The sequence below is a fragment of the Janthinobacterium sp. FW305-129 genome, from assembly GCF_020858115.1.
Classification (GTDB): Bacteria; Pseudomonadota; Gammaproteobacteria; order Burkholderiales; family Burkholderiaceae_D; genus Janthinobacterium.
This window is the reverse complement of sequence record NZ_JACYMM010000009.1, coordinates 2,419-59,890: the sequence shown is the minus strand read 5'-3', so window position 1 is coordinate 59,890 and position 57,472 is coordinate 2,419. Positions and strand designations below refer to the sequence as shown.

General features: G+C 63.8%; 48 protein-coding genes, 1 tRNA gene and 1 pseudogene (1 of these 50 cut by a window edge). 38 read left to right on the top strand and 12 right to left on the bottom strand.

Features of this window, described 5'->3' with window-relative positions; translation table 11 throughout:
- Positions 1 to 614, top strand: partial view of a homoserine dehydrogenase gene (locus IGS61_RS18805; RefSeq protein ID WP_230541074.1) — the 3' end only. It extends 709 nt beyond the left edge of the window; only the last 614 of its 1,323 coding nucleotides appear in the window; the start codon falls outside the window, past its left edge; its stop codon occupies positions 612 to 614.
- 67 nt (positions 615 to 681) lie between these two features.
- Here the strand turns inward: IGS61_RS18805 and IGS61_RS18800 are convergent, their stop codons facing one another.
- From IGS61_RS18800 to IGS61_RS18790, 3 genes are read right to left on the bottom strand one after another with little or no spacing between them, the layout of a single operon-like run.
- Complete coding sequence (locus IGS61_RS18800; RefSeq protein WP_166450061.1) at positions 682 to 1,035, bottom strand: ribonuclease E inhibitor RraB; 354 nt, start codon at positions 1,033 to 1,035, stop codon at positions 682 to 684.
- Between the two features lie 23 nt (positions 1,036 to 1,058).
- A complete protein-coding gene (locus tag IGS61_RS18795; RefSeq protein WP_442908083.1) occupies positions 1,059 to 2,579 on the bottom strand; it encodes a sensor histidine kinase in 1,521 nt (506 codons plus the stop codon).
- 2 nt (positions 2,580 to 2,581) lie between these two features.
- Entirely contained in the window at positions 2,582 to 3,316 is a 735-nt protein-coding gene (locus IGS61_RS18790) for a response regulator (protein ID WP_230541072.1), read from the bottom strand.
- Positions 3,317 to 3,530: 214 nt separating this feature from the next.
- Here IGS61_RS18790 and IGS61_RS18785 point away from each other — a divergent pair, with 214 nt between their 5' ends.
- From IGS61_RS18785 to IGS61_RS18660, 26 genes are all read left to right on the top strand, one after another.
- Positions 3,531 to 4,592, top strand: a complete 1,062-nt coding sequence (locus IGS61_RS18785) for a porin (protein ID WP_230541071.1) — start codon at positions 3,531 to 3,533, stop codon at positions 4,590 to 4,592.
- 3 nt (positions 4,593 to 4,595) lie between these two features.
- Positions 4,596 to 5,582: a Bug family tripartite tricarboxylate transporter substrate binding protein gene (locus IGS61_RS18780; RefSeq protein ID WP_230541070.1), complete on the top strand. Its 987-nt coding sequence runs from the start codon at positions 4,596 to 4,598 to the stop codon at positions 5,580 to 5,582.
- Between the two features lie 46 nt (positions 5,583 to 5,628).
- A complete protein-coding gene (locus IGS61_RS18775) occupies positions 5,629 to 6,726 on the top strand; it encodes an ABC transporter substrate-binding protein (RefSeq protein WP_230541069.1) in 1,098 nt (365 codons plus the stop codon).
- A 69-nt stretch (positions 6,727 to 6,795) separates the two neighbouring features.
- Entirely contained in the window at positions 6,796 to 8,586 is a 1,791-nt protein-coding gene (locus IGS61_RS18770) for an ABC transporter permease (RefSeq protein ID WP_230541068.1), read from the top strand.
- A gap of 20 nt (positions 8,587 to 8,606) precedes the next feature.
- Positions 8,607 to 9,680, top strand: coding sequence for an ABC transporter ATP-binding protein (locus IGS61_RS18765; protein WP_230541067.1), 1,074 nt, complete (start codon positions 8,607 to 8,609; stop codon positions 9,678 to 9,680).
- An 877-nt stretch (positions 9,681 to 10,557) separates the two neighbouring features.
- Positions 10,558 to 11,220 (top strand): beta-ketoacyl synthase chain length factor, encoded by a 663-nt coding sequence (locus tag IGS61_RS18760; RefSeq protein ID WP_442908082.1) that lies wholly within the window; start codon positions 10,558 to 10,560, stop codon positions 11,218 to 11,220.
- Positions 11,213 to 12,004 (top strand): lysophospholipid acyltransferase family protein, encoded by a 792-nt coding sequence (locus IGS61_RS18755; RefSeq protein WP_230541065.1) that lies wholly within the window; start codon positions 11,213 to 11,215, stop codon positions 12,002 to 12,004. Before IGS61_RS18760 ends, IGS61_RS18755 begins: the two co-directional genes overlap by 8 nt.
- The gene (locus IGS61_RS18750) at positions 11,997 to 12,251 is read left to right on the top strand and encodes a phosphopantetheine-binding protein (RefSeq protein WP_230541064.1); all 255 of its coding nucleotides are present in this window, start codon (positions 11,997 to 11,999) and stop codon (positions 12,249 to 12,251) included. Before IGS61_RS18755 ends, IGS61_RS18750 begins: the two co-directional genes overlap by 8 nt.
- 20 nt (positions 12,252 to 12,271) lie before the next feature.
- Entirely contained in the window at positions 12,272 to 12,538 is a 267-nt protein-coding gene (locus IGS61_RS18745) for an acyl carrier protein (RefSeq protein ID WP_442908084.1), read from the top strand.
- A 3-nt stretch (positions 12,539 to 12,541) separates the two neighbouring features.
- Positions 12,542 to 13,093, top strand: a complete 552-nt coding sequence (locus IGS61_RS18740; RefSeq protein WP_230541062.1) for a hypothetical protein — start codon at positions 12,542 to 12,544, stop codon at positions 13,091 to 13,093.
- Complete coding sequence (locus IGS61_RS18735; protein ID WP_230541061.1) at positions 13,086 to 14,915, top strand: AMP-binding protein; 1,830 nt, start codon at positions 13,086 to 13,088, stop codon at positions 14,913 to 14,915. The genes IGS61_RS18740 and IGS61_RS18735 overlap by 8 nt, the downstream gene beginning before the upstream one ends.
- The gene (locus tag IGS61_RS18730) at positions 14,909 to 15,997 is read left to right on the top strand and encodes a class I SAM-dependent methyltransferase (protein ID WP_230541060.1); all 1,089 of its coding nucleotides are present in this window, start codon (positions 14,909 to 14,911) and stop codon (positions 15,995 to 15,997) included. The genes IGS61_RS18735 and IGS61_RS18730 overlap by 7 nt, the downstream gene beginning before the upstream one ends.
- Complete coding sequence (locus IGS61_RS18725) at positions 15,990 to 16,745, top strand: glycosyltransferase family 2 protein (RefSeq protein ID WP_230541059.1); 756 nt, start codon at positions 15,990 to 15,992, stop codon at positions 16,743 to 16,745. Before IGS61_RS18730 ends, IGS61_RS18725 begins: the two co-directional genes overlap by 8 nt.
- A complete protein-coding gene (locus IGS61_RS18720; protein WP_230541058.1) occupies positions 16,742 to 17,713 on the top strand; it encodes an LpxL/LpxP family acyltransferase in 972 nt (323 codons plus the stop codon). Before IGS61_RS18725 ends, IGS61_RS18720 begins: the two co-directional genes overlap by 4 nt.
- The gene (locus IGS61_RS18715) at positions 17,700 to 19,268 is read left to right on the top strand and encodes an HAL/PAL/TAL family ammonia-lyase (protein WP_230541057.1); all 1,569 of its coding nucleotides are present in this window, start codon (positions 17,700 to 17,702) and stop codon (positions 19,266 to 19,268) included. Before IGS61_RS18720 ends, IGS61_RS18715 begins: the two co-directional genes overlap by 14 nt.
- Positions 19,261 to 19,716 carry an acyl-CoA thioesterase gene (locus tag IGS61_RS18710; protein ID WP_230541056.1) on the top strand — a complete coding sequence of 152 codons (456 nt, stop codon included), beginning with the start codon at positions 19,261 to 19,263 and terminating at the stop codon, positions 19,714 to 19,716. Before IGS61_RS18715 ends, IGS61_RS18710 begins: the two co-directional genes overlap by 8 nt.
- Positions 19,713 to 20,324, top strand: coding sequence for a LolA family protein (locus IGS61_RS18705; RefSeq protein WP_230541055.1), 612 nt, complete (start codon positions 19,713 to 19,715; stop codon positions 20,322 to 20,324). Before IGS61_RS18710 ends, IGS61_RS18705 begins: the two co-directional genes overlap by 4 nt.
- Positions 20,325 to 20,329: 5 nt before the next feature.
- Positions 20,330 to 22,714, top strand: coding sequence for an MMPL family transporter (locus IGS61_RS18700; protein ID WP_230541235.1), 2,385 nt, complete (start codon positions 20,330 to 20,332; stop codon positions 22,712 to 22,714).
- Positions 22,714 to 23,268, top strand: a complete 555-nt coding sequence (locus tag IGS61_RS18695; protein WP_230541054.1) for a DUF3261 domain-containing protein — start codon at positions 22,714 to 22,716, stop codon at positions 23,266 to 23,268. The genes IGS61_RS18700 and IGS61_RS18695 overlap by 1 nt, the downstream gene beginning before the upstream one ends.
- A complete protein-coding gene (locus tag IGS61_RS18690) occupies positions 23,269 to 24,459 on the top strand; it encodes a beta-ketoacyl-ACP synthase (protein WP_230541053.1) in 1,191 nt (396 codons plus the stop codon). It begins immediately after the preceding gene.
- Positions 24,456 to 24,929 (top strand): hotdog family protein, encoded by a 474-nt coding sequence (locus tag IGS61_RS18685; RefSeq protein WP_230541052.1) that lies wholly within the window; start codon positions 24,456 to 24,458, stop codon positions 24,927 to 24,929. Before IGS61_RS18690 ends, IGS61_RS18685 begins: the two co-directional genes overlap by 4 nt.
- Positions 24,922 to 25,647 carry a 3-oxoacyl-ACP reductase FabG gene (gene fabG, locus IGS61_RS18680; protein ID WP_442908081.1) on the top strand — a complete coding sequence of 242 codons (726 nt, stop codon included), beginning with the start codon at positions 24,922 to 24,924 and terminating at the stop codon, positions 25,645 to 25,647. The genes IGS61_RS18685 and fabG overlap by 8 nt, the downstream gene beginning before the upstream one ends.
- Positions 25,644 to 26,876 carry a beta-ketoacyl-ACP synthase gene (locus tag IGS61_RS18675; RefSeq protein ID WP_230541050.1) on the top strand — a complete coding sequence of 411 codons (1,233 nt, stop codon included), beginning with the start codon at positions 25,644 to 25,646 and terminating at the stop codon, positions 26,874 to 26,876. The genes fabG and IGS61_RS18675 overlap by 4 nt, the downstream gene beginning before the upstream one ends.
- 73 nt (positions 26,877 to 26,949) lie before the next feature.
- Positions 26,950 to 27,399: an excinuclease ATPase subunit gene (locus IGS61_RS18670; RefSeq protein WP_230541049.1), complete on the top strand. Its 450-nt coding sequence runs from the start codon at positions 26,950 to 26,952 to the stop codon at positions 27,397 to 27,399.
- A 103-nt stretch (positions 27,400 to 27,502) separates the two neighbouring features.
- On the top strand, positions 27,503 to 28,099 hold the full coding sequence (locus IGS61_RS18665) for a hypothetical protein (protein ID WP_230541048.1): 597 nt from the start codon (positions 27,503 to 27,505) through the stop codon (positions 28,097 to 28,099).
- Between the two features lie 132 nt (positions 28,100 to 28,231).
- Entirely contained in the window at positions 28,232 to 28,855 is a 624-nt protein-coding gene (locus tag IGS61_RS18660) for a 4'-phosphopantetheinyl transferase family protein (protein WP_230541047.1), read from the top strand.
- Here the strand turns inward: IGS61_RS18660 and IGS61_RS18655 are convergent.
- From IGS61_RS18655 to IGS61_RS18645, 3 genes are read right to left on the bottom strand one after another with little or no spacing between them, the layout of a single operon-like run.
- Positions 28,852 to 29,637 (bottom strand): DUF2145 domain-containing protein, encoded by a 786-nt coding sequence (locus IGS61_RS18655; RefSeq protein WP_230541046.1) that lies wholly within the window; start codon positions 29,635 to 29,637, stop codon positions 28,852 to 28,854. The two genes, IGS61_RS18660 and IGS61_RS18655, sit on opposite strands and share 4 nt — an antisense overlap.
- 5 nt (positions 29,638 to 29,642) lie before the next feature.
- Positions 29,643 to 30,056, bottom strand: a complete 414-nt coding sequence (locus tag IGS61_RS18650) for a hypothetical protein (protein ID WP_230541045.1) — start codon at positions 30,054 to 30,056, stop codon at positions 29,643 to 29,645.
- Between the two features lie 19 nt (positions 30,057 to 30,075).
- The gene (locus IGS61_RS18645) at positions 30,076 to 30,498 is read right to left on the bottom strand and encodes a hypothetical protein (RefSeq protein WP_230541044.1); all 423 of its coding nucleotides are present in this window, start codon (positions 30,496 to 30,498) and stop codon (positions 30,076 to 30,078) included.
- Positions 30,499 to 30,645: 147 nt separating this feature from the next.
- Between IGS61_RS18645 and IGS61_RS18640 the strand changes: the two genes are divergently transcribed.
- Positions 30,646 to 31,389 (top strand): helix-turn-helix domain-containing protein, encoded by a 744-nt coding sequence (locus IGS61_RS18640; RefSeq protein WP_230541043.1) that lies wholly within the window; start codon positions 30,646 to 30,648, stop codon positions 31,387 to 31,389.
- Positions 31,390 to 31,465: 76 nt separating this feature from the next.
- Here the strand turns inward: IGS61_RS18640 and IGS61_RS18635 are convergent, their stop codons facing one another.
- Positions 31,466 to 32,977 carry a DUF3999 family protein gene (locus IGS61_RS18635; RefSeq protein ID WP_230541042.1) on the bottom strand — a complete coding sequence of 504 codons (1,512 nt, stop codon included), beginning with the start codon at positions 32,975 to 32,977 and terminating at the stop codon, positions 31,466 to 31,468.
- The gene (locus tag IGS61_RS18630; RefSeq protein WP_230541041.1) at positions 32,974 to 36,201 is read right to left on the bottom strand and encodes a DUF2339 domain-containing protein; all 3,228 of its coding nucleotides are present in this window, start codon (positions 36,199 to 36,201) and stop codon (positions 32,974 to 32,976) included. Before IGS61_RS18630 ends, IGS61_RS18635 begins: the two co-directional genes overlap by 4 nt.
- Before the next feature lie 254 nt (positions 36,202 to 36,455).
- Between IGS61_RS18630 and IGS61_RS18625 the strand changes: the two genes are divergently transcribed.
- Entirely contained in the window at positions 36,456 to 38,342 is a 1,887-nt protein-coding gene (locus tag IGS61_RS18625; RefSeq protein WP_230541040.1) for an MFS transporter, read from the top strand.
- Between the two features lie 15 nt (positions 38,343 to 38,357).
- Here the strand turns inward: IGS61_RS18625 and IGS61_RS18620 are convergent, their stop codons facing one another.
- Positions 38,358 to 39,884, bottom strand: a complete 1,527-nt coding sequence (locus IGS61_RS18620) for a hybrid sensor histidine kinase/response regulator (protein ID WP_230541039.1) — start codon at positions 39,882 to 39,884, stop codon at positions 38,358 to 38,360.
- An 8-nt stretch (positions 39,885 to 39,892) separates the two neighbouring features.
- Positions 39,893 to 41,407, bottom strand: coding sequence for an ATPase domain-containing protein (locus IGS61_RS18615; protein WP_230541038.1), 1,515 nt, complete (start codon positions 41,405 to 41,407; stop codon positions 39,893 to 39,895).
- 420 nt (positions 41,408 to 41,827) lie between these two features.
- Between IGS61_RS18615 and IGS61_RS18610 the strand changes: the two genes are divergently transcribed.
- From IGS61_RS18610 to IGS61_RS18585, 6 genes are all read left to right on the top strand, one after another.
- Positions 41,828 to 43,042, top strand: a complete 1,215-nt coding sequence (locus IGS61_RS18610; protein WP_329958072.1) for an efflux RND transporter periplasmic adaptor subunit — start codon at positions 41,828 to 41,830, stop codon at positions 43,040 to 43,042.
- Between the two features lie 15 nt (positions 43,043 to 43,057).
- Entirely contained in the window at positions 43,058 to 46,222 is a 3,165-nt protein-coding gene (locus tag IGS61_RS18605) for an efflux RND transporter permease subunit (protein WP_230541037.1), read from the top strand.
- Position 46,223: 1 nt separating this feature from the next.
- Entirely contained in the window at positions 46,224 to 47,672 is a 1,449-nt protein-coding gene (gene adeC, locus IGS61_RS18600) for an AdeC/AdeK/OprM family multidrug efflux complex outer membrane factor (protein ID WP_230541036.1), read from the top strand.
- Between the two features lie 63 nt (positions 47,673 to 47,735).
- Entirely contained in the window at positions 47,736 to 48,350 is a 615-nt protein-coding gene (locus tag IGS61_RS18595; RefSeq protein ID WP_230541035.1) for a TetR/AcrR family transcriptional regulator, read from the top strand.
- Positions 48,351 to 48,451: 101 nt separating this feature from the next.
- Positions 48,452 to 48,528 (top strand) — tRNA-Pro (locus tag IGS61_RS18590).
- 332 nt (positions 48,529 to 48,860) lie between these two features.
- Positions 48,861 to 49,301, top strand: a complete 441-nt coding sequence (locus tag IGS61_RS18585) for a hypothetical protein (RefSeq protein ID WP_230541034.1) — start codon at positions 48,861 to 48,863, stop codon at positions 49,299 to 49,301.
- Positions 49,302 to 49,377: 76 nt separating this feature from the next.
- Here the strand turns inward: IGS61_RS18585 and IGS61_RS18580 are convergent.
- A pseudogene (locus IGS61_RS18580) lies at positions 49,378 to 49,704 on the bottom strand (integrase core domain-containing protein); the annotation flags it as partial.
- Between the two features lie 104 nt (positions 49,705 to 49,808).
- Positions 49,809 to 50,804, bottom strand: a complete 996-nt coding sequence (locus IGS61_RS18575; RefSeq protein WP_230541033.1) for an AraC family transcriptional regulator — start codon at positions 50,802 to 50,804, stop codon at positions 49,809 to 49,811.
- Between the two features lie 59 nt (positions 50,805 to 50,863).
- Between IGS61_RS18575 and IGS61_RS18570 the strand changes: the two genes are divergently transcribed.
- The 3 genes from IGS61_RS18570 to IGS61_RS18560 form a co-directional block, all read left to right on the top strand.
- On the top strand, positions 50,864 to 52,114 hold the full coding sequence (locus tag IGS61_RS18570; protein WP_230541032.1) for an MFS transporter: 1,251 nt from the start codon (positions 50,864 to 50,866) through the stop codon (positions 52,112 to 52,114).
- A 424-nt stretch (positions 52,115 to 52,538) separates the two neighbouring features.
- Positions 52,539 to 54,551, top strand: a complete 2,013-nt coding sequence (locus tag IGS61_RS18565; RefSeq protein ID WP_230541031.1) for a S9 family peptidase — start codon at positions 52,539 to 52,541, stop codon at positions 54,549 to 54,551.
- A 660-nt stretch (positions 54,552 to 55,211) separates the two neighbouring features.
- A partial coding sequence (locus IGS61_RS18560) for a beta strand repeat-containing protein (protein ID WP_230541030.1) occupies positions 55,212 to 57,472 on the top strand: 2,261 nt, incomplete at its 3' end.

Sequence of the window (57,472 nt, the reverse complement as noted above, 5' to 3'; positions counted from 1 at the left end):
GCTACGCCGAGCAGCTGGGCTACCGCATCAAACTGCTGGGCATCACCAAGCGCGCCACCGTCAACGGCGTGGAAGGCATCGAGCTGCGCGTGCATCCGACCCTGATCCCGGCCAAGCGCCTGATCGCCAACGTGGAAGGCGCCATGAACGCGGTGCTGGTGCATGGCGACGCCGTCGGCGCCAGCCTGTATTCGGGCCGCGGCGCTGGCGCCGAGCCGACCGCCTCGTCGGTGATCGCCGACCTGGTCGACATCACCCGTCTGGCCACGGCCGATCCGGAACACCGCGTGCCGCACCTGGCGTTCCAGCCGAACGCGATGACCGATATCGCCATCTTGCCGATGTCGGAAATCACCACCAGCTACTACCTGCGCATGCACGTGGCCGACCAGCCGGGCGTGCTGGCCGACCTCACGCGCATCCTGGCCGAACGCGGCATCTCGATCGACGCCATGCTGCAAAAAGAGCCGGCCGAGGGCGAGACGCACACGGACATCATCATGCTGACGCACCAGACGCAGGAAAAGAACGTCACGGCCGCCATCGAGAAGATGGAAGCCCTCAACAGCGTGGTGGGCACGGTCACCAAGATCCGCCTGGAAAACCTCAGCTAAGCGTTTTCAGCGATCCATGCAAAACGGCGCCCGCGGGCGCCGTTTTTTTATGCGTAATGTCGTCGGATTACGCCGCCGTACCGACGGGGCCCACGTCCATGCCGTCATAGCTGGCCAGTTGGTTGTCCTGCGCAAACGCCATCAGTTCGCCATTGCGCGCGTGCAGGCTGTCGACGCCGTGCACTTCGGCTTTTTCCACGTGCAGCACCCACACGGGCGGTGCCGCCGGATCGTCGAGTTCCGGCTGGTACAGTTCCACGGGGCGGTAGCCCTGCAGCGCCAGCAAGGTGGCGGCCTGTTCCAGCGGTTCGGACGTGGGGTTGGTGAAGTAATAGCCCCACAGCAGCGGCTGGGACAAATCCCAGGGCGCGTTCTCGGCGATATTGGCAAACAGTTCGGTCACATCTTCTTTGGTCATCATGGCTGTGGGCTTTCTTTGAAATTTCAGGACGCGATCTTAGCATCGACTGGCGCTGCGCTGAAATGCACGCTGACTTTCAGACCGTGCCCATTCGCCGCCGTGGCTAGTTCCAGCCTGGCGCCGTGCAGGGCGGCGATGTCGCGCACGATGGCCAGGCCCAGCCCGGCGCCGCCCGGGTTGCTCTCGAGCGCCGCGCCAACCCGGTAGAACGGCGTAAATACGCGTTCGCGCTCGGCCGGCGGGATGCCCTTGCCGCTGTCCTCCACCTCCAGCACGGCGCCATGTTCGTGGCCGTTTCCTGCCTGCGCCGCGCGTACGCGCAAGACGACGCTGCCGCCTTGCGGGGTATAGCGCAGGGCGTTGTCGACCAGATTTGCCACCAGTTCGTGCAGCAGCAGGGCCTGGCCATGCACGGGCGCTTCGTCGGGCGCTTCCAGCGACAGGTCGATATGCTTGCCGACGGCAGCCATGGCCATTTCCAGTCCCACCTGCTGCGCCACGTCGCGCAGCGGCACGCTGTCCATGGCCAGGCTGTCGCCGCCATGCTCGATGCGCGCCAGCGTCAGCAGGCGGTTGGCCAGCAGCACGGTCGAATCGGTGGTGGCGGCAATCGAGCGCACGATGTCGCGCAGGGCGGCCATGTCCTGCGGCGCCGCACCCTGGCGGTCGCATTCGCGCAAGGCCAGTTCGGCCTGGGTTTTCAGCACCGTCAGTGGTGTGCGCAGCTGGTGCGAGGCGTCGGCGATGAAGCGGCGCTGGCTGGCGATCAGCTGCTGCAGGCGCGACATGGCGCCGTTCATGGCGCTCACCAGCGGGCGCATTTCCTTGTGCACCAGCGCGGGATCGACGTCCGACAGGTCGGACAGCGCGCGCGTCTCGACTTCCGTCTTCAGGCGCATCAGCGGCTGCAGCACCAGGCGCACGGCAAACCACACGAGGGCGCCCATTACCAGTATCATCGCCGCCTGCCAGCTCAGGGTGTCGAACAGGATCTGGTTCGACAGGCCGCGCCGCGCATCGAGCGTTTCGGCCACCTGGATCAGGGCGATGCCGCGCATCGAGTCGTCATACACGGGTTGCAGCAGCGCGGCAATGCGTATCGGCTTGCCGTGGTAGTCGGCGTGGTAGAAGCGCACCAGGGCCGGATAATTTTGCGAGCGGGGCACGTTTTTCGGCACGGGCGGCAAGTCGCCATAGCCCGATACCAGTTCGCCGTTGATGCCCGTGACCTTGTAGTAGATGCGGCCCAGAGTATCGGTCTCGAAACTGTCGAGCGCCACGTAGGGCACTTCGGCCACCACCTTGCCGCCGACGATGGAGACGCGCTCGGCCAGCGCGCGCGTCGACGCCAGCAGGGAGCGGTCGTAGGCCATGTCAGCCGCGTCGAGCGCGTTGCGGTACACAAAAACGGCATCGAGCAGCACCAGCATCACCAGCGGGATGAGCAGCCAGCGCAGCAGCTGGCTGCGCAGGCTGCCCAGCGGCCGGCCCGGCGCCCAGCGCCGGCGCAGGCGCTCGAACAGGGGCCGGCGTGGCGCGCGCACGGTCATTTTGAGGCGGCGGGTGCCATCGCGCTGCGCGGCTGCAGCAGGTAGCCGATGCCGCGCAGGGTGGTGATGACGGCGCCGTCGGGCGAACCGGTTTCCACGCCGCCTTCAACATTGCTTTCCAGCTTCTTGCGCACGCGGTGGATATACAGTTCGATGGCGTCCAGGTTGGCGTCGTCGGCCAGCGCGAAGACTTCATCGAACAGCTTTTCCTTCGATACGGCGCGCCCCGAGCGCGTGATCAGCGCTTCGAGCACGGCATGCTCGCGCGGCGTCAGGGCCAGCGCCGCGCCGCCATAGCTGAACATGCGCGTGACGGTGTCGAAACTGAGGGCGCCGCAGCTGTGCACGAGCGCTTCGTTGCCCTGGCTGCGGCGCAGCAGGGCTTTTACGCGCGCTTCCAGCTCGGCCAGCTCGAACGGCTTGGCCATGTAGTCGTCGGCGCCCAGGTTCAGGCCCTGTACCTTGTCATCGAGGCCGCCGCGCGCCGTGAGTATCATGACAGGAGTCTTGCCGCGCGTGCCGCCGCGCGCGCGCAGGCGGCGCAGCACGTCCAGGCCGTCCATCTTCGGCAGGGAGAGGTCGAGCAGCACCAAAGAATATTCCTGCGTGTGCAGCAGGGCGTCGGCATCGGCGCCGTTGTGGGCTGTCTCCACCGTCAGGTGCGCGTCGCGCAGGGCCTTGGCCAGCCAGTGCGACAGCTCCAGATGATCTTCCACTAATAATATGCGCATGGTCTCCGCCATTCGTTTGAATTGGTGCAGTGTAAGCCTGCCGGCGCCGCGCCGACAGGGGCGGCGATGAATATGTGTGTTCCCCTTGTGGCTGTCCGGCGACACCTGTCATGCTGAAAGCCAATTGAAAGGATCGCGCTCATATAGTGTGATCCTGATTCATGAAATTGATCAGGCATATCACCAATAACTATATCTAAGGGAGATACTTTACATGAAAAAAACTGCATTCTCGCTGGCCGCCCTGGCGGTACTCGCTGCTGCCGGCAGCGCTCAAGCCCAGTCGAACGTCACCCTGTATGGCCGCCTGGACGCGGGCATCAGCAACACCAGCAACGCCGGCCCGAACAAAAGCTCGATGACGCAGGTGAGCTCCGGCGGCATGAACACCTCGCGCTGGGGCATCCTGGGCAGCGAAGACCTGGGCGGCGGCCTGAAAGCCGTTTTCAATCTGGAAGGCGGCATCCTGGTCGATACGGGCGCGGCCGACGGCGCGCTGTTCAAGCGCCAGGCCAACGTGGGCCTGGAAGGCGCGTTTGGCCGCGTCGTGCTGGGACGCTCGTTCACCACCGTGTACGACTTCGTGCTGCCGTTCGACCCGATGGCCTATGCGCCGTTCTACTCGTGGGCCACTTCGGCCAACGCGACGGGCCCGAGCAAATACGGCATGACGACCGCTTTCGACAACATGGTCAAGTACTCGGGCAAGACGGGCGACTTCAGCTACGGCGCATCGTACGGCTTCGGCGAACAGTCGACGGGCAACTCGGACAGCGCCAAGCTGTCCACGGCCGTCACCTACAAGACGGGTCCTGTCAGCCTGCTGGCCACGTATGAACAGGTGAACGGCAACACCATCGCCGGCGGCGCGCGCGACAAGACCACCGTGTACCACCTGGGCGCCATGTACGACGACGGCCCGTGGAAGGTGCAGGCGGCGGCGCGCGACTACAAGCTCGATCCGGCTGCCTCCGGCAAGGCCGACGTGCGCGGCACCCTGTACTGGGGCGGCGTCAGCTACAAGACCACGCCGGTGATCACCCTGACGGGCGTGATCTACTATCAGGACGTGAAAAACGTGGCCACCAACCTCAATGCCGATCCGATCATGTACGTGGCGCGCGTGCGCTATGCCCTGTCCAAGCGCACCGACCTGTACGTGGCCGGCGCGTATGCCAAGGCCAAGCACAACCAGCTGGTCAGCCTGTCGCGCGACGATGCCGGTTTCGGCGACACACAGCGCGGCCTGATCGCCGGCATCCAGCACCGCTTCTAAGCCATGACGATGCCGCGCTCCCTGTTCCTGTCGCTGCTGTGCCTGCTGCCCGCCCTCGCGGCGGCGCAGGCGCAGGTGTCGGCCGAGTGCGTGGTGCCGTCCAAACCGGGCGGCGCCATGGACCTGACCTGCAAGCTGGCGAAAAAGGGCCTGGCGCAGGAGGGCGTGGCCGCCACGGCTGCGGGAGCGGCCATGCGCATCAGCTATCTGCCCGGTGGCATCGGCGCCGTCGCCTGGCATTCGATGGGCTCGCAGCGCCGCCGCGCGGAGCCGAATACCCTGGTGGCGTTTTCGGGCGGTTCGCTGCTCAATCTGGCGCAAGGCAAGTTCGGCAATGCGAAGGCGGGCGACGTGCGCTGGGTGGCGGCGCTGGGCGCCGATTACGGCATGATCGCCGTGCGCAGCGATTCGCCCTACAAGAACCTGGCCGACCTGATCGCCGCGTTGCGCCAGCATCCTGACAAAGTGCTGATCGGCGTCTCCGGCACCATCGGCAGCCAGGATTGGCTGAAGATGGCGCTGGTGGCGCGCCACGCCGGCATCGACCCGAAAGTGCTGCGCTTCGTCGCCCTCGAAGGCGGCGGCGAAGTATTTACGGCGATGCAGGCCGATTACGTGCAGGTGGTCTCGGGCGATACGTCCGAAGCGACCCTGAACGCCAGCGCCAATCACGCGCGCGTGCTGGCGGTGCTGTCGGAAAAGCGCCTGCCCGGCGTGCTGGCCGGCGTGCCGACGGCGCGCGAGCAGGGCGTCGACGTGGTCTGGCCCATCATCCGCGGCGTCTGGATGGGCCCGCAGGTGCCGGATGCGGACTACCAGCGCTGGGTGGCCACGTTCGAGCGCGCCATGGCCACGCCGCAGTTCGCCGGATGGCGCGCGCAGGCCGGCCTGTATCCATTCGCCCTGACGGGGCCGAAGCTGACCGCTTACGTCAGAAAAGCGGTCGACGAGTATGCGCGGCAAGCCACCGAACTCGGATTAATGCGCTGAACGGCATCACATTTAAAAAAACCTATTCATAGACGGAGACAACCCCATGCAAACCAAGACCCTGCTTCAAGCCGCCATAGCCACCGCGTTTGCCAGCCTGGCCGGCGCCGCCTTCGCGCAAGTGCCAGCCGGCTATCCGGCCGACTACCAGAAGATCATCGACGCGGCCAAGAAGGAAGGCAAGGTGGTGATCTACAGCGCCACCGACAGCAAGGCCGCCGCTCCGCTGATCAAGGATTTCAGCGCCCTGTATCCCGGCATTTCCGTCGAATACAACGACATGAATTCCACCGAAGTGTACAACCGCTTCATTTCCGAAGTAGCCGCCGGCGGCAACACGGCCGACGTGATGTGGTCGTCCGCGATGGACCTGCAGATGCGCCTTGCCTCGGACGGCTACGCCCTGAAATACAAGTCGGTCGAAGCGGCGAAGATTCCCGGCTGGGCCATGTGGGATGACCAGGCCTACGGCACCACGTTCGAGCCGGCCGCCATCGTCTACAACAAGCGATTGCTCGATCCGAAGGAAGTGCCGAAGAATCACGACGACTTCGTCAAGCTGATCGCCACGCCGAAATTCAAGGACAAGGTCACCACCTACGACATCGAAAAGTCGGGCGTCGGCTTCATGTTCATGGCGCAGGACGCGAAGGAATATCCGCAATTCCTGGCGCTGGAAAATGCGTTTGGTGCGGCCAAGGTGCGCGTGCAGTCGTCGACGGGCACCATGATGGAGCGCATCTCGTCCGGTGAAAACCTGATCGGCTACAACGTGCTGGGTTCGTATGCCCTGGTGCGCGCCAAGACCGACCCGTCGATCGGCGTGGTGCTGCCCAAGGATTACACGCTGATCCTGTCGCGCGTGCAGTTCATCAACAAGAACGCGAAGAACGTCAACGCCAGCAAGCTGTGGCTCGATTACATCCTGTCGCACCGCGGCCAGACCATCATCGCCAACGGCGCCAAGCTGTTCGCCATCCGCGCCGACGTCACGGGCGAAACTACGTCGGCGGAACTGATCAAGGAAATCGGCGCGGCCAACGTCAAGCCGATTCCCGTGCATCCGATCATCCTGCAATTTTTGGGACCAGCCAAGCGCATGGCCTTCCTGAAGCAATGGAAAGAAACAGCCGGCAAGAAGTAAAGCCGTCCTGGCCGTCCGCAGGCGCGTGCCCGCGGACGGATGCCGTACCCTTCATTCATTGGATTCATCATGCAAACTGCTATCTTGCCGCTGCCTGCACGGTCGCGCTCTCCCTTGTCACGCCTGAACTGGCCGCGCGGCGTGGTCGTGGCGATCACGCTGGTCGCCATCTTCCTGCCGTTGTTCCTGATTTTTTACCAGAGCTTTCTGAACGCGCCGTTCTTCATGCCGATGCGCGAATTCGGCTTTGACTCCTACCGTTTCATCTTCGATGATCCCGATTTCGCCATGGCCTTCAAGAATGGCCTGATGCTGGCCTTTGGCCTGACCGTCATCGCCGTGCCGCTGGGCGGCATGCTGGCCTTCCTGATGGTGCGCACGGACTTGCCGGGCCGCGGCTGGGTAGCGCCCATGCTGCTGGTGCCGATTTTTGTTTCGCCCATGGTGATGGGCTTTGGCTACGTCGTCTCGATGGGGCCCGTGGGCTTTTACTCGACCTGGGCCAAGGAGTTGCTCGGTTTCGTGCCCTGGAATATATATTCCTTTACCAGCATCGTCATCATCGCCGGCCTGACGCACGTGCCGCACGTCTACCTGTACGCCTCGTCGGCGCTGAAAAGCCTGGGCTCGGACGTGGAAGAAGCGGCCCGGGTGGCCGGCGCCTCGCCGATCCAGGTGATGCTGAACGTGTCGCTGCCGATGATCATGCCGGCGCTGGCGTATGCGGGCGTGCTGGTGTTCTTCCTCGGCTTCGAGGTGTTCGGGCTGGTGCTGGTGCTCGGCGATCCGGAAGGCCACCTGGTGCTGCCGACCTATCTGTACAAGCTGACGAACAAGCTCGGTACGCCGTCGTACCACCTGATGGCCGCCGTCGCCGTGTGCCTGGTGATGGTGACCATGCCGCTGGTGATGATACAGCGCTGGCTGCTGAAATCCGCCAACAAGTATGTATCGATCAAGGGCAAGGGCGCGCGCAGCAAGGCCATGCCGCTGGGCCGCTGGAAGTGGCTGGCGTTCGCCCTGCTGGCGGGCTGGCTGATCTTCACCATCATCCTGCCGTTGACGGGCATCGTGCTGCGCTCCTTCGTGCAGTACTGGGGCGAGGGCGTGCACCTGGCCGACGTATTGACCCTGCAGCATTTCCGCGACATTTTCGACCAGCCTTCGCTGGTGCGCGGCATCGTCAACACCATCCTGATCGGCGTCGTCGGCGGCGCGCTGGCCGTGGGCTGCTACAGCTTCATCGCGCTGGCCATGCACCGCAAGCAGGACGGCATCACGCGCCTGCTCGATTACAGCGTGCTGGTGCCGCGCGCCGTGCCGGGCCTCTTGGCCGGCCTGTCGTTCCTGTGGGTGTTCCTGTTCGTGCCGGCCTGGCTCGACGGCATATTGAAGGGCATGGACAACGGCGTGGCCCTGTGGCTCAGTGGTCATGTGATCCCCGTGCTGCGCGAAGTGCGCTCGACGATTTTCGCCCTGTGGCTGGCGTACTCGGTGGTGTGGATGGCCTACGGCATGCGCCTGATTTCCACCGCGCTGCTGCAGGTGGGCCCGGAACTGGAAGAGGCGGCGCGCGCTGTCGGCGCCAGCCGCGGCCAGGTGACGCGCGACGTCACGCTGCCGCTGATCAAATACGGCTTGCTGGGCGCCTGGCTGATGGTGTTCCTGATCTTCGAGCGCGAATACTCGACGGGCGTGTACCTGCTCTCGCCAGGCACGGAAGTGATCGGCGCCATGCTGGTATCGCTGTGGGCGGGCGGTTCGACCGACCTGGTGGCGGCCCTGTCCTTCATCAATATCACCCTGGTGGCCATCGGCCTGGGCATCGCCTTGCGTTTTGGCGTGAAACTCCATAATTAATAGAAGACTGAGACCACATCATGAATGAACTGACCGTCAATGAATTGCACCTGGACTACGGCACCGGCGCTGCCGCCAACCAGATCCTGAAAGGTGTCTCGATGCACCTGCAAAAAGGCGAAGTGGTCGCCTTGCTGGGGCCTTCGGGCAGCGGCAAGACCACCTTGCTGCGCGCCGTCGCCGGGCTGGAAAGCCCGAAGGCGGGCACGATCCAGATCGGCGAGCGCAATGTCTACGATGGCGCGAAACACTTCGAGATGCCGGCCGAGCATCGCAACCTTGGGCTGGTGTTCCAGTCGTACGCGCTGTGGCCGCACAAGACCGTGTTCGACAACGTCGCCTATGGCCTCAAGTTGCGCAAGATGGGCAGCACGGAGATCGCCGCGCGCATCAAGGAAGTGCTGACGCAGCTGGGCCTGGGGCACCTGGGCGAACGCTATCCGCATCAGCTGTCCGGCGGCCAGCAGCAGCGCGTGGCGATCGCCCGCGCGCTGGTGTACAACCCGCCCGTGATCCTGCTCGACGAGCCGCTGTCGAACCTCGATGCCAAGCTGCGCGAGGAAGCGCGCGCCTTCCTGCGCGAACTGATCGTGCGCCTGGGCCTGTCCGCGCTGATGGTGACGCATGACCAGGGCGAGGCGATGGCCATTTCCGACCGCATCTTGCTGCTCAATAACGGCAAGATCGAGCAGCAAGGCACGCCGCAAAGCATGTATGAAACGCCGGACACCCTGTTTACGGCCGAATTCATGGGCAGCAACAACCGTCTGCCGGGCAAGGTGGTGCAGCGCGATGGCAAGCAGGTGCGCCTGCTGGTCGATGGCGCTTCCCTGCAGGGCGTGGCGCGCGGCGCCAACGTGGGCACGGAAGTGACGACGATGATACGCGTCGAGGAAGTCAAGATCAGCGCCACGCAGGTGGACAACGCCATCGAATTGCCACTGCTGACCTGCATGTACCTGGGCGACCGCTGGGAGTGCCTGTTCGAACGGGGCGGCGCGGACAACATCAGCCTGCGCGCGTATTCGCGCCACAAGCTTGAGGCGGGCAAGTACTGGCTGCACATGCCGGCCGACAAGCTCTGGGTGTTTTAACGGTGGTGGGGTGGCCGGGGTCATCTACCCGCTTCGGCCCCCTTCCTGCATGCGGCGCCTTGCCGCATCGCCAGCGTTGCCCTCGGTAGGTGCCATGCTCATGTTGGTGCTGGCGGCCACAAGACCTTTCCTCCGGGCGCGCCCATCGCCACGGCCCTTCACGCGGCGCGCATGCCGGTGCCAGTATGGCTGATCGGCCCATTCTTTTCTCATGCTGCCAAAACAGCGCCGCCGGAGTTGAATCTGCCTGCGGGACTGGCATAAAGCAATCGCTCTGTATTGCCTTTGCTGCGCAGCCGCTTTAATTGCCGCCGACGCATGCAGGTGCATTGCCGTCGCCATGTGCTGGCAATATGTCGATAGCGGTTGTTTTGGGTTTTCCGTCTCGGAGGCGCGAGGGGCAATCATGCCCGATGGGCGCGCTTGCCACGCTGCTGCGCCACGCAGCAGGTTTTATCTAAAAACAACGCTCTGAAGGTAGGCATGCGCAGCTTGTTTTGCTTATTGATAAAAATATACCATTTCCTGGAATGCCGGCGGTTTGCGGAAGAGTGCCGATTTCCATTGGACGATAATGGATGGGAGTGTTACAAATAGTAACTGGAACGGGGCATTCTTTAAAACGTAATTTTTGTATTTGTATTTAAAAAGTTGCTTCACGGCCATTTATTTTAGTTATTTTTACTTCCTTCGTTTATAATTTGAAAAGAACGCCGGCGGGGCTTTTTGCGCAGTTTTGACGTGAGTTCGCCCTTTTTTTGAGCTCAGGAAAATGCATATGTGCACCGATGGTGTCCGTTTTTCAATTATCAGACATGCCGCCTGGGCGCCAGGCCTGGAAGCACCGGAGCAATGGCAAGCGTGGGCGCAAAGCACCTTGCCCGTCGCGTCGATAGCCGTCGCCGGCGAGCCTGGCGTGCGCGCGATGGCGCCGATGCTGCGCCGCCGTGCTGGCCAGTTGGGCAAGATGGCGCTCGAGGTGGCGTACACTTGCCTCGGCGAACAGCGCGATATTCCGCTCGTCTTCTGTTCTCGTCATGGCGAGGTGGCGCGCGCCGTCGAACTGCTGTCGGCGCTGATCCAAGGCGAACCCCTATCGCCGACGGCGTTCGGCATGGCCGTGCATAACGCCAGTGCCGGTCTGTTTTCCATCGCCCGCGCCGATACGGCGAATCAGTTGGCCATTGCCGCCGGTGCGGCCAGCCTTGAGGCTGCGGTGATTGAGGCGTGCGGCTTGCTGGCCGATGGCGCGGCGCAGGTATTGCTTGTGCTGGCGGAGTGTCCCTTGCCGGATCCATTCGAGGCCTTTGAAGATTGCCATGAGCAGCCGCATGCGTTTGCCTGGCTGCTGCAGGCTGAGGCAGACCCTGGCGCCGCTTTTAGTTTGACGTGGCGCGCACGCGGCAGCGATGACGCGTTGGCGGTGGACTCTGGCGGCATGCCTGGCAGCTTAGCCGTGTTGCGATTCATGCTCGGCGGGATCCGCACGTTCGAGCATGCGGCCAACCGCCAGGCATGGCGCTGGAGCCGCCATGCGTAAGCTGGAGGCTGTCCGCACCGGTATATCGATAGGCTGGCGTACCATCGCGACCGCGGTCAGTTTTGCCACCTTCGGTCTTGGTGGCTTGCTGCTGCGCGTGCTGGTGTTCCCCGTGCTACAGGTGCTGGTGTGGCGGCGCGAGACGCGCATTGCGTGCGCGCGCTTCATCATTCGCTGGAGTTTTCGCCTGTATATCGGCCTGATGCGTTTTCTCGGCGTGCTGCGCTATGACTTGCGCGGCCTGGACAAGCTGGAGCGGGGCGGCTTGCTGATCCTGGCCAATCACCCGACCCTGATCGACACGATTTTCCTGATGGCGTATGTCAAGCAGGCCGATTGCATCGTCAAGTCCGATTTGTGGAACAACGCGTTTACGGGCGGTCCCGTGCGCGCGGCAGGCTATATCAACAACACGGGCGGCGCCGAACTGGTGGACGCCTGCCTGGCATCGCTGGCGCGCGGCAATAACCTGATCATTTTCCCGGAAGGCACGCGCACGCCATACAGCGGCGAGGTCGTCCTGAAGCGGGGCGCGGCCAATATCGCCGTGCGTGGCCGCCGTGACGTCACACCCGTGCTGATCCGTTGCCTGCCCAGGACCCTGGGCAAGGGCGAGCCGTGGTGGCGCGTGCCGGCCCGCCGCGCGCATTTCGAGATCGCCGTGGAGGACGATCTGGCGATCGACGAGTTTACCGGCGGTGGCGCCAGCGACGTGATGGCGGCGCGTACCTTGACCACTCATTTGCAACATTACTTTAGCGGGAAACAGGAACAACATGCTTGAACAAGAAGTGAAGGAACTGATCATCGAGGCGCTGCAGCTGGAAGATATGAGCGCTGCCGATATCGATACGGATGCGCCCCTGTTTGTCGAGGGCCTGGGACTCGATTCGATCGATGCGCTGGAACTGGGCGTCGCCCTGCAAAAAAAATACGGTATTTCCCTGTCGGCCGATTCGGCCGATACGCGCCGCCACTTTGCCTCGGTACGGGCGCTGGCGGCGCTGGTTGACACTCACAGAAAGAAGTAAGGAGCAGCAAAATGGTAGATATGAGCGCAATGAACCGCGAGGAACTGTACGCATGGGTAGTGCAGCTGCTGGCCGAGATGTTCGAACTGGATCCGGCGGCGCTGACGCCGCAGTCGAATCTGTATGCTGAACTCGATATCGACAGCATCGACGCGGTCGACTTGGCGGTCAAGCTGAAGCAACTGACGGGCAAGCGCCTGCAGCCGGAAGTCTTCAAGACCATCCGCACCATCGACGATGTGGTCGAAGCGCTGCGCGCGATGTCGGTGTCGGAACAGGCGGCATAACGCGTGCTGCTCAATGCCGTCGCGTTGCTGCTGACCGTGCTGTATCCGCTGGCGATCTGGTTCGGTCACGGCCAGGTCGAGCCGCGCTGGCTGGCGCTGCTGCTGTTGCTGGCCGTCGCCTGCCGCCTGCCCGCGCTGAAGCTGAAGCTGCAGCGCGCCGCGCGCTGGTCAGTGGCCGCCGCCCTGCTGTTGGCCGCCATCGCCCTGTGGAGCAACCTGCTGTTGCCGCTGAAACTGTATCCGGTGCTGGTCAACGTCGTCTTGCTGGCCACCTTCGGCTACAGCCTGTGGGCGCCGCCATCCGTGGTGGAGCGCCTGGCGCGCCTGCGCGAGAAGGACTTTCCGCCGGCGGCCGTGCGCTACACGCACCGCGTGACGCAGGTTTGGTGCGTTTTTTTTATCGTCAATGGCGGCATCGCGCTGGGCACGGCGCTGTGGGCCAGCGAGGCCGTCTGGTCGCTGTATACGGGCGTCATCGCCTATATCCTGATGGCCCTGTTATTTGGTGGCGAGTATCTCGTCCGCCTGCGTTTTAAGCGTTTGCACCATGCCTGAAGTCCTCATGCCGGAAACCCATTCTCCGATTGATTCCCTTGCCCGCCTTGCGCTGGCCATGCATGGCCGTAGACCAGCCATGCTGGTCGGCTGGCGCGATGGCGACGTGCTCGATCGCGCGCATTTTGTCGCGCGCATGGAGGCGTGGGCCGGCTTGCTGGAGCACCAGGCAGGCCGCCATTTTGCCTTGTACCTGGATGACAGCATCGAGTTTGGCGCCGCCTTGCTGGGCGCCTGGCAGGTGGGCAAGACCATCTGGCTGACGGCCGATACGCTGCCTGCCAGCTGCGCCTCGCTGGCTGCATCCGTGGATGGTTTCCTGGGGCAGTTCCCGGCCGCGCATGCGCCGTTGCCCCTGCCTGCCGACAGCCTGGCCGAGCGCGCATGGGCAGTGCTCGCTGACGATTTTCCGGCGCTGGTGGTGCATACCTCCGGCAGCACGGGCGCGGCGCAAGCCATGCCGAAAAAAATCTCGCAGCTGGCCAGCGAGGTAGCCACGCTGGAGCAGCTGTTTGGCGAGCACGCCGATGGCGCAGCCGTCGTCGCCACCGTCACGCACCAGCATATCTACGGCTTGCTGTTCAAGGTCCTGTGGCCGCTGGCTGCCGGGCGTGCCGTGCATGCGCACAGCGTGGATTACCCGGAACAGCTGGCCGCCTTGCTGGCGCGCGGTCCGTGCGTGCTGGCCGCCAGTCCCGCGCACCTGAAACGCCTGCCGGAACACATCGACTGGTCCGGCGCCCGCGCGCAGCTGCGCGCCGTGTTTTCCTCGGGCGGGCCGCTGGCCCTGGACAGCGCGCTGGCGGCGGGGCATTTGCTGGGCCGCGTGCCGCGCGAAATCTATGGCAGCTCGGAGACGGGCGGCGTGGCCTGGCGCCAGCGTACGCCGGAGCGACCTGACGACGAGAGCTGGCAAGGCTTTCCTGGCGTGGACTGGCGCTTGCTGGACGACGGCGCGCTGGAAGTGCGTTCGGCGCACCTGGCCGATGATGGCTGGCTATGCCTGGCCGACCGCGCGCGGCAAACGGCGCCAGGACGCTTCCAGCTGCTGGGCCGCAGTGACCGCATCGTGAAGATCGAAGAAAAACGTATTTCTCTCAATGCCATCGAAGCGGCATTGCTGGCCACACCGCTGGTGCTGGACGCGCGCGTACTGCTGTGCGATGCGCCGGCTGGCGAGCGTCAGAAAGTGGCCGCCTTTATCGTCTGCAGCGCTGCCGGCCGGGCGCTGCTCGACGCGGAAGGCAAGCTGGCACTGAACCGCCAGCTGCAAACGGCGCTGGGCGGCCAGGTCGACGCCGTTGCCTTGCCGCGCCGCTGGCGCTACCTGGAACAACTGCCTATCAATGCGCAGGGCAAGACGACGCAGGCGCTGCTGCTGGCCTTGCTGGCGCAGGTGGACAAGCCACCCCGCTTGCCGCACGTGCAGCTGATCGAACGTTCGGCCGAAGGCGAAACGCCGCGGTTGCTGTTCGAGCTGCGCGTGCCCGCGAACCTGTTTTATTTCGATGGCCATTTCACGGGCGCGCCCTTGCTGCCCGGCGTGGTGCAGGTGGAGTGGGCGCTGCATTTTGCGCGCCAGCATCTGGCGCTGCCCGCGCGGTTCCGCGCCATGCATGCCCTGAAATTCCAGCAGCCGGTGCTGCCGGATCGGCCGGTGCGGCTGGCGCTCGAGTATGACGCGCTCAAGGCCAGCCTGCAGTTTCGTTATCTGTCGGACGCCGGCCAGCATGCCAGCGGCCGCATCCTGTTTCACCCGAATACCGCTGCCGTTCCCGGTGGCGGCGCCGATACACCCATTCCAGCAGCGAGCGCATGTTAGATAAAAAATTCTCACCCGAACGCCAGACCGCCTTTGCCGCCCGTTTCGAGGCGCAAAAAATCGCTTTCGGTCCCGTCGTCTTTCAATGCGTGCGCTATGCCTGGAAGCGCGGCATGCTGCAGGCGCTGGCCGACACGGGCCACAGCGGCCTGACGGTTTCCGACATGGCCGCCAGCGGTCGCTGGACGGAATATGCGTTGAAGGTGGCGCTCGAATCGTGCCTGTCGGCCGGTGTCGTCTCGCTGCGCGATGGCGCATACGTGCTCGACAAGGTAGGTTTTTGCATGCTGACGGACAGCATCACCCAGGTCAACCTGGACTTCATGCATGACGTCTGCTACCAGGGCTTGTTTGACCTGGACCGTTCGCTTGACGCCGAGCAGCCATTGGGACTGGCCGCGCTGGGCGACTGGCCCACGCTGTACCAGGGTCTGTCGGCGCTGTCGGAACCGGCCAAGGGCAGCTGGTTCGCCTTTGACCACCACTATTCGGACACCTCGTTCCCCGAGATTTTCCCGGACGTCTTCGCCACGGCGCCGCGCCGCATCATGGATATCGGCGCCAATACGGGCAAGTTCGCCAGCGCGGCGCTGGCCTACCGTGCGGGCGTGGAACTGCATCTGGTCGACCTGGAGCGCCAGCTGGCGGTGGCCGACCGCACATTGACCGACGCGGGCGTGCGCGAGCGGGCCCATTTGCACGCCTGCGACCTGCTCGACGATACGGCGCCGCTGCCGGCCGGCATGGACCTGATCTGGATGAGCCAATTCCTCAGCTGCTTTTCCGAGCCGGCCATCGCCAGCATTTTGCGCCGCGTGGCGCAGGCGCTGGGACCGAACGGCCAGGTGCTGATCATGGATACCTTCTGGGACCGCCAGCAATACGATATCGCCGCCTACTGCCTGATCAACACGTCGCCGTACTTCACGGCCATGGCCAGCGGTAACAGCAAGATTTACCAGAGCGCCGACTATATCCGCCTGGCGCAGGAGGCCGGCCTGGAGTTGTTGACCACGCGCGACGGCATCGGCTATTGTCATTCACTGCTGCGCTTTGGCCGCGCCGGAGCCGGCAGTGACTGAAGTGCGTTTTCAACCCTGCATCGTGATCCCCGTGTTCAATCATGAACACGCGATCGGCGCCGTGGTGCAGCGCCTGCTGCCGCATGGCGTGCCGCTGATCCTCGTCGACGACGGCAGCGCCGGCGCCGGCGCGCGCACCCTGGATGCACTGGCCGCCGCGCACCCGTCGCGCGTGACCCTGCTGCGCCATGCGCACAACCAGGGCAAGGGCGGGGCGGTGCTGACGGGCTGCCGCCACGCGCATGCGCGCGGCTACAGCCATGCGCTGCAGATCGACGCCGACGGCCAGCATGAAACGGACGATGTGCCGCGCTTCCTGGCGCAGGCGCAAGCCACGCCGGCGGCCGTGGTGATCGGCTATCCCGTGTACGATGAATCGGTACCCAGGGCGCGCTACTATGGCCGCTATGCGACGCATATCTGGGTATGGATCAATACCCTGTCGCTGCAGATCCGCGACTCCATGTGCGGTTTTCGCGTCTATCCGCTGGCGCCGCTGACGGCGCTGGCGCAGCGTGGCGTGCTGGGGCAGCGCATGAATTTCGATACCGATGTGCTGGTGCGCCTGTACTGGGATGGCCTGGAGATGGAAAATCTGCCGACGAAAGTGGGTTACCCCAGCGACGGCGTCTCGCATTTTCAGCTGTGGCGCGACAACGTGCTCATTTCGCGCATGCATGCGCGTCTGTTTTTCGGCATGCTGTGGCGCGCACCGCGCCTGCTGGCCCGCCACTGGCGCGCGCGATGACGGCAGCGTCGCAGCAGCCGCGCGGACACTGGTCCGGCTTCAATGAAGTCAGCTTCGTGGCCGGCATGCGCCTGCTGTTCTGGATCTGCCGCGTCTTCGGCCGCTGGCCTTTCCGCATCGTGCTGTACCCGGTGCTGGCCTGGTACGTGCTGACCAAGCCGCGCGCGCGCCGCGTGTCGCGCAGCTACCTGCGTCGCGTCGCGGCCTGCGGCGGTCCGGCAAACCTGAGCGTGCTGCGGCACTTCGCCACGTTTGCCGAAACCATCCTCGACAAGATGCTGCTATGGGGCGGGCTGTACGACACGCACAGCGTGAGCCTGCACGGCGTCGATGGCGAAGAGGGCGTCAACCGCTGCCTGGACGAGGGGCGTGGCGCCTTGCTGATCTGCGCCCACCTGGGCAACCTGGATTTGTGCCGCGTGCTGTCGCAGCGCAATGCGCGCCTGAAGCTGACGGTGCTCGTGCACACGCGCCATGCGCAGGCGTTCAACCGCATGCTGGAGCGCCTCAATCCCGACAGCCAGCTCAATCTGATGCAGGTGACGGAAATCACGCCTGCCACGGCCATGCTGCTGGCGGAAAAAGTGGCGCAGGGCGAGTTCGTGGTGATCGCCGGTGACCGCGTTTCCGTCTCGCCCCAGCCGCGCGTGGCCGTGGCGCCATTCCTGGGCCAGCCGGCCGCCTTCCCGGTCGGTCCGTATGTGCTGGCCAGCGTGCTGCAATGCCCCGTGTATTTGCTGTTTTCGACGTGCACGGGCCAGCGCCCCGAGGTGCACTTCGAACTGTTCCGCGAATCTCTGCACCTGCCGCGCAAGGCGCGCGAGCCGATGCTGGCCGAACTGGCGGCCGCCTATGCCGCGCGCCTGCAGCACCACTGCCTGCGCGCGCCGCTCGAATGGTTCAACTTCTACGATTTTTGGCAACTCCCCGATACTTCAAGACTGGATACTCCCGATGCACCTCGCTGACCTGAAAAACACCCGGCGCGCCGTCCGCTTCGACCGCGAACGCCTGCGCATCGAAGACATTACCGACATCGCGCATGGCCGGGCCAGCGCCGAACTGTCCAGCGACCCCGTCTTTCTGGCGGCGATCGCGCGCGGCGCCGATTTTCTCGACCGCCTGCTGCGCGAGGACGGCACCATCTATGGCGTGACCACGGGCTACGGCGATTCCTGCACCGTGACCGTGCCGCCGGAACTGGTGGCCGAGCTGCCGCACCACCTGTACACCTATCACGGCTGCGGTCTGGGCGAATTCTTCACGCCGGCGCAGACGCGCGCGATCATGGCCACGCGCCTGGCGTCGCTCTCCAAAGGTTTTTCCGGCGTCAGCGTGGAACTGCTGGCGCAGATCGCGCGCCTGCTCGATGCGGGCCTGCTGCCGTTGATCCCGTCGGAAGGCTCGGTCGGCGCCAGCGGCGACCTGACGCCGCTGTCCTACCTGGCGGCGGTGCTGTGCGGCGAACGCGAAGTCTGGCGCGATGGGGTACACGTGCCGGCGGAACAGGCGCTGCGCGAAGCGGGCATCACGCCGCTGCGCCTGCGTCCGAAGGAAGGCCTGGCGATCATGAACGGCACGGCCGTCATGACGGCGCTGGCCTGCCTGGCGTATGAGCGCGCCGAGTATCTGACGCGCCTGACGACGCGCATCACGGCCATGGCCTCGTTTGCGCTCGATGGCAACGCGCACCACTTCGATGAAACCCTGTTCTCCGTCAAGCCGCATCCCGGCATGCAGCAAGTGGCGGCCTGGCTGCGCGCCGATTTGCCCACCGATAGCTGGGAACGCAACGGCAAGCGGCTGCAGGACCGCTATTCGATCCGCTGCGCGCCGCACGTGATCGGCGTGCTGGCCGACGCCTTGCCGTGGCTGCGTTCGTCGATCGAGAATGAACTCAATAGCGCCAACGACAATCCCATCATCGACGCCGAAGGCGAGCGTGTGCTGCATGGCGGACATTTCTACGGCGGCCATATCGCCTTCGCCATGGACAGCATGAAGAATACGGTGGCCAACCTGGCCGACCTGCTGGACCGTCAGATGGCCTTGCTGGTCGACAGCCGCTACAACCAGGGCTTGCCGGCGAATTTATCGGGTGCTACCGGCCCGCGCGCGGCCATCAACCATGGCCTGAAGGCATTGCAGATCAGCGCCTCCGCCTGGACGGCCGAAGCGCTGAAGCTGACCATGCCTGCCTCGGTTTTTTCACGTTCGACCGAATGCCACAACCAGGACAAGGTCAGCATGGGCACCATCGCCGCACGCGATTGCCTGCGCGTGCTGGAACTGTGCGAGCAGGTCGCCGCGGCCCTGCTGATTACCGTGCGCCAGGGCGTCTGGCTGCGTTGCAAGGTCAATCCCGACGTGCAGCCGCAAGCAGCGCTGGCGGCGATGATGGAGGCGCTGGCCGCCGATATCGCGCCCGTCGAGGAAGACCGCCGGCTCGACCCGGAACTGCGCGTGCTGCTCGAACGCATGCGCGCACAAGCCTGGCCACTGTACGGAGCCGGAAATGACTGAGACGCATAAAGTGCGCGGCAGGAAGGCCGCGCCCAGCCGCTGGCACGCCGAAGTGGAGATGCAGGTGCAGTTCTTCGACCTCGACCCGATGGAGATCGTCTGGCATGGCCGCTACGTGAAATACCTCGAAGTGGTGCGCTGTGCGCTGCTCGACAGCATCGGCTACAACTATGTCGACATGAAAGCGTCCGGCTATGCCTGGCCCGTGATCGACATGCACTTGCGCTATGTGGCGCCAGCCACCTTTGGCCAGCGCCTGACCCTGCGCGCCGACCTGGTGGAGTGGGAAGACCGCCTGAAGATCGAGTACCTGGTCAGCGACAGCGCGACGGGCAAGCGCCTGAACCGCGCCAGCACGACACAGGTGGCCGTCGATATCGCCAGCGGCGAGATGTGCTTTGCCTCGCCGCCCATCTTGTTTGAAAAATTGGGATTGAAGGCCGTATGAAAAAACAATTCAAAATCCTGCTGGCGGGCCTGTGCCTGTTGGCGATGACGCCGCTGCACGCGGCCGCGCCGGTAGCGAAGATCGAGGCCATGCTGGCCAAGCCGCAGCAGCTGTGCGGCCGTTTCGACCAGAGCAAGCAGCTGGCCGGCATGAAGAAGGCGCTGGCGTCGAATGGCCGCTTTTGCGTGGTGGCCGGCAAGGGCGTCCTGTGGCGCACCTTGCAGCCGTTTCCGAATACCCTGCGCCTGACGCGCGACGAGATCGTGCATTTCCAGGGCGAGCGCGTGGCCATGCGCCTCGACGCGAAGACGGAGCCGGTGGTCAAGATGATCAACAGCGTGCTGTTTTCGCTGCTGGCCGGCGACCTGGCGCAACTCGACACGCTGTTTGAAGTGGACGGCAGCATCGATGGCGGCACCTGGCAGGTGGCGCTGAAGGCGCGCCAGCCGGCGCTGGCCAAGGCCATCGGCAGCATCCGCCTCGATGGCGGCGCCTTCGTGAAAAATATCAGCATCAGCGAGGCGAGCGGCGACCGCACCAGCATCGTGTTCTCGGCGATTGAGACGGGACCGTCCGCCATCACGGCGCAAGAGGCGGCCCTGTTTTGAACGCACTGACGAAGCGCGGCCGCAACGCCGGACGCCTGCTGGCCATCGCCTGGGCGCTGGTGGTGGCGCTGCTGCTGGCGCATAACGCCTATCTGTGGCTGGGCAAGCGCATCGCGCCCGAAACCGACATTCTCGCCTTGCTGCCGGTGCAGGAGCGCGATCCGGTGCTGCAGGCGTCGTTTACGCACATGGTCGACGCGGCGCAGCAACGCGTGGTGGTGCTGGTCGGCGCGCCCGACTGGGCCGATGCGAAGCGAGCGGCCGATGCCTACAGCGCCGTGCTGGCGCGCCATGCGGGCCTGTTCCGGTCCACGCCGCTCGACGAGCAGACGCAGAACGACTGGCTGGCGCTGTTCCAGCAGCATCGATTGACCTTGCTGACGGCGCCGCAGGAAACGCAGCTGCGCCAGGAGACGCCCGCATTCTGGCGCGATTCGGCGCTCAGTCAGCTCTACAGCCCGTTTGGTGGTCCGAAGCTGGGCGCCTGGCAGGACGATCCGTTTGGCCTGTTTGGCGGCTGGGTGCAGGAGCGTGCGCAGGAAACGCCCGTGCGTCCGCGCGACGGCCATTTGTTCGTCGCCGACGGCGAGCGCCAGTATGTGCTGCTGCCGATGACCTTGAGCCTGCCCGCTTTTTCGCTGGGCGCCCAGGAAAGCGTGTTGCCCGTGCTGGCGCAAGCCGAGGCGGCGGCGCGGCAAGCCGTGCCCGGCGTGGAAATCATCAGCGCCGGCGTGATCCTGCATGCGGCGGCGGCCAGCAGCCAGGCGGCGGGCGAAATGTCGACCATCGGCCTGGGCTCCCTGGCCGGCATCATCCTGCTGACGTGGTTCACCTTCCGCTCATTCAAGCCGATCTCGCTGATCCTGCTGTCGATCGGCATCGGCTGCCTCGGTTCCCTGTCCGTGTGCTGGCTGCTGTTTGGCAAAATACACCTGATGACATTGGTCTTTGGCGCCAGCCTGATCGGCGTGGCGCAGGATTACGGCATCTATTTTCTATGCAACCGCCTGGGCGCCGACCCGGCGCTCGATTCGCGCACCTTGCTGCGCCGTCTGCTGCCGGGCCTGTGCCTGACCTTGCTGGCCGCCGTCATCGGCTACATGGGCCTGGCACTGACGCCATTCCCCGGCTTGCGCCACATGGCCGTGTTTTCTGCCCTGGGCCTGGTGTTTGCCTGGCTGACGGTGGTGTGCTGGTTCCCCGCGCTGATAGGTGGCGGCACCTTGAAGAGCGGCGCGCTGGTCAGGCAGTATGGCGCGGCGCGCGCGCGCTGGCCGCTGTTGCGGGCCAACCGCGCCACCCTGATTGGCGGCGTGCTGTTTGCCCTGTTTGCGCTCTTCGGCATCAGCCGCCTGGGCGTCAACGACGATATCCGTCTGCTGCAAACGCCGCCCGCGCACCTGATACGCGACCAGATCAAATTGAGCAAATTGCTCGATGGGCCCACGCCGGTGCAGTTTTATCTCGTGCGCGGCGATAGCGCGGAAGCCTTGCTGCAGCGCGAGGAAGCGTTGAAACAGCGCCTGCTGCCGCTGATCGCGCAAAAGCACATCAGCGGCTATCAGGCCATGTCGAACTGGGTGCCATCGCTGCGGACGCAGGCGGCGCGCCGGGCCTTGCTCGACACGGCCATCCTGCAGCCTGGCGCCGCGCTCGACTTGCTGGCGCAGTCGGTCGATGAAGGTCCCGAGTGGGCCGGCAAGGTACGTGCGCAGTTGGCGCAAGCCGGTGCGCCGCTGTCGATCGATGCCTTCCTGAAGGTGCCGGCCAGCGAGCCATGGCGCCATCTGTGGCTGGGCAAGGTGGAAGGCGGCCATGCCTCCATCGTCGCCTTGCGCGGCATGCAGTACGCGGCCATCCCGCTGCTGGCGCAGGCGGGCGAGGGCATGCCCGGCGTGCAGTGGGTCGACAAGGTGAGTGAAATTTCCTCGGTGCTGGGCCGCTACCGCGTCTACATGGGCGCCGTGGTGCTGGGGGCCTATCTGGTGGTCTTCGGCTTGCTGCTGCCCCGTTACCGGCGCCGCACCTGGCGCGTGCTGGCGCCCACGGCGCTGGCCAGCGTGGCGGCCCTGGCCTTGCTGGGCTACCTGGGCATGCCGCTGCAGCTGTTCCACGTGCTGGCGCTGATGCTGCTGCTGGGCGTGGGCGTCGATTACGGCATCTTCATGCAGGAGCACCCTGACCGCCGCAACGACACGCCATGGCTGGCCGTGGGCCTGTCGGCAGCCAATACCATTCTGTCTTTCGGCTTGCTGGCGCTGAGCAAGACGGCCGCCCTGCAGGCATTTGGCCTGACCATGCTGATCGGCACGGCGCTGGTATGGCTGCTGTCGCCGTGCTTTGCCGAAGCCGATCACCGTAGCGCGGCCGATGCCGCAGGAGAAATCTGATGTTTTTGCACTGTCAACGATGGGCGCCGGCACTGCTGCTGGCACTGGCCGGCTGCGCCAGCGTGCCGCCTTCGGCACCGGCGCGCCTGGGCCTGAAACTGGCGCCGCAGGCGCTGGGCGCCACGGTCAGCGTGCAGCAGCACCTGGTCGTCGAACGGGCGGGCCGCATCGACGAACTCGATGCGGCGCTGGAAGTGGAACCGTCGCATCTCGACCTGGTGGGACTGGCGTTCGGCCAGCGCGTGCTGTCGCTGCATTACGACGGCAAGGACATGACCTCGTGGCGCCACCTGATGCTGCCGGCGCAGGTGCGCGCCGAGGACGTGCTGGAAGACATGCAGCTGACCCTGTGGCCGCGCGAGGCGATCGCGCAAGCCCTGCCGGCCGGCTGGCGCATCGAGGACAGCGGCTTGCGCCGCACCCTGTTCCTGCATGACGAGGCGGTGACGGTGATCGACTATAGCGGCATGCCGCGCTGGAGCGGCACGGTGGTGCTCGACAACCTGCGCTACCGCTATCGCCTGACGATACAGAACGCCCCGGAAGGAAGCTGAATGACCGGCCTGACTGTGTACCTGAATGACTGCGGCATCGTCTGCGCGCTGGGCGCCGGCCGCGAAGAAGTGCGCGCGCGCCTGTTTGCCGCGCACAGCGGCGTGGTGTCCGTCGATACCTACACGCCGGGGCGCATGCTGCCGCTGGGCGTGGTCGACGCGGCCTTGCCATCGGTGGCGCATCACGGCCTCGCCGCGCGCAGCCGCAACAACCGGATGGCGCTGGCGGCGCTGGCGCAGATCCGCCCCGCCGTGGAGCAGGCCATCGCCCGTTACGGCGCGCACCGCGTGGCCGTGGTGATCGGCACCAGCACGTCGGGCATCGCCGAGACGGAAGGCGCGATCGGCCAGCATGTGGCGGGCGACGGCTTGCCGGATGCCTTCCACTACGGCCAGCAGGAGATGGCGTCGCCGGCGCTGATGCTGGCAGGGGAACTGGGCATCGACGGCCCGGCCCTGGTGCATTCGAGCGCCTGTTCGTCGAGCGCCAAGGCGATGGCCAGCGCGGCGCGCCTGATCCGCATGGGCCTGTGCGACGCCGTGCTGACGGGCGGCGTCGATACACTGTGCGGCTTTACCGTGGCCGGTTTTTCCGCGCTGGCGTCCGTCAGCGCGCGGCGCTGCAATCCGTTCGGCGCGAACCGCGACGGCATTAATATCGGCGAGGGCGCGGCCCTGTTCCTGATGACGGCGCAGCCGGCTGCAGTGGCCTTGCGCGGCTGGGGTGAATCGTCCGACGGCCACCACATGTCGGCGCCCGATCCTGCAGGCGGCGGCGCGCGGCTGGCCATCGCCCAGGCACTGGCGCGCGCCGGCATCGCGGCGTCGCAAGTCGACTATGTGAACCTGCACGGCACGGCCACGCCGCAAAACGATGCGATGGAAGCGCGCGTGGTGTCCGACCTGTTCGGCGCCACGGCGATGAGCAGCTCCACCAAGCCGCTGACAGGCCATGCGCTGGGCGCGGCGGCCGCCATCGAAGCCGCGCTGTGCTGGCTGGCGATGCAGGACGATAACGCCGAGGGCTTGCTGCCGCCGCACCTGTGGGATGGCGTGCCCGATGAATCCCTGCCGCCGCTGCGCCTGGCCTTGCCCGGCGCGCGGCTGGGGCGTCCGCTCGACTGGGCGCTGAGCAACTCGTTTGCCTTCGGCGGCTCGAACGCCGCCTTGCTGTTCGGGAGGGGAGCATGAGTTTTCCCGATATCCGCGAGCTGGTGCCGCATTCCGGCCCCATGGTGCTGCTTGACCGGGTGCTCTCGGCCGATGCGGAAAACCTGTGCGCCGAAGTGGCCATCCATGCCGGCAGCGTGTTTTATGAGGCGACGTCGGCAGGCGTGGGCAGCTGGGTCGGTATCGAATACATGGCGCAGGCGATCGCCGCGCATGCTGGCTACCTGGCGCGGCTGGCCGGCGCGCCCGTGAAGATCGGTTTTTTGCTGGGGGCGCGGCGCTACGAAGCGCAGGTACCCCTGTTTGTGAATGGCAGCGTGCTGCAGGTGCATGTGCAGCAAGCCTTGCAAGGCGAGAATGGACTGGGTGCGTTCGAGTGCCGTATCGAGATGGCTGGCGCCGTGCTGGCGCAGGCGACGATCACGGTGTTCCAGCCCGAGGATGCAAAGCAATTTCTGCAGGAGAGTATGAATGGAGCGCAGCATGAGTAAAAGTGTATTGGTGACGGGGTCGTCGCGCGGCATCGGCAAGGCCATCGCCTTGCGACTGGCGCGCGACGGTTTTGACGTGGTGCTGCATTGCCGCAGCGCGCGCGGCGAAGCCGACGCGGTGGCGCAGCAGGTGCAGGCGCTGGGACGCGCGGCGCGCGTGCTGCAGTTCGATATCGGCGACCGTGCCGCGGCAGCTAGCGCGCTGGAAGCGGACATCGCCGAACATGGCTGCTATTACGGCGTCGTGTGCAACGCCGGCGTGGCGCGCGACAATGCGTTTCCCGCCATGTCGGGCGAGGACTGGGACATCGTCCTGCAGACCAACCTCGATGGTTTCTATAATGTGCTCAACCCGCTGGTAATGCCGATGGTACAGCGCCGCAAACCGGGGCGCATCGTCACCATGGCGTCCGTTTCGGGCCTGATCGGCAACCGGGGGCAAGTCAATTACAGCGCGGCCAAGGCCGGCATCATCGGCGCCACCAAGGCGCTGGCGCTGGAACTGGCCAAGCGCGCCATCACCGTGAACTGCGTGGCGCCGGGCCTGATCGAGACGGACATGATCAGCGAGGTGCCGCTCGACGAAGCGCTGAAGATGATCCCCGCGCGCAGAGTCGGCACGCCGGAAGAGGTGGCCGCCGCCGTCAGTTTCCTCGTCGGCGAGGAGGCGGGCTACATCACGCGCCAGGTCATTTCCGTGAATGGAGGCATGGTATGAGCCGCCGGGTCGCAGTGACCGGCATGGCAGGTATCAGCCCGATCGGCAATAACTGGCCGGCCATCCGCCAGCGCCTGGGCGAGTATCGCAACGCCGTCGTACGCATGGACGAATGGGCCGACTACGAAGGCTTGAACACCCAGTTGGGCGCACCGGCCGCGCCGTTCGCGCTGACGGACCGCTACAACCGCAAGGCCGTGCGCAGCATGGGACGCATCGCGCTGATGGCCACGCGCGCCAGCGAACTGGCGCTGGAACACGCGGGCCTGGCCGGACACCCCGTGGTCAAAGGCGGGCAGATGGGCATTTCCTTCGGTTCGTCCGCCGGCACGCCCAGCGCCATCGGCGACTTTGGCCGCATGATGGAAGAGCGCACCACCAAGGGCATCAACGCCACCACCTACATCAAGATGATGGCGCACACGGCGCCCGTCAACATCGGCGTGTTCTTTGGCGTCACGGGAAGAGTCATTACCACGTCGAGCGCCTGCACCTCGGGCAGCCAGGGCATCGGCTATGCCTACGAGGCGATCGCCGGCGGCAAGCAGCTGGCGATGATCGCCGGCGGCGCCGAGGAACTGTGCGCCACCGAGGCGGCCGTCTTCGACACCCTGTTCGCCACCAGCACGCGCAATGACGCAGGCCACACGACGCCGCGCCCGTTCGACGCCAGCCGCGATGGCCTGGTGATCGGCGAAGGCGCCGGTTGCCTGATCCTGGAAGAGTTCGAACATGCGCAGGCGCGCGGCGCCACCATTCATGCGGAGCTGGTGGGCTTCGGCACGAACAGCGATGGCTGCCACGTGACCCAGCCGAATGCCGCCACCATGCGCCAGGCGATGCTGCTGGCGCTGGCCGACGCGGACCTGCAGCCGTCCGATATCGGCTACATCAACGCGCATGGCACAGGTACGCAGCAGGGCGATATTGCCGAGTCGCAAGCCACGTTCGAGGTGTTTGGCGACCGCACGCCTATCAGTTCGCTGAAAAGCTACATGGGCCACACCCTGGGCGCCTGCGGCGCGCTGGAAGCGTGGATCAGCATCGAAATGATGCGCGAAGGTTGGTTTGCGCCGACCATCAACTTGCAGCAGGTGGACCCGCAATGCGCGCCGCTCGACTACATCGCCGGCGAAGGCCGGGCCATCGAATGCGAATACGTGATGTCGAATAATTTTGCCTTTGGCGGCATCAACACGTCGCTGATTTTCAAGCGTTACCGGCCGTGACGCCCGCTTGTGCTGGCGCAAGTGGCAAGTGTGGTTCCTTTTTTACTATCTTTAACTGATCGAGGGAAATAGCATGAAAAAAATGATGATCCTGGCAGCAATGAGTGCAGCGCTGACAGTTGTCTTGCCGGCCCAGGCCGGCGATACCAGGCACATGATGCCGATCGCCAATGCGATGTCCGCCAACGATGCCCAGGCCCGTCTTGGCGATACCGTCAAATTCTATTTTGGCGACCAGGCAACGCCGCCGATTGCCACGCGCATCAGCCGCGACAAGACGAGCCAGAAAACCAATGGCGTCGGCAAGTCCGCGGAAACGTCCTGCAACTGGGCCTTCCTGTCGGCCATGCTGGCGCTGCAAAAGCGCGCCCAGTCGGTGGGCGCCGATGCCGTCGTCAATATCGTCAGCAATTACAAAAACATCGAAAATTCCAGCGCCACGGAATTCGAATGCCACGAAGGCACGATGATGACGGGCGTGGCCTTGAAGGGTGAGTTCGTGAAGTTGAAGGCAAGTAAGTAGGCAGCAAAGAAGTAGCAGGAAATTCGTTCATATCGGTAACCGGCGCCCGCTTGCAGGTAGGCTGGCGCCTGGAAGCCATTCCAATAAAAAGTAGAAAGAGAATATGCAAAAAGTATCGAAAACTGTCGTCCTGGCTGGCGCATTGCTGGCATTGACCATGTTGCAAGGCTGCGCCACGCGCATCAAGGCATCGTCGACGGCCAATCCGCCGCCGAGCGAGGCTTTCTCGTCGTTTGGCCGTATTGAAGTCAAGTCAACAGTCTTTGCCGAGGGCTACAACGGCAACCAGGCCGCCATGGCGAAAATCGACGAGAATATTCGTAAGGACCTGGCCGAATCGCTGACCAGCTGGAATGCCGCCCCGGCTAATGGCCGCGTGCTGATCATCGAGCCTATCGTCGAGGAAATCCAGTTCAAGAGCGGCGCCAAGCGTGTATTCCTGGGACCATTGGCCGGCAGCTCCGGCGTGCGCATGCGCGTCATGATCCGCGACAACAAGGGCGCCCTGGTCGCGACGCCAGAGTTCTTCCAGCGCGCCGACGCGATGGCGGCCGGATTCACGTTTGGCGTGCACGATAACCTGATGCTGACCCGCATCGCCAACCTGACCAGCGCTTACATCAAGGCCAACTATGTACGTGCCGAAGGCGGCCCGACTGGCGCCGATAATAAAGCGGTCGAAGCAGCAATGACGAACTAAGATGGGCGCGGCGCGTAAGCGCCAGCAGACCTGCTGAGAATGGCAGCGCCGGGCAACCGCGCTGCCATTTTTTTGCCGCATGCATGCTGGCAATTTGTGGCAGACTGCGCCTTTACGTATCCAAATATTGTCATGCCACCAGCCTTCCCCGGTAACGGCGCCAGCATCTGGCTGCTCGATTCCCGCAGCATTGATCTCGCGGAGATCAGCCAATATGAAACGTGGCTGGGTACGACGGAAGCGGACCGTTATGCGTGGTTTGCGCGGCCGCTGCGACGGCGCCAGTTCCTGCTCGGGCGCGCCTTGCTGCGAACGGCCATGGGATGGATGCTGGGGCTGTCTCCGGCGGCCATCGCGCTCGAGGAGCGTCCGGGCCAGGCGCCGCGGCTGCTGGCGCCCGCAGGCGGTCCCTACTTCAGTATTTCGCACAGCGGCCACTGGATCGCCTGCGCGCTGAGCGGTACTACGCGGCTGGGACTCGATATTGAGTTGCGCGACCCGCAGCGCGACGTGCTGGCGCTGGCGCGCCAGGCGTTTGGCGCGGCTATGACCGCCGAGCTGGAAGGCTTGCCAGCGGATGAGCGGCTGGCGCTGTTCTATCAGCGCTGGAGCGAGGCGGAGGCGCGCTACAAGCTGGGCATGGATGCGGCAAGCTGCGTGACCTTGGCGCATGCCGAGCTGTCCATCGTGCTGTGCAGCGCGGCGCCGCTGGGGCAGGCGCCCGACTTGTTATTGTCCGGCCTGACGCCAGACTAGTTCCCCCGCACGACGATTTCCTGCACCTGCGGTTCGCGCTGGCGCATGAAGCGCACGATGGAATCGACGGTGACGACGTCGATCTGGCGCGTCATGCGGCGCTCGAACGGGTGGTCGTCGAAGGCGATATTGGCGCGGAACATGCGCGCGCCCAGGCGCGTGGCGGCGGGTATGCTCAGCGTCTGCGGCGCGTAGCTGGCGCTGCGCAGCCAGCCTTGCGCTTCGGCGCGCGTTTCGATCTTGCCAGGCTCGTTGCTGGCGGCGGCCAGGGTTTCCAGCACCCACTGGTTCGAGTTCTGGTACTTGGTGGAAAACGGGTAGGCCAGCATGTTGTAGTGCGCTTCATGCAGGCGCTTGGGCGTGTTCGACGTCAACAGGCGCGCCAGTTGCTGCTGCATATCCTGGCCCGGAATCAGGATCATGCTTTCATACATGAACACATCGTCCATGAAGAAATTGCCCAGGCCTTCGTTGTACAGCGACGATTGCGCCGTGCCGCATTCATTGAGCTCATGCACCACCAGCCAGCGGCCCTTCGGGTGGTCGCGCCAGGCCAGCGCCATGTGCGAGTAGCGCAAATTGTACTTCGACAGGTCTTGCCCGGCGCGCGCCAGCAGCGCCACCTGCGCGCCCGAGGCATCGAGCGCCTGCAGGGTCTTTTGCGCCAGGTCCATCGATTTGACGAGGGTAGTCGCATCCGTTGGCTTTTCCTCGCACGAGCGCCCCGCATGGGCGGCGCCGGCCAGAAGCAGGCTGATGGCAATCACGGTCAGACGTTTCATGGGGTTCACGCTTTCGAATGGTGGAGGATGGCATTGCCGGCCGCGTTCGGCACATAGGCGATGGCCTTGCCCGACAGCATCAGCATGTGGCCCGTCGAGACGGCCACTATCTTGACGGCCGTGCCGGCCGCCAGCGACAGGCCTTGCATGGCCTTCTGGCTCAGCTTGACGGAGGCCGTGGCCGCCTGCGAGGCACCGTTGGCCGCGCTCTTCAGTACGAGCACGCTACCGTCGGCCACATCTTCCACCTTGTCGATGACGATGTCGCCGGCGACGGCCAGCACGGACATGGAGCCGATCAGCACGATGGCCGAGGCCATGCTGGCGTTGTCGGACGCGTTGGTGGTATCGGAGTTGGCCTGGGCCAGCGGCGCCACGCTGGCGGCACACAGCAGAGTCATGGCGAGTAGGTGTTTCATGGATGTCCTGTTGTCGGTATTACGCTTTGGAGTGGTGCAGCAGTGCCTTGCCCAGTTCGTTGGGGATGAAGGCGATGGCCTTGCCGGACAGGACCAGCATGTGGCCGGTGGACAGCGCCACCACGTTGACCACGGTGCCGGCCGCCAGCGACAGGCCCTTGGCCGCTTGCGTGCTCATCTGGATGGACGCGCCGCCCGCTTCGGACGCGCCTTTCAGCACGATGACGATGCCTTCGCCCACCGTTTCCACGCTGGCAACGACCACCTGGCCGGAGGCGACCAGCATCGACATGGAACCGGCGACGACGATGGCGGATCCCTGGCTGAGGTTTTGCGAGCCTTTCGACAGGTTCTCCGAGGCGGCGGCATGGACCAGGCCGGGAGCGGCCATGGAGAGCGTCAACAGCGACAGGGACAAGCAGAGGGGCAGCAAGCGTTTCATGGGTATCTCCTTTATGTGCCTGATTGGCAAGGGTATGATTGTCGAACGCAGCGCCGCAGTCAATCAGAACGCTACTCGTAGTGGCGGGCCATACTCTTAGTATTACTATTTGATACTATGCTGCTCTGCCATGTGTAAAGGATAGTAATGCCGCAAACCCACGCCTTGATCGAAGCCTTGAAACGCCTGTTGAAAGCGCGTTCCGTCACGTATGCCGAGCTGGCCCAGCGCATCGGCATGTCCGAAGCCAGCGTCAAGCGCATGTTCTCCCTGAAACAATTTTCCTTGCAGCGCCTGGACCAGATCCTGGTGGCCATCGGCAGCGACTTCCAGCAGCTGGCGCTGGCCGTGCAGTCTGCCCAGGCTGCGCCCACCCTGATCACGGGGCTGACGTATGCGCAGGAAAAGGAAATCATCGACGACACCCGGCTGTTCGTGGTGGCCGTCTCCGCCCTGAACCTGCTGCCGCTGGAGCAGATCGTCGCCATCTACGACATCAGCGAAGCGCAAGCCGTGAAATACCTGCTGCGACTCGACAAGATCGGTTTCCTGGAACTGCTGCCGAATAACCGGGTCAAACTGCTGGTGGCGCGCACGTTTGCGTGGATACCGAATGGTCCCATCCACACGTATTTCAAAAAGGAAGCCTATGGCGACTATTTGAATTCGCAATTCGATGGCGAGACGGAATTGCTGCGCCTGGTGAACGTGATGCTGTCGAAGAAATCCACGGCGGCCTTGCTGGAGCGCCTGAAGCAAGTGGCGGTGGAATTCTCGCAGCAACACCAGGAAGACGCGCGCCTGCCCGGCGACGAGCGCCTGGCCATCAGCTTCATGCTGGCGGCGCGTCCCTGGATGCCGCAGACGTTCAAGGCGCTGCTGCGGCAGTGAGCCAGAAGTCGGTAAGTCAGCAAGCCAGCAGCCGGTAAGCTGCTGGCAAGGTTTCCCTTGGCCGTTAGCCGCGCCGCTAGTCGCGCTGTTTTTCGCCATCCGTTTGCTGCTGGCCCGTTTGTTCCGTCGTTTGCTCCTGTTTCATCTGCTCCTGTTTCATCTGCGTTAGCAAGCGCCAGGCAAAAAAGCCCAGTACGCCCACGCCCAGCAGCAGGGCCGCCCACAGCGCGGCCAGGCGCCATGGCGCGCTTATGCCAGCCGGTGCCGGTGCGGCATCGCTTGCGCCAGCGTGCGCCGTCAAGGCGCCCAATGTGGCAATCGGCAGCGCCTGCAATTCGCCGTCACGATAGCCTGGCGCCACCTGTGACAGCGGTTGCGCCACCGGCTGCGCGCCGGCTTTTCCGAACACCAGGCGATATGGCCCCTTGCCGCCGGCCAGGAATACCAGCGTTTCCGGCGTCCAGCCCAGGCGCAACAGCGGCGCGCTGGTCGGCATGGCCGTACTTTGCGACTCGGGCCGCAGCACCCATTGCGTCGTCCGCACCACCGGCATGGACAGGTCGCCGGAGACGCGTTCCTTGCCCGCCTCGCTGATGCGGTAAAAGCTGGTGGTCAGCAGCGGGTCAAAATATTCGCCATTGGCCGCGCGCGTTTGCCGGTGCAGGGATAGCCGGCGCTGCGGCACATAACTATTCTGGCGATACACGCCCAGCGTGGCGGGCAGCACCACGTTGCTCTCCTTGAATTGCAGCGCAATGCTGTCGGCGGGAATCGCGATCGGCGTGGCATACACCCAATCGGAGGTCAGTTTGTCTGGAGCACCTCGCAGCACGATGCTCGCGCGTGGCGGCGCTACCTCGGTTTCGCTGACGGCTTGCGCGGCAATCGCCGCAAACACCAGCGGCTGGCCTTCCTGCCAGCTCAGGCGCGCGTAGCGGAAAGCGCGCGGCGCAAAGGCAATGCTGTCGTTGCTCAAGGTTTGCGTATCGCTGCTGCGCAGCCAGTTCACGGTGGTGGTGCCGACCGCGTCCCATTGCTTCAGGTCGTCGCTTGCCTCCAGCAGCACCCGGGCGCTGTAATCGCCGGCGTCGGCCGGCGGCGTCAAACGCAGCGCGCCGATGCGGCTGCCCGGTGCCTGCTGGCCGAGGTCGAGGATCAGCGCCTGCAGGGCCTTGCCGGCAGCACCGTTGCCTGCGCCGGCGCTGACCGACAGCAGTTGGCCGTCGCTACCGGTGCGAATTTCCACATGTTGCGAGCCGCCTTTGTCCACTGCGCTGCCCGTCACGGGGAAAATGCGCGCGGCAACGCTGCTGCGCTGCGTGCTGGACTGTGCTGGCGGCGTACTGATGGCAAACGAGAGGCGCTGGCCGTCGCGGTCAAGCAGCCGCACGTCGGCCAGGTTGCCGGTGCGCGCATGTAGATAGACTTCCTTCGGCAGCGGCAGGCGCACCACGCCCGCGCCAGCTGGCACGCTCACCGGCATGCTCCAGCCATAGCTGGACGGGTGGTCAGGCGCATTTTGCGCCAGCGCCATGCTGGCCGCCACGGCGGACGCCAGGCCGGCGCAGATCAGCAAGGGAAATTTCATGCGTTCTCCGGTGTCGGTTCGGTTACGGTTTCTGCCCTGGGGAAAGGCGCCAGGTAGCCGATCAGGAGCATCAGCAGGCCCACGCCGACAAACGACACGATGCGGGCGATGCCGCCCACGTTCGACAGGTCGATGAGGAACAGTTTCGCGACCACCAGTACCAGCAGCACGGCGCCCAGGCTCCATTGCTGGCGCCGTTGGTGGCGCGCCGCGTGGCGCATCAGCAGCAGGGCCGTGACGCTCCACACCAGCGAAAGCATGGCTTGCACGAATTGCGAGGCCATCATGTCCTCCACCGTATAAGGCACGCCCAGGTAGTTCGACACCGTGCGCAGCAGCATCAGGTTGAACCAGCCATACACGCAGCAGGCGGCGATGACCGGCACGCGTGCCTGGAATCGGTCCAGCCACAGCGGCTGGCCGGCACGCAGCAGGCGGTACGCGGCAAAGCCCAGCAGGATCGCAAAGCCGCTGCTCAGGTCCAGCGGGTTGAGCAGGGGCAGATAGGGCAGGGGCTGCATGGCGCCGTTGTCGATGAAATTCCAGACCGCAATCAGTAGCAGCGAACCCAGTGCTCCCAGCGGGATCAGGGTGTGCTGATACCAGCTGGCAATCGGCGCCACCGGCCAGCCGCCCGCGCGGCAGCGGCGGATCAGCAAGGCCAGTGCCAGCATCATGGCCCAGGCCGGCAGATAACGCGACCAGGCCGGGCTGATGGCGCCGGCCCGCCCCGCCTCGGCCAGCCAGGCGTCGAGCTGGATGGCTCCGACGGGCCACAGCATCAGCCAGGGCCCGGCCGTGCGCACGGTATGCAGCAGGCGCAGCACGCGCAGGCTCAGGTTCCACCCGGCACGCGGCCAGGTATGCAACATGAACTCGCCGCAGGCCAGCGCGCAGGCCAGCGCCAGCCAGGACAAGCCGGTTGGCACGGACACGCTCAGGTACAGCACCAGCAGCATGTTGGCGCTCCACAAACCCAGGCCGAGCCAGACGGCCACCGTGAACCAGCGCAGCTGCGGCCAGGCCAGGCGGCGCGCCAGCAGCGCGAACAGCGGCGTGGTGAGGCTCACCGCAATCAAATACAGCGCCAGCAAGTGTTCGCCTGCTTGCGGATGCATGCGCTCGTCGCCATCGACCAGGTGCAGCAGCGAGATGGAGAGCGGGAACAGGACGCCGATAAACCACAGCAGCCCGCTCCATTGCAGCAGCGGCAGCGCGGCCAGCGACAGCTTCGCATCGGCTTCCACGCGCGCCTGGCGCTGCGTGAACCAGGCGCTGGCCAGCGCCGCGGCGGCCAGCAGCAGCGCGCTGATAAAGGTACCGTCGAACAGCTTGGCCGACTGCTCATTCCAGTCCATGCCCATGCGCAGCAACAATACGACACCGGCCAGCAGTTGCACCAGCAGCAGCAGCAGGCGCGGCGCGGTCCACTGCAATCGCTGCGCCAGCCAGAACAGGCCAGCGGCAACTGCCAGCGCACTGATGGTCAACAGGTTCAGCTGTTTGATGGCGTCGGTGCGCAGCATGATTTCGGTCCACAAGCCGCCAAGCAGCCAGGCGGTGGCACCGCACAGGAACACCACCGACAGGCCTTGCATCAGTTCCGCGGGCAATTTGGCATGCGCCACGCCTCGCTGGCGGCGGAAGTTGATTGCCATCACCAGCGCGGCCGCGGCCAGCAGCGTGCAGCCGAGCCAGATATTGGCTTGCAGGGCCGCTGCCGTATTGAGTTCCTGGATGGTGCCGAGGAAGGCAAGCCAGGCGGCCGCCTGCACCAGCAGGCCGAAGACCCAGGCCAGGGTCTGGCGCTGGCGCAAGCCGACCCAGACGATGCCCGCGCCTTCCAGTGCCCAGGCGGCGGACGTCCAGCGGCCGTCGAGGGCAAACGGGATGGCCAGGGTGCCGAAGACAATGCCCAGAGCCAGGAAGGCCTCGGCCAGCAGGCGGAAGCCAGTGCGGCGCCACAGTGCCACGGCCAGCCCCGTGTACGTCAAACCGGCGACCAGGGCGGAAAACGCCAGGCCAAATTCAAAGTGCCGGACCAGCCCGTATTGCAGGCCCATGGCCGCCAGCGGCGTGCCGAAGACGAGCGTGCCATCCACGTAATGCTTGAGGCGCGGCGCCTGGCGCGCGCAGTAGGCAATCGCGATGCCGATATAGAACAGCACGAACAGGATCAAAAACAGTTGCGTCGACAGGTAGTGCTCGGGCGTATAGCGCAGCAGGCCCCAGGTGGTGGCGACGACGAAGGTGAAGCCAAAGCTCAGCACATTCAGCACGCGCCAGGCGCGTTTCAGGGCGATGGCGAAGACGCCCGCATTGAGCAGCGCGTAATAGCTGAACAGGCCGATATGGTTGCCGCTGCCCGTCGACACGAGCAGGGGCACGGCAAAGCCGCCGACGATGCCGAAGACGGCCAGCCAGACGGCGTTCTGCAGCACGGCCAGCAGGCACGTAAATGCCGTCAGCACGAACAGCACGGCAAACGCCAGGCCCGCCGGGATCAGTTCATACAGGCGGAAGGCGCCGAACGTGACCAGCATCAATATCGCCAGGGCCGTGCCTTGCAGCGGCAAGCTGATGCCGGGGCGGCTGAGACGGATGCGCCAGGCCCAGGCCAGCAGGGCGATGTCGGCCAGCGCGATGCCGGCCAGGCGCAGCTCGATGGGCAGCGTAACCTGGGCCGACACATACTTGAGCAGGAAGCTGACGCCGAGGAAGAGGATCAATAAACCCAGCTTGGCGACCAGGTTGCCGGTAAATAACCAATTTTTCGCCTTTGCAAGCAAGCCATCCGGACGCGCGATCCAGGACGGGGTACTGGCGGCGGGGGAAGCGGGCCTGGAGGGGGCCGGTGGCGCTGGTTTCGGTGGCACGGGTGCGGCAGGTGCGGCAGGTGCGGGAACTGCTGCCGGCGCGACCTTCGCCAGCTCGGCCACCTTGACCGTGGCCGCCTGCGGCACGGGCGCGGGCGGCGGCGTGGGTACGGGAGGCGGCGCGGGCACTGGCGCCACGCTATCGGACACGGCGGGTGCGATGGACACGACGGGCGTGGCCGCAGGCGCTTCGGCCTGGCCTTCCAGCGCTCGCAGGCGCTGCCCGATGGCATCGACTTCCTTGCGCAAGCGCGCCGTCAGCAATTCCAGATCCGCCACCTTGCGGCGGTGCTGCAGCACCAGCACGAAGCCGGTGACCAGCAAGGCCAGGATGGTCAATGATGTCATTCCAAACATGTAGGCAGCTTTCCGGGAGGGGCGGGCAGGGATGCCAGCGGTATGCGCACATTACCTTATTATCAAGAAACAGGCGATTTCTGTTGTGTCAGGGCAAGTGCGAGGCAGTGCGTGCGGCGGCAAGGCCAGCATGGCGCGGCAGGCGGTTTTCCGTATTGATGCCGAGCAAGATGACGACATTCAGATTGTCGTGCGCAGGATAGTGCTGTATTTTAGCAATTCCTTAATTGCCGGTTCCCCATGTCATGAGTCAAAGCAGCCAGTTTTCCTTATTGTCGCAGCGCCGTTTCGGGCCCTTCTTCTGGACCCAGTTCTTTGGCGCCTTCAACGACAATCTGTTCAAGACGGCCCTGATGGTGATCCTCGCCTACGATGCGCTGAGCTGGACCACGCTCGACCCGTCCACCATCACCAACCTGATCCCCGGCCTGTTCATCCTGCCCTATGTCGTGTTCTCGGCCACGGCGGGCCAGCTGGCCGACAAGTTTGAAAAGGCGGGCCTGGCGCGCTTCGTCAAATGGATGGAACTGGCCATCATGGCCGTGGCCGCCGCCGGCTGGATGACGCATACCCTGTGGCTGCTGGTGGCCGCCGTGGTGGGCATGGGCGTGCATTCGACCCTGTTCGGCCCCGTCAAGTATGCGTATCTGCCGCAGCAGCTCAAACCCGAGGAGTTGGTCGGCGGCAATGGGCTGATCGAGATGGGCACCTTTGTCGGCATCCTATTGGGCGAAATCCTCGGTGCCGTGTTGATCGTGCACAAGCCGCTGGGCGTGGAACTGGTGGCGGGCGCGACGATTGCCGTGGCCGTCTTCGGCCTGGTCGCCAGCTACCGCGTGCCGCGCACGCCCGCGCCCGAGCCGGACTTGAAGGTGAGCCTGAATTTCGTCGCCGAATCGTTCCGCAACCTGAATTTTTCGCGCAAGAACCGTCCCGTCTTCCTCGCCATGCTGGGCAACTCCTGGTTCTGGTTCTACGGCGCCCTGATCCTGGCCCAGTTCCCCGTGTATTCGAAGGATTTCCTGCACGGCGACCACAGCGTGTTCGTGCTGCTGCTGACCGTGTTTTCCGTCGGCATCGGCACGGGTTCCTTGCTGTGCGAGCGGCTGTCCGGCCACAAGATCGAGATCGGCCTGGTGCCGTTCGGCTCCATCGGCCTGTCGCTGTTCGGCATCGACCTGTATTTCGCCAGCAATGCGTATGCGAATACGCAAGTGGTCGACGCGCTGGCGTTTGTGGGCCAGGCGGGCGTGCCGCGCATCTTGCTCGACATCGTCATGATCGGCGTGTTCGGCGGCTTTTTCATCGTGCCCCTGTTCGCCCTGATCCAGACGCGCTGCGATCCGAAGCACATTTCGCGCACGATCGCCGGCATGAATATCTTGAACGCCCTGTTCATGGTGGCGGCGGCCGGCGTGGCCATCGTGCTGCTGGGAAAGGGTTTCACCATCCCGCAGTTGTTCCTCGTCACGGCGATCCTGAATGCGCTGGTGGCCGCCTACATCTTTTCGCTGGTGCCGGAATTCCTCATGCGCTTCCTCGCGTGGATACTCATCCAGACCGTGCACCGCGTCAAAGTCGTCGATGGCGAGCGCATCCCCGCGGAAGGCGCGGCCGTGCTGGTATGCAACCACGTCAGCTATGTGGACGCCATCGTCATCATGGCGGCCAGTCCCCGTCCCATCCGCTTCGTCATGGACCACCGCATCTTCAAGATGCCGCTGATGGGCTGGATCTTCCGCACGGCCAAGGCGATCCCCATCGCGCCGGCCAAGGAAGATCCTTTCCTGATGGAAAAGGCCTTCATTGACATTGCGCAAGCGCTGCACGAGGGAGAGCTGGTGTGTATCTTTCCCGAAGGCAAGCTGACGCGCACGGGCCAGATCAGCGAATTCAAGGGCGGCATCGCCAAGATCGTCGAGCGCAGCAAGGTGCCCGTGATTCCGCTGGCGCTGCGCGGCTTGTGGGGCCATCTGTTGAGCCATCGCAATGGCCATTTGTTCGAGCGCGCCTTCAAGGCGGGCTTGCGCTCGCGTCTGTCGCTGGCCGTGGGCATGCCCGTGGCGCCCGAGGCCGCCACGCCGGAATTACTGCAGCAAAAGGTGCAGGAATTGCGCGGCAAGTGGAAGTAAGAGTAAGGAAATCAGTCACTCCGCCTGCGTCGTGGCCGCCGCCCGCTGCGCCAGGTGCTGCTGCAGCAGGGCGGCGATGGCGTCGAAATCGACGGGTTTGGTCAGGTGATGGTCGAACCCTGCTTGCGCCGTGCGCCCTCCTGTATCGCCCCAGCCCGTCAACGCGAGCATCAGCACGTCGCGCCCCCGTGCTTTCAGGCGGATCTGGCGCGCCGTTTCGTAGCCGTCCATGCCCGGCATGCCCAGGTCCATCACGATCAGTTGCGGCCACAGGGCATCGACGGCGGCCAGCGCCTGTGCGCCGTCGTAGGCGACCCGCACGGCGTGGCCTTCCAGCTGGAGCAGCGTCTGCAGCGAATCGGCCGCATCGCGGTTGTCGTCCACCACCAGCACTTGCACGGCCTGGTCCGGCCCGGCCGGCACATCGCTGGCCGGCGTGGCGGCCGGCCCTGCGGGCATGCTGGCGGGCAGGGTGACGACGAAGCGGCTGCCTTGCCCGGGGCCGGCGCTCTGCGCTTCGATCTTGCCATCGTGCATTTCAGCAAACTGGCGCGCCAGGCTCAGGCCGATGCCCAGGCCGCTGGCCATCTGGCCCGCCACCGTGCGGCCCTGTTCGAACATGGAAAAGATGCGCGGGATGGCGTCCGGGTCGATGCCGATGCCATTGTCTTCCACGGCCACCTGCAGCTGGCCGTCGGCCAGCCGGGCCGTAATGTGGATGTGCCCGCCGCTCGGCGTGAATTTGACGGCGTTCGAGACGATATTCGCAAAGATCTGCACCAGGCGCGCATAGTCGGCATGCAGCATCACCGTGTGCGGCGGCAAGTCCAGCGCGATGCTGATGTTGCGGCTGCTGGCGGTCGGCTGGCACAGCTCGATCACATGGCTGAGGACTTGTTGTAGCGCAATGTCCTTGCGTTGGAGCACTACTTTGCCGCTGGTGATGCGCGCCACGTCGAGCAGGTCATCGACCAGCCGCGTCAGGTGCGTGACCTGGCGCTCGATCACGCCCTTGACCTTGTTCACCTGTTCCGATTCAGGATATAAATGGCTGAGCAGGGCGATCGATGTCTTGATGGGCGCCAGCGGATTGCGCAACTCATGGCCCAGGCTGGCGAGGAATTCATCCTTGCGCCGTTGCGTTTCGCGCACCTGGTACTGGCGCTGGCGCGCGCGCAGCATGGCGTGCGCCGAGGTGATCAGGGTCAACATGTGCACGGGGCGTTCCAGCAGGGTCAGGTTGCCCAGGGTGGCGATGGCTTGCCGCAAGGGCAGGGAATCGAGTCCCGCATGCGTCAGCAGGATGATGGGCAGGTCGGACCAGTCCGGCTGCTGCCGCCCGTACTCGTCGAGCACCTGGTAGGCGCCCGCATGCAGTGCTTCGTCCACCGTCAGCACGCCGCCCGCGCCCAGCGCCAGCTGCTCGGCCAGCTCGCCTGCGCTGCGGCAGGCGTGGCTGGCAATGGCGCTGCCGGCGAGCACCTGGCTGGCCAGGGCGGCGTCCTGGCCGGCCGGCGCGTAGATCAGGATGCGCTGTTCCATGGCTTGCTCTAGGGAAATGGCGTGCCGCCGACGGTGGGCATGCCCGACAGGATGCCGTGGAAACCGGCCAGTGTCGGGCCGATGCGCAAGCCCTGCGGGCCGATCTCGAAGCGGCGGATGCTGCGCTCATGCGCGCTGCCGCGCTTCTTGAAGACGGAAATGGCTTGCCGCACTTCGCCTTCGGTTTCGTAGTAGCGCAACATGATGACGCTGTCGGCCAGGTAGCTGGCGTCGGCCGAGGTCGTCATCGACATGCCCAGCATATTTTGCTGCACGCCGACGAGCAGGGTGGCCACGCCGCGCTGGCTCAGGTAATTGAGCAGCTCGTGCAGGTAGGTGCTCTGGAAGCGCTCGTCGGGCACGGCGTGCATGTAGCCGTTCAGGCTGTCGATGACGATCATCCTGGCGCCCCGTTCGGCCGCGTCGACCACGGCCTGGGCGAATTCGCCCGGGGTCAGCTCGGCCGGGTCGACTTGCTGCACGCTCAGCAAGCCGGTATCGAGCGCTTCCTTCAGCCGCATGCCCAGATCGTCCGTCCGGTGCAGCAGCTTGCTGCGCGCTTCCTCGAACAGGAACATGGCGCACGATTCGCCGCGCTTTGTTGCCGCATGCACGAACTGCGCCGCCAAGGTTGACTTGCCGCTGCCTGCGGGGCCGGAAATGAGGGTGCTCATGCCTTCTTCCAGGCCGCCGCCCGTCATGGCATCGAGTTCATGCACGCCGCTCGACAGGCGCCGGTGGTCGCCGTCGCGGCGCGTGTCGGCCGCCACCAGGCGCGGATAGACGACCAGGCCATCCTGGGCGATCTTGTAGTCGTGCGTGCCGCTGCGAAACGGCACGCCCCGGTATTTCACCACGCGCACGCGGCGCCGGTCATTGCCATAGTCCTGGTTTTGCAGCTCCAGCGAAATGACGCAATGGGCCACGCTGCGTACTTGCAAGCCGTCATCGAGCGCGGAGCGGTCATCGATCAGCATGGTGGTGCAGTGGCGGCTGGCCAGGTATTGTTTCAAGGCGAGAACCTGGCGCCGGTAGCGCAGCGGGTTTTCCGCCAGCAACTGCAGTTCGGACAGCGAGTCGAGCACCAGGCGGGCAGGGTGGTGCTTCTCGATGGCCGCGAGGATGCGCCGGTTGGTCGATGCCAGTTCGATTTCCGACGGGTGGAAGATGGTGTAGTGGCGCTCGGGGTCGAGCATGTCGTCGCTGGGCGCCACTTCTTCGATGGCGATGCCGGCCAGGTCCCAGTCATGCGAGCGGGCGGCGGCGCGCAGTTCGATTTCCGATTCGGCCAGGGCGATATACAGCACGGGCGCGCCATTGCGCGCGCCTTCGGCCAGAAATTGCAGCGCCAGCGTGGTCTTGCCCGTGCCCGGTTCGCCTTCTATCAGGTACAGGCGCTCGGCCAGCAAGCCGCCACTCAGTATGGTGTCGAGGCCCGCGACGCCCGTCGACAGCAGCGGCGGCGCGTCCCGGCCGCCCGCGCCATCGTCTTGCGCCGTTCCTTGCGCCTGTGCTGTCGTCATCGCGTCCTCGCTTCGCCACGCTGTGGCTAATATATTAGCGCGTCCGCCGGGGCATGTCTTTTCGATACCATTAGTAAATAATTACGGCCGCCATGCAAGCGGGGGCCGGCAGTGTTGCACACTTGTGGGCAGGTTCAGCAAAGAAATCTTGACCCTGCTAAAGTATTCATTCAATCCAACTCTCCCGCTTTGCCGTTTTGCCGCCGCCAGCCCGTATTCCGAACGATCCTGCTGGTGCGCCGCTGCTGTTGTTGTCGCCATTTAATTGCATCATTAGCAATAAAAAACGCTTAAAGGTTACTTTGTTTCAATTGTAACGATGCTTGACGATTTTAGAATGATCGTTCATTCTTTGATCTGCGTTAATAAATTTAGTCATTTCTAACGACACTAGCCAGCTTCTTTTTCAGAAAGTCCAAGATGCAACCAACCTTTTCCTTGACGTCGCCGCGTACGAGCGGCGCTATTGCCGTTCTGTGCGCCACTGTAATCATGGCCGGCTGCGGTAAAAAACAGGAAGCACCTCACGCGCAGCAAGCGCCGCAGGTGGTCGTGTTTACTGTTAATCCGGCCGCGTTGCCGATGAGCGCCGAATTGCCCGGCCGCACAAATGCCTACCAGGTCGCCGATGTGCGCCCGCAAGTGGGCGGTTTGATCCAGAAGCGCCTGTTCGTCGAGGGTAGCGATGTGAAAGCGGGCACGGCCCTGTATCAGATCGACTCGGCCACCTACCAGGCTGCTTATAATTCCGCCAAGGCTGCCCTGTCGAAAGCCAAGGCCAACCTGTTGACGGCCGGCCCGAAAGCATCGCGCTACAAGGAACTGGTCGCCATCGAAGGCGTGAGCCGCCAGGAATACGATGACGCCGTCGCTGCCTTCGAGCAAGCCAAGGCAGACGTCGAGTCCGCTACCGCGGCGCTGGAATCGGCGAACATCAACCTGCGCTACAGCACCGTGACGGCGCCGATCAGCGGCCGCACCAGCCGTTCGACCGTGACGGCCGGCGCGCTGGTTACGGCGGGCCAGGCAGAGGCCCTGACCACCGTGCAGCAACTCGATCCGATGTATGTCGACGTGACCCAGTCGAGCACCGACCTGCTGCGCCTGAAGCGCCAGATGGCCGACGGTTCGCTGAAAAAAGTCGGCGAAGGCCAGGCCAAGGTCGATCTGATCTTGCCGGACGGCAGCAAGTACAGCGAATCGGGCAAGCTGCAGTTCGCCGGCGTGACGGTCGATCCGACCACCGGCAACGTGGTCTTGCGCGCGCTGTTCCCGAACCCGAAAGGCGAATTGCTGCCAGGCATGTACGTACGTGCCCAGCTGGAAACGGGCGTCGATGAAAAAGCCATCACCGTGCCGCAAGTGGGCGTGACGCGCAACCAGAAGGGTCAGGCAACCGCCTTGATCCTGAACAAGGAAAACAAGGTCGAGCAACGCGTGCTGACCACCAGCGGCACGGTCGGCACCAACTGGCTGGTGACGTCCGGCCTGGCCGCAGGCGACCGCGTGATCGTGGAAGGCTTGCAAAAAGTCAAGCCAGGCGCCCCAGCCGTTGCCGTGCCGGCCAAGGCCGAAGCTGCTCCTGCGCCCGCCGCTGCCGCTTCTGCCGCCGCATCGGCTGCCAGCGCCCACTAATTCAGGAGAATATTAATGGCCCGTTTTTTCATTGACCGCCCGATTTTTGCCTGGGTGGTCGCGATCGTCATCATGCTTGCCGGCGTGATTTCGATCCTCAGCCTGCCGATCGCGCAGTACCCGAGCATCGCTCCGCCGTCGATTTCGATCAGCGGCTCCTACCCTGGCGCCTCCGCCAAGACCGTGGAAGATGCGGTCACCCAGGTCATCGAACAAAAGATGAAGGGGATCGACGGCTTGCGCTACATGGCCTCGTCGAGCGATGCCACTGGCGGCATCAGCATCACCTTGACGTTCACCAGCGGCACCAATCCTGATATTGCTCAGGTGCAAGTGCAGAACAAGCTGCAACTGGCCACGCCACTGCTGCCGACGGCCGTCACGCAGCAGGGCCTCGTCGTGTCGAAAGCGACGAAGAACTTCCTGATGGTGTTCGGCTTCATTTCCGAAAACGGCAAGATGGACCAGACCGACTTGAGCGACTATGTGGCCGCCAACGTCGTCGATCCGCTCAGCCGCGTAGCGGGCGTGGGCGACGTGACCCTGTTCGGTTCGCAGTACGCCATGCGTATCTGGCTCAATCCGGCCAAGCTGCAAAGTTTTAACCTGACACCGGCGGACGTGATCACGGCCGTGCAGGCGCAGAATGCGGAAGTGTCGGCCGGTGAGCTGGGCGGCACGCCGTCCATCAAGGGCCAGCAGCTGAATGCGACCGTATCGGCGCAAAGCCGCTTGCAAACGGTGGAGCAGTTCGGTGCCATCTTGCTGAAAACCACGACCAATGGCGCCATGGTGTACCTGAAGGACGTGGCCACCATGGAACTGGGCCGCGAGAACTACAACACCGTGGCCCGCTACAACGGCCATGCGGCCACGGGCGTGGCGATCAAGCTGGCGACAGGCGCCAACGCGCTCGACACGGCCAATGCGGCGAAAGCCATGCTGGGCAACCTGAGCAAGCAATTTCCTGAAGGCATGAGCTACCAGGTGGCGTTCGACACGACCCCGTTCGTGAAACTGTCCATCGAAGAAGTGGTCAAAACGCTGGTCGAAGCGGTCATCCTGGTGTTCCTGGTGATGTATCTGTTCCTGCAGAACTTCCGCGCCACGCTGATCCCGACCATGGCCGTGCCGGTCGTGCTGCTCGGTACTTTCGGTATCCTGAATGCCTTCGGCTATTCGATCAATACGCTGACCATGTTCGCCATGGTGCTGGCCATCGGTCTGCTGGTCGATGATGCGATCGTGGTGGTGGAAAACGTCGAGCGCGTGATGAGCGAAGAGGGCTTGTCGCCGCTGGAAGCGACGCGCAAGTCCATGACGCAGATCACGGGCGCGCTGGTCGGTATCGCCATGGTGCTGTCGGCCGTGTTCGTGCCGATGGCCTTCTTCGGCGGTTCGACGGGCGTGATTTACCGCCAGTTCTCGATCACGATCGTCTCGTCGATGGTGCTGTCCGTCGTCGTCGCGCTGGTATTTACGCCAGCGCTGTGCGCCACCCTGCTCAAGCCGGTAGAGAAGGGCCATCACGCGACGAACAAGGGTTTCTTCGGCTGGTTCAACCGCAGCTTCGATAGCAGCAGCAACACCTACCAGGGCTGGGTTGGCAGCATGATCCGCCACCGCGGCCGTTCGATGCTGTTGTACGTCATCCTGCTGGCTGGCCTGGTATTCGTCTTCATGCGCCTGCCGACCTCCTTCCTGCCGGAAGAAGACCAGGGCATCCTGTTTACGCAGATTCAATTGCCGACGGGCGCCACGCAAGAGCGCACCCTGAAAGTGATCGAACAGGTCGAAGACCACTTCATGAACAGCGAGAAAGACAACGTCGCTTCCGTGTTTGCCGTCGCCGGTTTCAGCTTCGGCGGTAACGGCCAGAATACGGGTATCGCCTTCGTGCGCCTGAAAGACTGGTCGCTGCGCAAGGACGTGGCGCAAAAAGCGCCGGCCGTGGCCGGTCGCGCCATGGGCAAGTTGTTGCAGATCAAGGATGCGATGGTGTTTACGTTTGCACCGCCTGCCGTGCTGGAACTGGGTAACGCCACCGGTTTCGACATGCAGCTGCAGGATATCGGCGGTGTCGGCCATGACGCCCTGATGGCGGCGCGTAATCAGTTGCTGGGCATGGCGTCGCAGAATCCGGCCATGGTCGGCGTGCGCCCGAACGGCCAGGAAGATACGCCGCAGTACAAGATCGACATCGACCAGCAGAAGGCAACGGCGCTGGGCTTGCAGATCTCGGAAATCAACCGCGTGCTGAGCGTGGGCTGGGGTAGTTCATATGTGAACGACTTCCTCGACCGTGGCCGCGTGAAGAAAGTGTTCATCCAGGGTGACGCCAGTTCGCGCATGCTGCCGGAAGACTTGAACAAATGGTTCGTGCGCAACACGGCTGGCCAGATGGTGCCATTCTCGGCCTTCGCCACCGGCAAGTGGATTTACGCTTCGCCACGCCTGGAACGCTACAACGGCTTGCCGTCCGTAGAGATCCTGGGTACGCCGGCGCCGGGCCAAAGCACGGGCGCCGCCATGAACGCGATGGAAGAAATGGTCGCCAAGTTGCCGCCTGGCATCGGCTTCAGCTGGACCGGCGTATCGCTGGAAGAGCGCGAATCCGGTTCGCAGACGCCGCAGCTGTACGCGCTGTCGCTGCTGATCGTCTTCCTGTGCCTGGCCGCGCTGTATGAAAGCTGGTCGATTCCATTCTCCGTGCTGCTGGTCGTGCCGCTGGGCGTGATCGGCGCCGTGCTCGGTACGTGGCTGTTCGGCCTGTCGAACGACGTGTACTTCCAGGTGGGCTTGCTCACGGTGGTGGGCCTGTCGGCGAAGAATGCGATTCTGATTGTGGAATTTGCCAAGGAAATGCAGGAATCGGGCATGTCGCTGCTGGACGCGACCTTGCATGCGGTGCGTCTGCGTCTGCGTCCGATTCTGATGACCTCGATTGCCTTCGGCCTGGGCGTGTTGCCACTGGCTATTTCCAGCGGCGCCGGTTCCGGCAGCCAGAACGCCATCGGTATCGGCGTGCTGGGCGGCATGTTGACGGCCACCTTCCTCGGTATCTTCTTCGTGCCGGTGTTCTTCGTGCTGGTGCGCGGCTTCTTCTCGAAGCCGGACGCGCCCGCCACGCCGGCGACGCCTGGTTCGCCAGCCGTCACGCTTTCCAAGGATGCACATTAATATGAAAAAATCACTACTCTCCATGGCGGCACTGGCCTTGCTGGCCGGTTGCAGCCTGGCTCCCACGTATGAGCGTCCGGCCGCGCCGGCGCCCACGGCGTGGCCGACGGGCCCTTCCTACAAGGCCGACACGGCCGCCGCCGACGCCAAGCCGGTGGCGGACGTCGCCTGGCGCGAGTTCTTTGCCGATGCGCGCCTGCGCCAGGTACTGGAACTGGCGCTGGCCAACAACCGCGACCTGCGCGTCTCGATCCTGAACATCGAGAAGGCGCGCGCCACGTACGGCATCGAACGCGCCGCCCTGATCCCGACCCTGTCGGCCTCGGGCGGCCAGTCGGCCACGCGCATCTCGAAAAACGCCAGCCCGACGGGCGAAGCGTCGATCAACCGCCAGTACACGGCGAACCTGGGCGTGTCGGCCTACGAGCTGGACTTCTTCGGCCGCGTGCGCAGTCTGTCCGACAGCGCGCTGGAGCAATACCTGGGCACGGAAGAAGCACGCCGCGCACAGCAGATCAGTCTGGTGGCCGAAGTGGCCAGCACCTATCTGAACCTGGTGGCCGACCAGCAGCGCCTGCGCGTGGCGCAGGACACCCTGAAGAGCCAGCAGTCGTCGTATGACCTGGCCGTGCGCCGCTTCAGTGCCGGTGCTACTTCCGGCCTGGACAAGTACGATGCCCAGACCAGCGTCGAATCGGCACGTTCCGACGTGGCGGTCTTCACGAGCCAGGTTGCGCTGGATCAAAACGCGCTGGTCTTGCTGGTGGGCGGCCCCGTGCCGGCCGACCTGCTGCCGCCAGCCGAGTTCGGCACCGTGACGGCCCTGGCGGACATTCCGTCCGGCGTGCCGTCGGACGTGCTGCAACGCCGTCCCGACGTGCTGGCGGCGGAGCGCACTTTGCGTGCCGCCAACGCCAACATCGGCGCGGCGCGCGCGGCCTTCTTCCCGCGCATTTCGCTGACGGCCACGGCCGGTTCGGTCAGCGACAACCTGTCGGGCCTGTTCAAGGCGGGCAGCGGCACGTGGAGCTTCATTCCGCAGATCAGCTTGCCGATCTTCGATGGCGGCGTGAACCGCGCCAACCTCGATATCGCCAAGGTGCAGCGTGAAATCTCCGTGGCGCAATACGAAAAGGCGATCCAGGTCGCCTTCCGTGAAGTGTCCGATGCGCTGGCCCAGCGCGGCACCATCGACGAGCGCCTGCAATCGCAGGTCTCGCTGGTCGAGGCGTCGACGAAGAGCTACACCATCCACGACGCGCGCTACAAGCAGGGCGCCGAGTCCTACCTGAACGCCCTGGTGGCCCAGCGCGCGCTGTACACGGCGCAGCAAAGCCTGATCACGGCGCGCCTGGCCAAATCGACCAACCTGGTGACCTTGTACAAGGTGCTGGGCGGCGGTTGGCAGCCTGAGCAGACAGCCGTCGCGGCGGCTGGCGGCGTCCAATAATCACGGGGACGCCGACGCCGGCCTTGCCCGCAAGGGCAGGGCCGGCGCGCTACTGGAAAAGTCATGAACCAAGTTGAAAAGAAGCATCCGGATCCCGAGCGCGCCAACACGCGGCGCAAGCAGGTGCTCGATGCGGCCGAAAGCTGCTTCAGCCGCCGCGGCTTCCACGGCGCCAGCATGGCCGAGATTTCGAAAGCGGCCGGCATGAGCGCGGGCCACATCTATAATTATTTTGACAGCAAGGATGCGATCATTGCCGCCTTCGTCATGCAGAATACGGAGCGGGTGTCGAACCTGATGCAGGATCTGGCGCAGCGCGAAGACCCGCTGCAGGCCGTGATCGACAATGCGGGCGAGCATGTGCTCGAAGCGCTGGATCCGACAACATGGATGATGCCGCTGGAAATCTTTGCCGAAGCGTCGCGCAATCCGGTGATCGCCGACATGCTGCAATGCTCGGACCAGCGCTCGCGCCAGCTGTTTCTCTCCATCATCCGAGACGCGCGCATCAAGCGCGGCTTGCCGGCCGATGAGGAAATGCTGCAAGGGCGCCTCGATGCCCTGGTCGCCATGTACCAGGGCTTGCCCGTGCGCTTCATCCACAATCCGGACGTGAAGGTCGAGCCGCTGATCGCCGGCTTCCGCATCATCCTGACGGCGCTGCTGCTGAGTGAGTAAGCGTTTTGCGGGGGATTGAAAAAAACTTTGCGCAGTTCGATATGAATCAAGCGCAAAGCATGGCAAAAACCTAAAAGCCTCTGCTATAATTCCCACCTCGTCGGGGCGTAGCGCAGCCTGGTAGCGTACATGCATGGGGTGCATGGGGTCGGAAGTTCGAATCTTCTCGCCCCGACCATTAGATTCAAGGAGTTACAGCGCAAGCTGTATAGAAACCCAGTACTGTATATTATACGTTTGTATAATATCGGTGCTGGGTTTTTCCGTTTACGTGACGTGTGATTTTCGTTGCAGCTTGCCGATGTCCGTTGAATACGCATGCGCTGCTTCTTGCCTGCCTTGACGGGAAAGAACACAATCGTCTTCAACGATTCTGAACGCAAGTCGATTTTGCGTCGAATTCTCCCCGGCTGCTTTCAGCGAGGCTAACTACTGCAAGAGCAGCCGCTCGATAGCATAGAGGTCGTTTAATTCAGGGCATGCAGTCGCCCATTTCTAAATATGGAATCAATGACAGTGATGTCGACAAAGTGGAAGAACCAGGAGGTGCGAAGCCACAATGGCCTCCTGTGCAGCAATGGTGATCTCTACGACGTGCACGCAACCAGAATGGCCAGAGTACGTGAAAAACAGGAACTTGGCGATTGGCTCAATGTCGCGATTCTGGCGCAAGAAGAGCTGTATGGCGGACAGTACATGGTTAAGTGCGGAGAGGCTGCGGAACACGGCTCAATCGGCGTAGTTGTTTTGGAATCGCTGCAAAATCATGAACCTGTTTGGACGTTTGTTTCGGATCAATCCAATCCATTTGATCAAATAACAATCAAGGGCGGCTTGGTGTTGGTGCTGTCAACGTCAGGCGCCGTGTTACGGTTTGGTGCGCCAATGAGGGAGGCAAGGCTTCTGCTCCCGAGTACTTCGATCCATGGTTCTAACGACGAGCGCTTGTAAAGTGAGACGCTGCGCGTCCGCTATGCTTAGGTGATGCGGTAATCCCCCCATTTTTAGAGCGCGCTAAAAGTAGATCTTAAGCGGCCAAGGCAAGCTTCTGTTTTGGCGTGATGCTGGCAAGTGCGATGTTGGGCCGGTCGTGATTGCAAGTCCACAGCCAGCGGGTTGCAAAATCCTGGATCTCATCGAGCGTTTCAAACAAGTGATGTGCCAGCCAGTCGTAGCGCACCGTGCGGTTATAGGGCTCGACATAAGCATTCTGCTGCGGCTGGCCAGGCCGGATGAAGTCGATGCGCATGCCGCGCTTGGTGGCCCAGGCCAGCGTCACAGCGCTGATGTACTCCGGGCCGTTATCGCAGTGAATGGCCTGGGGTTTGCCACGCCATTCGATGACCCTGGTCAAATCGTCCAGTCCAGAAATGCGCTTGATCGACGTGCTGTTCGGCCACTTCGCACGCCAATGTCGCTGAAAAATGGATTGATCAGTGCTTCCCTCAGCTATTCTCCTCAAAGCATTTGCCGACAGGCACCTGGTGGCCTGCCGATGACGCGCTTGAAAGCACGACTAAACGCGGCTTGAGATGTATAGCCAAGGCGTCGGGCGACGACGTCGATGGACACTCTTTCGTGAGTGAGCAATTGTCTGGCAAGACGCATCCGCAGTTCCGTGGCATAGCGCAGGGGCGGCACTCCGATGGTGGTTTCAAAGCGTCGTGCGAAGACAGAGCGAGAGATATGGCATTCCGCAGCCAACTGTGCAACTGTCCATTCACGACCAGGCTGGCGGTGCAGCGCCAATATGGCACGAGCAAGGCGCGGATCACGCAAGGCGGCGAGGAGACCGGAAGCGTTTTCACAACCGCATTCAATCCAGCCGCGCACGATCATTGCTGCCGCGACCTCGGCCAGGCGAGCCAGAATGCCTGCAAAGCCAATACGGCCGGCGCAGATTTCACGCTTCATTGAATCAAGCACAGGCAGTAACCCAGGATAGTCTTGCGCTTGCGTGTCAGCCACCATGGCGGTTGGCATCAGCTTTCCGATCCCTTGCATCCCGCCGAGATCGAATTCCATGCAGCCGTAAAAAATAACGGCACTGGGCACGGGGTGCGTACTGGGACATGTGTCTACTCCGCTAACGGATTCACCAAGGGGCGCGGCATCGAACTTTTCGATGTCCTGAAATGCAATACCCGCGTCCGATAGAATCTGGTGCCTCCTGCCGTGCGGCATGAACGCCGCGCTACCGGCGGACAGCTTATGCAACTCACCATCATCCGTACATATGTAGGCAGTGCCAATAGCCACGAAATGAAAGTAGGCGAAGCTAGGCTTGTCTTCAAAACCTATGCCGAAAGCTGGACCGGTCTGAATGCGGCGGTACTGGACTCCACGCAGGCGCATGCCCATCAACAGTTCACTGACGAGACTAGAGGACAGGGAAATTTGATTCTTCTTGGTCATTTTAGGTGTTTCGATCAAAACATCAAGACTTGTCATCATAGATCATCCTGGATTTTGCCTCTAGACTTTCGACTCTGATCGTTTTAGGAATTTTAGAGATGAACAATGATGTTTTGGGTAACGGGCAAACGCCCAACGCGAACGCTGTGTCTGTTTTAGAACCAGCGACAGCAGCATGGATGGCAGTGTTTTCACTGGCCATGGGAGTTTTCGGCTTACTGACGGCGGAGTACCTGCCAGCCAGCCTATTGACCCCGATGGCCTTCGATCTTGGCGTGTCGGAGGCGCTAGCTGGTCAGGCAGTGACGGTGACGGCCGTAGTAGCCATGTTCGCCGGGCTGTCGGTGCCAGTTCTAACGCGTAATTTTGACCGGCGTGTCGTCTTGTTGGCTTTCACGGTGCTGATGATCGCCTCCAACTTGCTGGTGGCGTTATCCTCAAGCCTGACAGTATTGTTGGTGATGCGCATTCTTCTGGGCGTCGCGTTAGGAGGCTTCTGGAGCATGGCGGCAGCCGTGGCCATGCGTCTGGTGCCGGCAAAGCTGGTGCCGCGAGCGCTATCCATCATATTCAGCGGCATCGCCATCGGGACGGTCGTTTCCGTACCGCTGGGCAGCTACTTAGGGGGGATATATGGCTGGCGCAGTGCATTTATAGCAGCCGCGGCTGTCGGAGGGCTAACACTTTTGTTTCAATTGTTCACGCTGCCCCGTATGGCGCCGCGCACAATGACGCGCACCACATCGGTGCTGCGATTGCTCCGTCGCCCAGGGATTGGAATCGGGATGTTGGGCTGCGTACTGGCCCATACGGGGCAATATGCATTGTTCACCTATATTCGCCCCGCTCTTGAAAGCGTTGCCCATATCGATGTAAACGGTTTGTCTCTGATGCTCCTGGGTTTTGGTGTCGCCAACTTCGTTGGCACGCTGCTGGCCGGCTGGCTAATGGAGCGTAGCCTGCGTGCCACTTTAGTGCTCATGCCTGCGCTGGTGGGCTTGGCGGCCTTCGGCATGATCTTGCTGCCAGTCCAAGGAACAGGCCTGATGTTTTTGGTCGCTCTGTGGGGCCTGGCGTTCGGCGGGGTACCTGTCGCCTGGTCTAACTGGGTAGCCCGTGCTGTCCCGGATCAAGCGGAGACAGCAGGCGGAATGGTCGTCGCTGCGGTGCAATCGTCAATAGCTGCCGGCGCTGCATTGGGCGGCATTATGTTCGGCTTTGGTGGCGTGACAGGCGTTTTCATGATTGCTGGCGTTGTGATGCTGTTCGCTGCTCTCGTTATCGCTTTAAAAGTTCGCGTGGAACTGCCGCAGCACGGTGCAAGCGCTGCCCCAGTGCTGCACGGTTGAACGTAAGCCACATCCGAATTTTCAATATTTGGCTTACGTCAGCCGAAAATGTTCCCTTATTCGTCACTTCGGTATGCTTGGTATGACGAGAATATCCAGTCCTAAAATAGATTGACAGTATTTATTACTGGAAATGCCCGATGCACTCTGTATCGGGCGTTTTGCACTTCAGGGCCGTTTGCGGTCGTTCCTGGTTGTAGATCCGCACCGATTGCGCCACCGGATTGGCCTTTTTCTTTTCTGTCCGCCATCGCCATGACGGCATGCATCATTCGCCGTGCATTCCATCCCCTTTTTCCACCATCCTGTCCCCCGATTTTCGTCTTCCATCGCTGTAGTCAACATGGCAACCCGGCTTTCGCCTATGATTTGCTGGCACATGCACGTGTGATGTTTCCCTTCATTTATCAACCATGAGGTGTCCATGATTCGCTATGTCCTGCCTGTCCTGTTGTTCGCCGGCGCACTGCCGGCGCATGCCCAAGCCCCTGTCAAGGAAGCGCCGCTGATCGAGCGGGCGAAGATCTTCGGTAATCCGAGCAAGTCCGGCGGGCGGATCAGCCCGGACGGCAAGTGGCTGTCGTGGATCGCGCCGCGCGATGGCGTGCTCAATGTGTGGGTGGCGCCGGCCAGCGACCTGACGCAGGCGCGCCCGCTGACGGAAGAGAAGGTGCGGCCTATCCGTGGCAGCTTCTGGTCGCCCGATTCGACAACCGTGCTGTTTATCCAGGACAAGGGCGGCGACGAGAATTTCCTGCTGTACGGCGTGAACGTGGCAAGCGGCAAGCAGGTCAATTACACGCCGTTCGAGAAGACGCGCGTGCGGATCGTCCAGATCAGCAGCAAGGTGAAGGACCGTATCCTCGTCGGCATCAATAACCGCGATGCGCGCTGGCACGATGTGTACAGCCTGGACCTGGCCAGCGGCAAGCTGACCCTGGTGCAGCAGAACGACGGCTATGGCGGCTATGTCGCCGATGAATCGCTCAATTTGCGCATCGCCAGCAAGGCTCGCGCCGATGGCGGCATGCAGTATTTCCGCCTGACCGATGGCAAGGCCGAGAGCACGCCGCTGGCCGAGGTCGCCCTGGAAGACTCGCAGACGACGGCGCCGCTGGCCTTCACCGTCGATGGCAAGACCCTGTACTGGACCGATTCGCGCGGCCGCAATACCTCGGCGCTGCTGGCGCAGGATGTGGCCAGCGGCAAGACGACGGTGGTGGCGCAAGACCCGCGCGCCGACATTTCGGACGCGTTGTACGATACGCGCACGGGCCGCGTGCAAGCCTATACGGTCAATTATCTGCAGCAGGAATATTTGCCGCTGACGGACGACCTGAAGGCCGACCTGGCTTTCCTGAAGAAGAATACCAAGGGCCAGTTCAACGTAACGTCGCGCACGGATGCCGACGACAAGTGGCTGGTGGGCGTCGACACCGTCACGGCACCCGCATCGAGCTGGCTGTATGACCGCAAGAGCAAAAAACTGACGCAGCTGTACGTCACGCGGCCCGAGCTGGAAGGCGCGCCGCTGGTGCCCATGTATCCGCAGGAAATCAAGGCGCGCGACGGCCTGACCCTGGTGTCTTACCTGACCCTGCCGCATGCATCGAAGGCGGGCGCCGGCGGCAAGGCCACGCAGGCGGTGCCGATGGTGCTGCTGGTGCACGGCGGCCCGTGGGCGCGCGACACCTACGGCTACAACAGCTACCACCAGTGGCTGGCCAACCGCGGCTATGCCGTGCTGTCGGTGAATTACCGGGGCTCGACGGGCTTCGGCAAGCAGTTCATCTCGGCCGGCGACCTGCAGTGGGGCCGCAAGATGCATGACGACCTGCTTGACGCGGTGCAATGGGCCGTGAAGAGCGGCGTGACCACGACCGACAAGGTGGCCATCATGGGCGGCTCGTATGGCGGCTACGCCACCCTGGCCGGCATGGCGTTCACGCCGACCACGTTTGCCTGCGGCGTTGACATCGTCGGCCCGTCGAACCTGTTTACCTTGCTGCAAACCATCCCGCCGTATTGGGAAGCGGGCAAGCAGCAGTTCTACAAGCGCATGGGCGACCCGACCACGGAAGAGGGCAAGGCGCTGCTCAAGGAGCGCTCGCCGCTGAACTTCGCGCAGAATATCCAGCGTCCCCTGCTGATCGGCCAGGGCGCGAACGACCCGCGCGTCAACGTGGCTGAATCGGACCAGATCGTGGCAGCCATGGCGGCGAAGAATATCCCCGTCACGTATGTGCTGTTCCCCGATGAAGGCCATGGCTTTGCGCGGCCCGTCAACAACATCGCCTTCAATGCCGTGACGGAAAACTTCCTGGGGCAATGCCTGGCCGGCCGCGCCGAGCCCATCGGCGCCACCTTGAAGGCCTCCACCGCGCAGGTCAAGCATGGCGCCGAGTTTGCGCCGGGGTTGACGCAGGCGATGCAGTAACGCTGTCAGCACGAGGCGCGGCCTGCCGGGCAAGCTGCCGGGCAGGCCATGCTGCCCACTGGCAAGAAATTCTGGGTGGGTGGCTTGCAAGGTGACAGTCTCCGGCGTGGCGTTCGTACCACTGATTGCCGGGCGCGCCACGCCAGTTCGATGCAACCGCTGCCAATATGGCGGCAGGCACGCGCCGCCGAAATGTCATCATGCAAAGCCGGCTTTCTGCCGGAATGCCGACTGTGTCGCGCCGGGGAAAAGGCCGGAAACCCCCATGTTTCCTAGGAAAATAGCGTGCTGCCACGCCAGCACGGCTCACGGCAAGTTGCTCAATACAGCCCTACATGCGGCGTTCCTTTTTACATCCGGTGTCAAATAGATACATTATTTTGACAATAGTTGATTTTCATTAAAAACTTCCCTATTTGATAATATTTTATAGTTGCTTTATTTGTAAGTCGTAGTAGCATAGATTGACTTAAAGCAAGGTTCAATCATGCTGGAAAGCCATCTTCAGTCCTGTTGACGGTCGTTGTCATCGGCGTGCAGGTTTGCCGTGACCGTTATCCGTACAAGGCCCAGCGCCAAGATAAATGTATCGAGGGAAGACAAATGTTTCTAAATTTCACGAAATTTGGATGGCTGCCTGCGCCTGTCCGTGGCATTGATGTGTCCATTGCCGGCGGGGGAACTACCCCGGGTATTCTGTCCTGGCGCTCACCCTGGCTGATGCGGCTGGCGGCGGCCCTGCTGTTTCCCTTGCTCTCCCTGTTTTCCCTTCAAGCTTCCGCCGCCAGTGTCTGCCCGAGCCCGCGCGCCATCACTGTGGTGGCGGGAGATGAGTATTACGAGAGTTATCTCAATTCGCCCTGTTCTCAGTTTGGCCTGACGGGCACCCTGGTGCCGCCGCAGCATGGCACGCTGGAAGATTCGAATGTCACGAATGCCGTGCGCTACCGGAATACCAATCTCAGCGCGACATCGGACACGTTTACCATCAGGGACGATGTGGGGCAGCCCATCGTCTACAACGTCACGATCACTTCCGCCATCGCGCTGTCGCCTGCTACTGTGCCGAATGGCACGGTGGCCCAGGCTTACGCGACGACGACCCTGAGCGCGACGGGCGGCACTGCACCGTACACTTACGCGCTCACGGCTGGCAGCCTGCCTGCAGGCATGAGCTTGTCCGGCGCAGGCAGCCTGTCGGGCACGCCGACGGCTGGCGGCACCTTCAATTTCACCGTGCGCGCCACGGACTCGCTGGCCGCCAATGGCACGCGTACGTACACGCTGACGGTCAATGCGCCAACGATCACGGTGGCACCTACGGTGATGCCGGCCATGACGGCCGGTGTCGCCTACAGCCAGGGCATCACCGCCGCGAACGGTACGGCCACGTATAGCTATGCCATCACCGGCGGCAGCGTACCCACGGGCCTGAGCCTGGCGCCGGACGGCACCCTGTCCGGCACGCCGACGGCAGCGGGACCCTTCAACTTTACCGTCACCGCCACCGACAGCAGCACCGGCAGCGGCCCCTACACGGGTTCGCGCGCCTATTCCGTCACGGTGGCGGCCGGTGCGCCCGTTGCCGGCGCCGTCAGCGCCACGGTAGCCTACGGCAGCAGCGCCAACCCGATCACCCTGAACCTGAGCGGCGGCGCGGCAACGTCCGTGGCCGTGGCCTCCGGTGCCTTGCACGGCACGGCGACGGCCAGCGGCACCAGCATCACCTACACGCCGACGGCAGGCTATGGCGGGCCGGACAGCTTTACCTACACGGCCAGCAACGGCGTGGGCACTTCGGCGCCTGCCACCGTGACGCTCACGGTCAGCGGGCCCACCATCACGGTTGCGCCCTCCACCTTGCCTGCCGCCGCCGTGGGGACGGCCTACAGCAGGAACGTGACGGCAGCGAACGGCATGGCGCCGTACGCGTATGTGGTCAGCGCCGGCGCCTTGCCTGCGGGCCTGAGCCTGTCCAGCGGCGGTGTGCTGTCGGGCACGCCGACGGCGGGCGGCGTCTTCAACTTTACCTTGCGCGCCACGGACAGTTCGACGGGCAGCGGCCCGTATTCCGGTGCGCGCGCCTACTCGCTGACGGTTGCCGGGCCGACGATCACGGTGGCGCCATCGGTCTTGCCTGCGATGACGGCCGGCGTCGCCTACAGCCAGGGCATCACTGCGGCGAACGGCACAGGACCTTACAGCTATGCAATCACTGCCGGCACCGTGCCGACGGGCATGAGCCTGGCGCCGGACGGCACCTTGTCCGGCACCCCAACGGCAGAGGGGCCGTATAACTTCACGATCACCGCCACCGACAGCAGCACCGGCAGCGGTCCGTACACGGGTTCGCGCGCCTATTCCGTCACGGTGGCGGCCGGCGCTCCCATTGCCGGCGCCGTCAGTGCGACGGTGGCGTATGGCAGCGGCCCGACTGCGATTACCCTGAACCTGAGCGGCGGCGCGGCAACGTTGGTGGCGGTGGCGTCCGCCGCCAGCCACGGCACGGCGACGGCCAGCGGCACCAGCATCACCTACACACCGACGGCAGGCTATGGCGGACCGGACAGCTTTACCTACACGGCCAGCAACGGCGTCGGCACCTCGGCGCCGGCCACCGTGACGATCACGGTCAATGCGCCCAGCATCACGGTTGCGCCATCGACCGTGCCTGCAGCCGCTGTCGGCACGGCCTACAGCCAGACGGTGACGGCCGCGAACGGCACAGGACCCTACACCTATGCGATCAGCGCCGGCGCCTTGCCGGCCGGGCTGAGCCTGAATACCGCCACCGGTGTGCTGTCGGGCACGCCGACGGCGGGCGGCGTCTTCAACTTTACCGTGCGCGCCACGGACAGTTCAACGGGCGATGGCCCGTACGTGGGAGCGCGCGCCTACTCGCTGACGGTTGCCGGGCCGAC

What these genes read in the sequence shown, in the direction of transcription:
- IGS61_RS18800 (WP_166450061.1), bottom strand. Translation starts at nt 1,035, where the DNA reads ATGATGACCAAAGAAGATGTGACCGAACTGTTTGCCAATATCGCCGAG.
- IGS61_RS18790 (WP_230541072.1), bottom strand. Translation starts at nt 3,316, where the DNA reads ATGCGCATATTATTAGTGGAAGATCATCTGGAGCTGTCGCACTGGCTG.
- IGS61_RS18785 (WP_230541071.1), top strand. Translation starts at nt 3,531, where the DNA reads ATGAAAAAAACTGCATTCTCGCTGGCCGCCCTGGCGGTACTCGCTGCT.
- IGS61_RS18780 (WP_230541070.1), top strand. Translation starts at nt 4,596, where the DNA reads ATGACGATGCCGCGCTCCCTGTTCCTGTCGCTGCTGTGCCTGCTGCCC.
- IGS61_RS18775 (WP_230541069.1), top strand. Translation starts at nt 5,629, where the DNA reads ATGCAAACCAAGACCCTGCTTCAAGCCGCCATAGCCACCGCGTTTGCC.
- IGS61_RS18770 (WP_230541068.1), top strand. Translation starts at nt 6,796, where the DNA reads ATGCAAACTGCTATCTTGCCGCTGCCTGCACGGTCGCGCTCTCCCTTG.
- IGS61_RS18765 (WP_230541067.1), top strand. Translation starts at nt 8,607, where the DNA reads ATGAATGAACTGACCGTCAATGAATTGCACCTGGACTACGGCACCGGC.
- IGS61_RS18755 (WP_230541065.1), top strand. Translation starts at nt 11,213, where the DNA reads ATGCGTAAGCTGGAGGCTGTCCGCACCGGTATATCGATAGGCTGGCGT.
- IGS61_RS18750 (WP_230541064.1), top strand. Translation starts at nt 11,997, where the DNA reads ATGCTTGAACAAGAAGTGAAGGAACTGATCATCGAGGCGCTGCAGCTG.
- IGS61_RS18745 (WP_442908084.1), top strand. Translation starts at nt 12,272, where the DNA reads ATGAGCGCAATGAACCGCGAGGAACTGTACGCATGGGTAGTGCAGCTG.
- IGS61_RS18735 (WP_230541061.1), top strand. Translation starts at nt 13,086, where the DNA reads ATGCCTGAAGTCCTCATGCCGGAAACCCATTCTCCGATTGATTCCCTT.
- IGS61_RS18730 (WP_230541060.1), top strand. Translation starts at nt 14,909, where the DNA reads ATGTTAGATAAAAAATTCTCACCCGAACGCCAGACCGCCTTTGCCGCC.
- IGS61_RS18720 (WP_230541058.1), top strand. Translation starts at nt 16,742, where the DNA reads ATGACGGCAGCGTCGCAGCAGCCGCGCGGACACTGGTCCGGCTTCAAT.
- IGS61_RS18715 (WP_230541057.1), top strand. Translation starts at nt 17,700, where the DNA reads ATGCACCTCGCTGACCTGAAAAACACCCGGCGCGCCGTCCGCTTCGAC.
- IGS61_RS18710 (WP_230541056.1), top strand. Translation starts at nt 19,261, where the DNA reads ATGACTGAGACGCATAAAGTGCGCGGCAGGAAGGCCGCGCCCAGCCGC.
- IGS61_RS18705 (WP_230541055.1), top strand. Translation starts at nt 19,713, where the DNA reads ATGAAAAAACAATTCAAAATCCTGCTGGCGGGCCTGTGCCTGTTGGCG.
- IGS61_RS18695 (WP_230541054.1), top strand. Translation starts at nt 22,714, where the DNA reads ATGTTTTTGCACTGTCAACGATGGGCGCCGGCACTGCTGCTGGCACTG.
- IGS61_RS18690 (WP_230541053.1), top strand. Translation starts at nt 23,269, where the DNA reads ATGACCGGCCTGACTGTGTACCTGAATGACTGCGGCATCGTCTGCGCG.
- IGS61_RS18685 (WP_230541052.1), top strand. Translation starts at nt 24,456, where the DNA reads ATGAGTTTTCCCGATATCCGCGAGCTGGTGCCGCATTCCGGCCCCATG.
- fabG (WP_442908081.1), top strand. Translation starts at nt 24,922, where the DNA reads ATGAGTAAAAGTGTATTGGTGACGGGGTCGTCGCGCGGCATCGGCAAG.
- IGS61_RS18675 (WP_230541050.1), top strand. Translation starts at nt 25,644, where the DNA reads ATGAGCCGCCGGGTCGCAGTGACCGGCATGGCAGGTATCAGCCCGATC.
- IGS61_RS18670 (WP_230541049.1), top strand. Translation starts at nt 26,950, where the DNA reads ATGAAAAAAATGATGATCCTGGCAGCAATGAGTGCAGCGCTGACAGTT.
- IGS61_RS18665 (WP_230541048.1), top strand. Translation starts at nt 27,503, where the DNA reads ATGCAAAAAGTATCGAAAACTGTCGTCCTGGCTGGCGCATTGCTGGCA.
- IGS61_RS18660 (WP_230541047.1), top strand. Translation starts at nt 28,232, where the DNA reads ATGCCACCAGCCTTCCCCGGTAACGGCGCCAGCATCTGGCTGCTCGAT.
- IGS61_RS18655 (WP_230541046.1), bottom strand. Translation starts at nt 29,637, where the DNA reads ATGAAACGTCTGACCGTGATTGCCATCAGCCTGCTTCTGGCCGGCGCC.
- IGS61_RS18650 (WP_230541045.1), bottom strand. Translation starts at nt 30,056, where the DNA reads ATGAAACACCTACTCGCCATGACTCTGCTGTGTGCCGCCAGCGTGGCG.
- IGS61_RS18645 (WP_230541044.1), bottom strand. Translation starts at nt 30,498, where the DNA reads ATGAAACGCTTGCTGCCCCTCTGCTTGTCCCTGTCGCTGTTGACGCTC.
- IGS61_RS18640 (WP_230541043.1), top strand. Translation starts at nt 30,646, where the DNA reads ATGCCGCAAACCCACGCCTTGATCGAAGCCTTGAAACGCCTGTTGAAA.
- IGS61_RS18635 (WP_230541042.1), bottom strand. Translation starts at nt 32,977, where the DNA reads ATGAAATTTCCCTTGCTGATCTGCGCCGGCCTGGCGTCCGCCGTGGCG.
- IGS61_RS18630 (WP_230541041.1), bottom strand. Translation starts at nt 36,201, where the DNA reads ATGACATCATTGACCATCCTGGCCTTGCTGGTCACCGGCTTCGTGCTG.
- IGS61_RS18625 (WP_230541040.1), top strand. Translation starts at nt 36,456, where the DNA reads ATGAGTCAAAGCAGCCAGTTTTCCTTATTGTCGCAGCGCCGTTTCGGG.
- IGS61_RS18620 (WP_230541039.1), bottom strand. Translation starts at nt 39,884, where the DNA reads ATGGAACAGCGCATCCTGATCTACGCGCCGGCCGGCCAGGACGCCGCC.
- IGS61_RS18615 (WP_230541038.1), bottom strand. Translation starts at nt 41,407, where the DNA reads ATGACGACAGCACAGGCGCAAGGAACGGCGCAAGACGATGGCGCGGGC.
- IGS61_RS18610 (WP_329958072.1), top strand. Translation starts at nt 41,828, where the DNA reads ATGCAACCAACCTTTTCCTTGACGTCGCCGCGTACGAGCGGCGCTATT.
- IGS61_RS18605 (WP_230541037.1), top strand. Translation starts at nt 43,058, where the DNA reads ATGGCCCGTTTTTTCATTGACCGCCCGATTTTTGCCTGGGTGGTCGCG.
- adeC (WP_230541036.1), top strand. Translation starts at nt 46,224, where the DNA reads ATGAAAAAATCACTACTCTCCATGGCGGCACTGGCCTTGCTGGCCGGT.
- IGS61_RS18595 (WP_230541035.1), top strand. Translation starts at nt 47,736, where the DNA reads ATGAACCAAGTTGAAAAGAAGCATCCGGATCCCGAGCGCGCCAACACG.
- IGS61_RS18585 (WP_230541034.1), top strand. Translation starts at nt 48,861, where the DNA reads ATGACAGTGATGTCGACAAAGTGGAAGAACCAGGAGGTGCGAAGCCAC.
- IGS61_RS18575 (WP_230541033.1), bottom strand. Translation starts at nt 50,804, where the DNA reads ATGATGACAAGTCTTGATGTTTTGATCGAAACACCTAAAATGACCAAG.
- IGS61_RS18570 (WP_230541032.1), top strand. Translation starts at nt 50,864, where the DNA reads ATGAACAATGATGTTTTGGGTAACGGGCAAACGCCCAACGCGAACGCT.
- IGS61_RS18565 (WP_230541031.1), top strand. Translation starts at nt 52,539, where the DNA reads ATGATTCGCTATGTCCTGCCTGTCCTGTTGTTCGCCGGCGCACTGCCG.